54 protein-coding genes, 1 other RNA gene, 1 pseudogene and 1 other annotated feature (2 of these 57 cut by a window edge) are annotated in these 57,671 nt (G+C 50.9%); of the genes and pseudogenes, 26 read left to right on the forward strand and 30 right to left on the reverse strand.

The window, feature by feature from the left end; translation table 11 throughout:
* The 5 genes from recR to FFT88_RS20190 all read right to left on the reverse strand — a co-directional run.
* Window positions 1-309 carry the 5' portion of a recombination mediator RecR gene (recR, locus tag FFT88_RS20170; protein WP_130206305.1) on the reverse strand. It extends 297 nt beyond the left edge of the window, so only the first 309 of its 606 coding nucleotides appear in the window; its start codon is at window positions 307-309; the stop codon falls past the left edge of the window.
* Window positions 309-638 (reverse strand): YbaB/EbfC family nucleoid-associated protein, encoded by a 330-nt coding sequence (locus FFT88_RS20175; RefSeq protein ID WP_001515903.1) that lies wholly within the window; start codon window positions 636-638, stop codon window positions 309-311. Before FFT88_RS20175 ends, recR begins: the two co-directional genes overlap by 1 nt.
* Before the next feature lie 52 nt (window positions 639-690).
* Entirely contained in the window at window positions 691-2,622 is a 1,932-nt protein-coding gene (dnaX, locus tag FFT88_RS20180) for a DNA polymerase III subunit gamma/tau (protein ID WP_135403871.1), read from the reverse strand.
* Window positions 1,294-1,358: a sequence feature (DnaX frameshifting element), on the reverse strand. (Overlaps the previous gene by 65 nt.)
* A 118-nt stretch (window positions 2,623-2,740) precedes the next feature.
* Window positions 2,741-3,292 (reverse strand): adenine phosphoribosyltransferase, encoded by a 552-nt coding sequence (apt, locus tag FFT88_RS20185; RefSeq protein WP_064529079.1) that lies wholly within the window; start codon window positions 3,290-3,292, stop codon window positions 2,741-2,743.
* A 161-nt stretch (window positions 3,293-3,453) separates the two neighbouring features.
* A complete protein-coding gene (locus tag FFT88_RS20190) occupies window positions 3,454-3,822 on the reverse strand; it encodes a DUF454 family protein (RefSeq protein WP_135403872.1) in 369 nt (122 codons plus the stop codon).
* Between the two features lie 69 nt (window positions 3,823-3,891).
* On the opposite strand from FFT88_RS20190, the gene priC reads away from it, so the two are divergent.
* Together priC and rsmS are read left to right on the forward strand one after the other, a co-directional pair.
* Window positions 3,892-4,419, forward strand: coding sequence for a primosomal replication protein N'' (gene priC / locus FFT88_RS20195; protein WP_135403873.1), 528 nt, complete (start codon window positions 3,892-3,894; stop codon window positions 4,417-4,419).
* A gap of 13 nt (window positions 4,420-4,432) precedes the next feature.
* Complete coding sequence (rsmS, locus tag FFT88_RS20200; RefSeq protein WP_135403874.1) at window positions 4,433-4,600, forward strand: pleiotropic regulatory protein RsmS; 168 nt, start codon at window positions 4,433-4,435, stop codon at window positions 4,598-4,600.
* A 45-nt stretch (window positions 4,601-4,645) separates the two neighbouring features.
* Here the strand turns inward: rsmS and FFT88_RS25865 are convergent.
* The 3 genes and pseudogenes from FFT88_RS25865 to acrR form a co-directional block, all read right to left on the reverse strand.
* Window positions 4,646-4,744 (reverse strand): annotated as a pseudogene (locus FFT88_RS25865) (hypothetical protein); the annotation flags it as partial.
* A gap of 60 nt (window positions 4,745-4,804) precedes the next feature.
* The gene (mscK, locus tag FFT88_RS20205; protein ID WP_135403875.1) at window positions 4,805-8,167 is read right to left on the reverse strand and encodes a mechanosensitive channel MscK; all 3,363 of its coding nucleotides are present in this window, start codon (window positions 8,165-8,167) and stop codon (window positions 4,805-4,807) included.
* Between the two features lie 121 nt (window positions 8,168-8,288).
* Window positions 8,289-8,942 carry a multidrug efflux transporter transcriptional repressor AcrR gene (gene acrR, locus FFT88_RS20210; protein ID WP_130206295.1) on the reverse strand — a complete coding sequence of 218 codons (654 nt, stop codon included), beginning with the start codon at window positions 8,940-8,942 and terminating at the stop codon, window positions 8,289-8,291.
* 141 nt (window positions 8,943-9,083) lie between these two features.
* On the opposite strand from acrR, the gene acrA reads away from it, so the two are divergent.
* The 7 genes from acrA (at window position 9,084) to FFT88_RS20245 (ending at window position 17,645) form a co-directional block, all read left to right on the forward strand.
* Complete coding sequence (gene acrA, locus FFT88_RS20215; RefSeq protein ID WP_130215483.1) at window positions 9,084-10,277, forward strand: multidrug efflux RND transporter periplasmic adaptor subunit AcrA; 1,194 nt, start codon at window positions 9,084-9,086, stop codon at window positions 10,275-10,277.
* 22 nt (window positions 10,278-10,299) lie between these two features.
* On the forward strand, window positions 10,300-13,449 hold the full coding sequence (acrB, locus tag FFT88_RS20220) for an efflux RND transporter permease AcrB (protein WP_130223199.1): 3,150 nt from the start codon (window positions 10,300-10,302) through the stop codon (window positions 13,447-13,449).
* Between the two features lie 557 nt (window positions 13,450-14,006).
* Window positions 14,007-14,381, forward strand: a complete 375-nt coding sequence (gene tomB, locus FFT88_RS20225) for an Hha toxicity modulator TomB (RefSeq protein WP_000344800.1) — start codon at window positions 14,007-14,009, stop codon at window positions 14,379-14,381.
* A gap of 25 nt (window positions 14,382-14,406) precedes the next feature.
* Window positions 14,407-14,625, forward strand: a complete 219-nt coding sequence (locus FFT88_RS20230) for an HHA domain-containing protein (RefSeq protein WP_001280991.1) — start codon at window positions 14,407-14,409, stop codon at window positions 14,623-14,625.
* A 171-nt stretch (window positions 14,626-14,796) separates the two neighbouring features.
* Complete coding sequence (gene maa, locus FFT88_RS20235; RefSeq protein ID WP_130206289.1) at window positions 14,797-15,348, forward strand: maltose O-acetyltransferase; 552 nt, start codon at window positions 14,797-14,799, stop codon at window positions 15,346-15,348.
* 113 nt (window positions 15,349-15,461) lie between these two features.
* The gene (locus tag FFT88_RS20240) at window positions 15,462-15,932 is read left to right on the forward strand and encodes a YlaC family protein (RefSeq protein WP_130206287.1); all 471 of its coding nucleotides are present in this window, start codon (window positions 15,462-15,464) and stop codon (window positions 15,930-15,932) included.
* Between the two features lie 162 nt (window positions 15,933-16,094).
* Entirely contained in the window at window positions 16,095-17,645 is a 1,551-nt protein-coding gene (locus tag FFT88_RS20245; RefSeq protein WP_135403876.1) for an EAL domain-containing protein, read from the forward strand.
* Window positions 17,646-17,682: 37 nt separating this feature from the next.
* On the opposite strand, the gene FFT88_RS20250 is transcribed toward FFT88_RS20245, so the two are convergent.
* Window positions 17,683-18,036: a DUF1428 domain-containing protein gene (locus FFT88_RS20250; protein WP_064529090.1), complete on the reverse strand. Its 354-nt coding sequence runs from the start codon at window positions 18,034-18,036 to the stop codon at window positions 17,683-17,685.
* Window positions 18,037-18,156: 120 nt separating this feature from the next.
* Window positions 18,157-18,253: signal recognition particle sRNA small type (gene ffs, locus FFT88_RS20255), an RNA gene on the reverse strand.
* Window positions 18,254-18,415: 162 nt separating this feature from the next.
* Here ffs and FFT88_RS20260 point away from each other — a divergent pair.
* Window positions 18,416-18,727 (forward strand): MGMT family protein, encoded by a 312-nt coding sequence (locus FFT88_RS20260; protein WP_130215477.1) that lies wholly within the window; start codon window positions 18,416-18,418, stop codon window positions 18,725-18,727.
* Window positions 18,728-18,757: 30 nt separating this feature from the next.
* On the opposite strand, the gene FFT88_RS20265 is transcribed toward FFT88_RS20260, so the two are convergent.
* A complete protein-coding gene (locus FFT88_RS20265; protein ID WP_130258548.1) occupies window positions 18,758-19,330 on the reverse strand; it encodes a YbaY family lipoprotein in 573 nt (190 codons plus the stop codon).
* A gap of 218 nt (window positions 19,331-19,548) precedes the next feature.
* On the opposite strand from FFT88_RS20265, the gene tesB reads away from it, so the two are divergent.
* Window positions 19,549-20,409, forward strand: a complete 861-nt coding sequence (gene tesB / locus FFT88_RS20270; RefSeq protein WP_130223207.1) for an acyl-CoA thioesterase II — start codon at window positions 19,549-19,551, stop codon at window positions 20,407-20,409.
* A gap of 182 nt (window positions 20,410-20,591) precedes the next feature.
* Here tesB and amtB read toward each other — a convergent pair whose 3' ends face one another.
* The 6 genes from amtB to cof form a co-directional block, all read right to left on the reverse strand.
* Window positions 20,592-21,878, reverse strand: coding sequence for an ammonium transporter AmtB (gene amtB, locus FFT88_RS20275; RefSeq protein WP_000685029.1), 1,287 nt, complete (start codon window positions 21,876-21,878; stop codon window positions 20,592-20,594).
* A gap of 29 nt (window positions 21,879-21,907) precedes the next feature.
* On the reverse strand, window positions 21,908-22,246 hold the full coding sequence (gene glnK, locus FFT88_RS20280) for a P-II family nitrogen regulator (protein WP_000780338.1): 339 nt from the start codon (window positions 22,244-22,246) through the stop codon (window positions 21,908-21,910).
* A 180-nt stretch (window positions 22,247-22,426) separates the two neighbouring features.
* Window positions 22,427-24,208, reverse strand: a complete 1,782-nt coding sequence (locus FFT88_RS20285) for a SmdB family multidrug efflux ABC transporter permease/ATP-binding protein (protein WP_130223209.1) — start codon at window positions 24,206-24,208, stop codon at window positions 22,427-22,429.
* On the reverse strand, window positions 24,201-25,973 hold the full coding sequence (locus tag FFT88_RS20290; RefSeq protein ID WP_135403877.1) for a SmdA family multidrug ABC transporter permease/ATP-binding protein: 1,773 nt from the start codon (window positions 25,971-25,973) through the stop codon (window positions 24,201-24,203). The genes FFT88_RS20285 and FFT88_RS20290 overlap by 8 nt, the downstream gene beginning before the upstream one ends.
* A 29-nt stretch (window positions 25,974-26,002) precedes the next feature.
* Entirely contained in the window at window positions 26,003-26,461 is a 459-nt protein-coding gene (gene decR / locus FFT88_RS20295; RefSeq protein ID WP_000884589.1) for a DNA-binding transcriptional regulator DecR, read from the reverse strand.
* Between the two features lie 152 nt (window positions 26,462-26,613).
* Window positions 26,614-27,432 (reverse strand): HMP-PP phosphatase, encoded by an 819-nt coding sequence (cof, locus tag FFT88_RS20300; protein ID WP_135403878.1) that lies wholly within the window; start codon window positions 27,430-27,432, stop codon window positions 26,614-26,616.
* A gap of 99 nt (window positions 27,433-27,531) precedes the next feature.
* Here cof and FFT88_RS20305 point away from each other — a divergent pair, with 99 nt between their 5' ends.
* Window positions 27,532-29,232 carry an SgrR family transcriptional regulator gene (locus FFT88_RS20305; RefSeq protein ID WP_135403879.1) on the forward strand — a complete coding sequence of 567 codons (1,701 nt, stop codon included), beginning with the start codon at window positions 27,532-27,534 and terminating at the stop codon, window positions 29,230-29,232.
* A 63-nt stretch (window positions 29,233-29,295) separates the two neighbouring features.
* Window positions 29,296-29,991, forward strand: a complete 696-nt coding sequence (queC, locus tag FFT88_RS20310; protein ID WP_135403880.1) for a 7-cyano-7-deazaguanine synthase QueC — start codon at window positions 29,296-29,298, stop codon at window positions 29,989-29,991.
* A gap of 51 nt (window positions 29,992-30,042) precedes the next feature.
* Here queC and fadM read toward each other — a convergent pair whose 3' ends face one another.
* The 9 genes from fadM to bolA form a co-directional block, all read right to left on the reverse strand.
* Complete coding sequence (fadM, locus tag FFT88_RS20315) at window positions 30,043-30,441, reverse strand: long-chain acyl-CoA thioesterase FadM (protein WP_001194534.1); 399 nt, start codon at window positions 30,439-30,441, stop codon at window positions 30,043-30,045.
* A 93-nt stretch (window positions 30,442-30,534) separates the two neighbouring features.
* Window positions 30,535-30,906, reverse strand: a complete 372-nt coding sequence (locus FFT88_RS20320; RefSeq protein ID WP_130223219.1) for a helix-hairpin-helix domain-containing protein — start codon at window positions 30,904-30,906, stop codon at window positions 30,535-30,537.
* 150 nt (window positions 30,907-31,056) lie between these two features.
* Window positions 31,057-32,928, reverse strand: coding sequence for a peptidylprolyl isomerase (gene ppiD / locus FFT88_RS20325; protein ID WP_135403881.1), 1,872 nt, complete (start codon window positions 32,926-32,928; stop codon window positions 31,057-31,059).
* Window positions 32,929-33,119: 191 nt separating this feature from the next.
* The gene (gene hupB / locus FFT88_RS20330) at window positions 33,120-33,410 is read right to left on the reverse strand and encodes a nucleoid-associated protein HU-beta (RefSeq protein ID WP_254892905.1); all 291 of its coding nucleotides are present in this window, start codon (window positions 33,408-33,410) and stop codon (window positions 33,120-33,122) included.
* Between the two features lie 190 nt (window positions 33,411-33,600).
* Complete coding sequence (gene lon / locus FFT88_RS20335) at window positions 33,601-35,955, reverse strand: endopeptidase La (RefSeq protein WP_130215455.1); 2,355 nt, start codon at window positions 35,953-35,955, stop codon at window positions 33,601-33,603.
* A gap of 187 nt (window positions 35,956-36,142) precedes the next feature.
* Entirely contained in the window at window positions 36,143-37,417 is a 1,275-nt protein-coding gene (gene clpX, locus FFT88_RS20340) for an ATP-dependent protease ATP-binding subunit ClpX (protein WP_000130305.1), read from the reverse strand.
* A 125-nt stretch (window positions 37,418-37,542) separates the two neighbouring features.
* A complete protein-coding gene (clpP, locus tag FFT88_RS20345; RefSeq protein ID WP_000122253.1) occupies window positions 37,543-38,166 on the reverse strand; it encodes an ATP-dependent Clp endopeptidase proteolytic subunit ClpP in 624 nt (207 codons plus the stop codon).
* A 245-nt stretch (window positions 38,167-38,411) separates the two neighbouring features.
* The gene (gene tig, locus FFT88_RS20350; RefSeq protein ID WP_001198386.1) at window positions 38,412-39,710 is read right to left on the reverse strand and encodes a trigger factor; all 1,299 of its coding nucleotides are present in this window, start codon (window positions 39,708-39,710) and stop codon (window positions 38,412-38,414) included.
* Between the two features lie 343 nt (window positions 39,711-40,053).
* Entirely contained in the window at window positions 40,054-40,371 is a 318-nt protein-coding gene (gene bolA, locus FFT88_RS20355) for a transcriptional regulator BolA (RefSeq protein WP_130215453.1), read from the reverse strand.
* Between the two features lie 315 nt (window positions 40,372-40,686).
* Here bolA and FFT88_RS20360 point away from each other — a divergent pair, with 315 nt between their 5' ends.
* The 7 genes from FFT88_RS20360 (at window position 40,687) to cyoE (ending at window position 48,028) form a co-directional block, all read left to right on the forward strand.
* Window positions 40,687-41,253, forward strand: coding sequence for a lipoprotein (locus tag FFT88_RS20360; RefSeq protein ID WP_240726487.1), 567 nt, complete (start codon window positions 40,687-40,689; stop codon window positions 41,251-41,253).
* A 43-nt stretch (window positions 41,254-41,296) separates the two neighbouring features.
* The gene (gene ampG / locus FFT88_RS20365; RefSeq protein ID WP_135403883.1) at window positions 41,297-42,772 is read left to right on the forward strand and encodes a muropeptide MFS transporter AmpG; all 1,476 of its coding nucleotides are present in this window, start codon (window positions 41,297-41,299) and stop codon (window positions 42,770-42,772) included.
* A 460-nt stretch (window positions 42,773-43,232) separates the two neighbouring features.
* A complete protein-coding gene (gene cyoA / locus FFT88_RS20370; RefSeq protein WP_001239440.1) occupies window positions 43,233-44,180 on the forward strand; it encodes a cytochrome o ubiquinol oxidase subunit II in 948 nt (315 codons plus the stop codon).
* A 21-nt stretch (window positions 44,181-44,201) separates the two neighbouring features.
* The gene (gene cyoB / locus FFT88_RS20375; protein WP_130215449.1) at window positions 44,202-46,193 is read left to right on the forward strand and encodes a cytochrome o ubiquinol oxidase subunit I; all 1,992 of its coding nucleotides are present in this window, start codon (window positions 44,202-44,204) and stop codon (window positions 46,191-46,193) included.
* Entirely contained in the window at window positions 46,183-46,797 is a 615-nt protein-coding gene (locus FFT88_RS20380) for a cytochrome o ubiquinol oxidase subunit III (RefSeq protein WP_000179819.1), read from the forward strand. Before cyoB ends, FFT88_RS20380 begins: the two co-directional genes overlap by 11 nt.
* Window positions 46,797-47,126, forward strand: a complete 330-nt coding sequence (locus FFT88_RS20385) for a cytochrome o ubiquinol oxidase subunit IV (protein WP_130215447.1) — start codon at window positions 46,797-46,799, stop codon at window positions 47,124-47,126. The genes FFT88_RS20380 and FFT88_RS20385 overlap by 1 nt, the downstream gene beginning before the upstream one ends.
* An 11-nt stretch (window positions 47,127-47,137) precedes the next feature.
* Window positions 47,138-48,028, forward strand: coding sequence for a heme o synthase (gene cyoE / locus FFT88_RS20390; protein WP_130223227.1), 891 nt, complete (start codon window positions 47,138-47,140; stop codon window positions 48,026-48,028).
* A gap of 25 nt (window positions 48,029-48,053) precedes the next feature.
* Here the strand turns inward: cyoE and FFT88_RS20395 are convergent, their stop codons facing one another.
* Together FFT88_RS20395 and FFT88_RS20400 are read right to left on the reverse strand one after the other, a co-directional pair.
* On the reverse strand, window positions 48,054-48,992 hold the full coding sequence (locus FFT88_RS20395) for a tetratricopeptide repeat protein (protein WP_135403884.1): 939 nt from the start codon (window positions 48,990-48,992) through the stop codon (window positions 48,054-48,056).
* A 10-nt stretch (window positions 48,993-49,002) separates the two neighbouring features.
* Window positions 49,003-50,502 carry an SEL1-like repeat protein gene (locus tag FFT88_RS20400; RefSeq protein ID WP_135403885.1) on the reverse strand — a complete coding sequence of 500 codons (1,500 nt, stop codon included), beginning with the start codon at window positions 50,500-50,502 and terminating at the stop codon, window positions 49,003-49,005.
* 393 nt (window positions 50,503-50,895) lie between these two features.
* Here FFT88_RS20400 and FFT88_RS20405 point away from each other — a divergent pair, with 393 nt between their 5' ends.
* A complete protein-coding gene (locus FFT88_RS20405; RefSeq protein WP_135403886.1) occupies window positions 50,896-52,260 on the forward strand; it encodes an MFS transporter in 1,365 nt (454 codons plus the stop codon).
* A 122-nt stretch (window positions 52,261-52,382) separates the two neighbouring features.
* Here FFT88_RS20405 and yajQ read toward each other — a convergent pair whose 3' ends face one another.
* Complete coding sequence (yajQ, locus tag FFT88_RS20410) at window positions 52,383-52,874, reverse strand: nucleotide binding protein YajQ (protein WP_001138904.1); 492 nt, start codon at window positions 52,872-52,874, stop codon at window positions 52,383-52,385.
* A 167-nt stretch (window positions 52,875-53,041) separates the two neighbouring features.
* On the opposite strand from yajQ, the gene panE reads away from it, so the two are divergent.
* Both panE and yajL read left to right on the forward strand, forming a co-directional pair.
* Window positions 53,042-53,953, forward strand: coding sequence for a 2-dehydropantoate 2-reductase (gene panE / locus FFT88_RS20415; protein WP_135403887.1), 912 nt, complete (start codon window positions 53,042-53,044; stop codon window positions 53,951-53,953).
* Window positions 53,916-54,506 carry a protein deglycase YajL gene (yajL, locus tag FFT88_RS20420; RefSeq protein ID WP_135403888.1) on the forward strand — a complete coding sequence of 197 codons (591 nt, stop codon included), beginning with the start codon at window positions 53,916-53,918 and terminating at the stop codon, window positions 54,504-54,506. The genes panE and yajL overlap by 38 nt, the downstream gene beginning before the upstream one ends.
* A 53-nt stretch (window positions 54,507-54,559) precedes the next feature.
* On the opposite strand, the gene thiI is transcribed toward yajL, so the two are convergent.
* Window positions 54,560-56,008, reverse strand: a complete 1,449-nt coding sequence (gene thiI / locus FFT88_RS20425) for a tRNA uracil 4-sulfurtransferase ThiI (RefSeq protein ID WP_000668687.1) — start codon at window positions 56,006-56,008, stop codon at window positions 54,560-54,562.
* Window positions 56,009-56,213: 205 nt separating this feature from the next.
* Between thiI and xseB the strand changes: the two genes are divergently transcribed.
* The 3 genes in view from xseB to dxs are tightly spaced (at most 24 nt apart) and all read left to right on the forward strand, a layout consistent with a single transcriptional unit that may run on beyond the window.
* A complete protein-coding gene (gene xseB, locus FFT88_RS20430; RefSeq protein ID WP_001124935.1) occupies window positions 56,214-56,456 on the forward strand; it encodes an exodeoxyribonuclease VII small subunit in 243 nt (80 codons plus the stop codon).
* On the forward strand, window positions 56,456-57,355 hold the full coding sequence (gene ispA, locus FFT88_RS20435) for a (2E,6E)-farnesyl diphosphate synthase (RefSeq protein ID WP_130206240.1): 900 nt from the start codon (window positions 56,456-56,458) through the stop codon (window positions 57,353-57,355). The genes xseB and ispA overlap by 1 nt, the downstream gene beginning before the upstream one ends.
* Window positions 57,356-57,379: 24 nt before the next feature.
* Window positions 57,380-57,671, forward strand: the 5' portion of a protein-coding gene (dxs, locus tag FFT88_RS20440; protein WP_135403889.1) for a 1-deoxy-D-xylulose-5-phosphate synthase. It continues 1,571 nt past the right edge of the window; the window shows 292 of its 1,863 coding nt (coding positions 1-292); the start codon lies at window positions 57,380-57,382; its stop codon lies beyond the right edge, outside the window.

The raw sequence follows: 57,671 nt of genomic DNA on the forward strand, positions 1-57,671 counted from the left end.
ACCGGAAAACTGCCCAGTCTGCTCAATGGCGTAGATGTCCGCTGGACTCTCTACCACGCAGATTTGACCGTTTTCCTGACGACGCGGATTTGAACAGATGTTACAGACTTCCTGTTCGGTGAAGGTCCGACAATCGGCGCAGTGGCCGATTTCCGACATCGCCCGGGTGAGCGCCTGCGCCAGACGCATCCCGCCGCTACGATCGCGCTGAAGCAGCGTGAACGCCATACGCTGCGCCGACTTCGGGCCAACGCCCGGCAGACAGCGCAGTGCTTCCATAAGCTGTGTTAACAGCGGGCTGGTTTGCATCAGAACGGCATCTTAAAGCCTGGCGGCAGCTGCATTCCGGAGGAAACAGAGGCCATTTTTTCTTTCTGGGTTTCTTCGATGCGGCGCGCTGCGTCGTTGAATGCCGCAGCGACCAAATCTTCCAGCATCTCTTTGTCGTCTTCCAGCAGGCTAGGGTCGATCTCTACGCGACGGCAGTTGTGAGCGCCATTGATGGTCACTTTCACCAGACCAGCACCGGATTCGCCAGTCACTTCCAGCTTCGCGATTTCTTCCTGCATCTGCTGCATTTTTTCTTGCATCTGCTGGGCTTGCTTCATCAGGTTGCCCAGACCGCCTTTACCAAACATAGGTTTCTCTCTCAATCACGTTAAGGATGACGATCGTAAGCAGTGCTTACGATCAAATGGGGCGGATACTTTCTTCATCCAGCTCCGCATCAAAGAATCGACGCAGGGTCTGAATATTATTATCCGCAATAATGGACTCGCGCGCCTGCGCAAGTTTTTCTTCGTATATCGCCTGACGCCACTCCAGCGGCGTGCGCACCGCGGGATTATCATCTTCAACGATAGTCAGTTCAACCGTTGAACCTTTTAACGTGCTCAACGCTTCAGCCAGTTTTTGTTGTGCGCCGCGGTTATTCAAATGCCGCTGAGAGGAGCGCAAATGCAGGCATACTGCGTTGTCGCTCTCCTCTTTCCAGGCATTTAACGCCACCTGCTCGACCAGTTTGGGTAGCGAAAGTTGGCTCACCTGTGCCGCCCACGGGTCGCGCTCAATGGCTTCTGCCGCCAGCTTCGCCGCCAGTTCCGGCGTTTTTTCATGCTCCAGCGCTTTTTTCAGCGCCTTCGGCGTGGCGACCACTTCTTTTTGCTGCATCACTGGGGTAGTCGCTTTCCAGCGATACGCTTCTTTTTTGGCTGGCGCTTTTTCCAGCGCCGATGGCACCGGACGCGACTGAACGCGATCGGTGACCGAAGCCAGTCTTTCCAGCGCAGCGTTATTCACCGGCCGCGCGCGGGTAGCGGCTGCCGGTTCACTCTTTTTTGCTTTGGTTGCTCCCTGAGCGCGCTGCAGTTGCTGACGCGCCGCCAGCACCTGGCTGGTGGTTTCTGAGAGCGGTACAGTCGGTGCCTGCTGCGGCGCTGATTGCGGTTGTGGCGGCACCTGGGTTGGCGTCATTACCGCCGTTGGCGCGACGGGCGCAAAGGACTGGCGTGGCACTTCTGGCTCAGGCAGCGGCATACGCGGATGGAACGCCAGCGCGCGCAGCAGCGTCATCTCAACGCCCATGCGGCGGTCCGGCGCATACGGTAATTCTTTGCGACCAATCAACAGCGTCTGATAGTAAAGCTGAATATCCGTCGGCGGTATGGTGCGCGCCAGTTCACGCATCCGCAGCTCGATGGCGGCCATGTCGTTGCCAAGTGCAGCAGGCGAAAGTTGTACCATCGCAATACGATGCAACAGACCGAGCATTTCCACCAGCAACGCTTCCCACTCGATACCACGGGCAGCGGCTTCATTAATCAGCGCCATTACGCGCTCGCCGTTGGCCTCGACCATCGCTTCAACCAGCGACAGCGCCTGATCGTCGTCAAGCGTACCCAGCATCGCACTGACCGCCGGGGTTGAAACCTGGCCGTCACCGCTGGCAATGGCCTGGTCGGTCAGACTTAAGGCGTCTCGCAGGCTGCCTTCAGCGGCGCGCGCCAGCAGTTGCAACGCACGTGGCTCGTGGGCGATATGTTCTTCGTTGAGGATGTGCTCAAGCTGATGGCGAATTTGCTCGACATCCAGCGCCTTGAGATGGAATTGCAGACAGCGTGACAAAATCGTCACCGGCAATTTCTGCGGATCGGTCGTCGCCAGCAGAAACTTAACGTGCTCTGGCGGCTCTTCAAGGGTTTTTAACAGTGCGTTAAAGCTGTGACGCGACAGCATATGCACTTCGTCGATCAGATAGACTTTGAAACGACCACGCGCCGGAGCGTACTGAACGTTATCCAGCAGGTCGCGGGTATCTTCAACTTTAGTGCGCGAGGCGGCGTCGATTTCAATCAAATCGACAAAGCGCCCCTGCTCGATTTCACGGCAGTTATCGCATACGCCGCACGGCGTCGCGGTAATGCCGGTTTCGCAGTTTAGCCCCTTCGCCAGCAGTCGGGCGATAGAGGTTTTTCCGACGCCACGGGTGCCGGAAAAAAGATAAGCATGATGAATACGCCCTAACGACAAGCCGTTCGCCAGTGCGGTCAGCACATGTTCCTGGCCGACGACGTCAGCAAAGGTTTGTGGGCGCCATTTTCGGGCTAAGACCTGATAACTCATTGGCAGGCTCTGAAACGCTGGAAGGTGGATTCACGAAGGGGTAATGCTAACACAGCCCCGTCAGAACGGCGAGGCTGAATGTACAACTTGTGCTGCCCATGGCATGGGCTGGCGAAAATTAATGGCCCGGGAACGGGACAAGGCTATAACAGGTAATGCCCTGCTTTTCGAGGCGCTGTTCGCCGCCAAGATCGAACAAATTAATGATGAACGCAGCGTCAGTAACTTCACCACCTAAACGGCGGATCAGTTTAACCGTCGCTTCAATGGTGCCGCCTGTTGCCAGCAAATCATCAACCACCAGCACTTTGTCGCCAGGTTTAATGGCATCAACGTGGATTTCCAGCTTATCGGTGCCGTATTCCAGTTCGTAAGATTCGTTGATAGTTTCGCGCGGCAGTTTGCCTGGTTTACGTACCGGCACAAAACCAACGCCCAGACCCAGTGCTACCGGAGCGCCGAACAAGAAGCCACGAGCTTCAGTGCCGACAACTTTGGTAATGCCCGCATTTTTGTAACGCTCAACCAGTAAATCGATGCTGAGAGCGTAAGCTTTCGGGTCTTCCAGTAAGCTGGTGACATCGCGGAAAAGAATGCCGGGTTTCGGGTAGTCCTGAATGCTTTTGATGCTATTTTTGAGATACTCAAGCTGCTGTGCAGTCGCGGTCATAAGTGTATGCCTGCTTGTTACGGTGGTACTCACGGCGCGTTTTAAACGAGTCAAAAGTAACAGTTGTTTAACCTTTGACCGCCTGCGCCTGTGCTCGAAAACGCCAGAATGTACTGGCTGTGGGCGATAATTGCAACAGCGATTGTTGTGCTTTGCCGTTTTTATTGCTTTTCATCAATCACTGGGATTCGCCACATAAAAATCAGCAAACTGCCGAGGATCACCAATAACAGAATCCGCACCCACGTCATATGTACGAACCAAAGTGAAATCGCAAAAGTCACTAAAATAATGAATATCGCCCGAGGCTTTGCACCGCGTGGCATCGCATGATATTTCTGCCAGAAGCGTAAATAGCTGCCAAACCATGAGCGGTACAGCAACCAGGCGTGGAAGCGCGGCGATGAACGGGCAAAGCACCAGGCGGCCAGTAGGATAAATGGCGTCGTCGGCAATACCGGTAATACCACGCCCAGCGTACCCAACACTACCGCCAGCCAGCCAATGATGATTAAAATGATTCGTTGCATATTATGTGTAGTCAGCATACAGAGTGGCTACTTTAGCATAACAATTATCATTTTCATTGAGGTCTTATCGTGAAAACTGCCCTGCTGCTGGAAAAACTGGAAGGTCAGCTCGCCACGCTGCGCCAGCGTTGTGCCCCGGTGGCGCAGTTCGCCACGTTAAGCGCCCGTTTCGACAGGCACCTTTTTCAGACCCGTGCGACAACGTTACAGGCGTACCTGGAAGAAGCGGGAGATAATTTGTCAGCGCTTCGCCATGCGGTTGAGCAACATCAACTGCCGCAAGTCGCCTGGCTGGCAGAACATCTGGCGGCACAACTGGAAGCCATCGCGCGTGAAGCCGCAGCCTGGTCGCTACGCGAGTGGGATAGCGCACCACCAAAAATTGCCCGCTGGCAGCGTAAACGTATTCAGCATCAGGAGTTTGAACGACGGCTACGTGAAATGGTTGCCGAGCGTAAAGCCCGTCTGGTGCGGGCGACCGATCTCGTGGAACAGCAGACGCTACATCGTGAAGTGGAAGCCTATGAAGCGCGCCTGGCGCGTTGCCGTCATGCGTTGGAAAAAATCGAAAACAGGTTAGCGCGTTTAACCCGCTAACAATGGAGAAAGTATGTCACTGGAAAATGCCCCTGACGATGTCAAACTGGCCGTCGATTTAATTGTGCTACTGGAAGAAAATCAAATCCCTGCCAGTACCGTGCTGCGCGCGCTGGATATTGTAAAGCGTGATTATGAAAAGAAATTAACGCGCGGTGATGAGGCGCAAAGTGATAAATAAATGGGGCCGCTAAATGTCCCCTAAGATTGCGGGCAAACGCAAAACTGCCTGATGCGCTACGCTTATCAGGCCTACACCGCTCCTGCAATATATTGAATTTTCGCGGTTTCGTAGGCCGGATAAGGCGGTCACGCCGCATCCGGCATGAACAACGCGCACTTTGTCAGCAATCTCGGGGGCAACTAAATGCCGCCCCTTTCGTTATTATCCTACCGCAGGCGTCGGATCGTCACCTTTGTAGTCACGTTTCACTTCCGTCACTTCATCGCCCTTCTCGTTATGCAAATGCACTTCAAGCTGGTTAAAGGCAATGTTGATGTCGTTTTCACGGCATAACTGATCGATAGTACGGTTCAGTTCATCGACGGTGCGGCTACGGTCGCGCAGTTCACGAACATACAAGCGCAGTTCGTGATCCAGCGTGCTGGCGCCAAATGCCGTAAAGAAGACTTCTGGCATTGGCTCGTGCATCACCCTTGGATGCTCAGTCGCTGCCTGGAGCAGAACTCTGCGGACTTTTTCCAGATCGGAGCCATAGGCCACGCCCAGGCGGATCACCAGACGCGTGGTGGTGTCAGTCAACGACCAGTTGATCAGACGCTCGGTAACAAACGCTTTGTTCGGGATGATCACTTCTTTGCGATCGAAATCGGTAATCGTTGTCGCACGAATACGGATCTTACTGACCGTCCCAGAGTAGGTACCAATGGTTACCGTATCGCCAATGCGCACCGGACGTTCGAACAGGATGATCAAACCGGAGACGAAGTTACCGAAGATCTCCTGTAAGCCAAAACCAAGACCTACGGATAATGCTGCTGCCAGCCACTGGAGTTTATCCCACGAGACGCCCAGCGATCCGAACACCGTCATCGCACCAACGGCAATGATGATGTAGTTAAGGATAGTGGTGATGGCATACGATGCCCCCTGGCGCATGTTCAGGCGCGACAGCACCAGCACTTCCAGCAAACCAGGCAGGTTGCGAATCAACGCCCAGGCCACCATTGAGGCAATAATCGCAAACAACAGACTGCCCATGGTGACGTTTTTCACCACCGCAGCGCCAGCTTCAGTGCCGTTGTAATGCCAGAGCGTGATGCTGTCGAGATAGCTGAACACGGTGATCAAATCGGACCAAATTGCCCAGAACATGACACCGAACAGCGCAAACATCAGCAACATGGTAATACGCAGCGTCTGCTGGTTAACCTGCTCCAGCGCGATGGTGGGTTCTTCCGGCGGTTCGGCACCTTCAGCGCCCTCTTTCACCAGATTCTGCCGACGCGCCAGCGCACGACGCCAGGCGATACGTCGCGCCGCTACGCTTAAGCCGCGCAACACCGTCTGGTAGAGCAAGTTCCAGATGATCACCAGATAAACGGTTTCAATCCAACGCCCGGAGAGGCGCAGCGTGGTGTAGAAATAGCCTGTAGCGGTCAGCACCATCAGTGCAATCGGGATAATCGACAGCACGGTAATGGTGACCAGTCGCATGGTGTGCGACTCTTTATCACGCCAGCTTTCGCGGCACATCGGCCACACCAGGAAGGCAATCAGCAGCAGGTTGAAGAAAATCATCGCCTGCCCCAGCACATCATCCATCAGATGCAGCGGGGAGAGTTCTGCCACCACAGACCAGAAATGGATCGGCAGCAACGCGAGGCTGATGCGGACAATTTGCCGACGCCAGTGGCTGGTCTGCTGTTCCGGCATACCAAAGTGACGCACGGCAACACCGTTTTTCTCCAGCACTTTCCAGCACAGGCCAAACACCAGCCAGAAAATCGCCAGTTTTTTGCTGAACGACCACAATAATTCGCTGATGTTGAGCTGCATAGTCAGCAGAATCAGGCCGACAGCGAGAATAATCAGGCACACCGGCAGTGCGCGGATCAGGTCAATAAGAATCGCTTTTGGCGTATTGAGCTGGCTATCGTTACGCAGGGAACCTACCGCCGAAGCCAGTTTTTGTTGATATGCTTTCAGCCAGCCTAAACGCCAGTGAATCAGCCCGGCAATCAACAGCAGCGGCAAACCGGCAAGGAAAGCGATAAATACGGCGGGCCAGGCTTTTTCCCAGTTCACCGTAATTTTCATCGATTTAAACTCATCTTTCAGGGTTTGCGGGAACGCTTTGATCCAGTCCCAGTCCATTGGACGGTTACTGTTCACCCAAAAAATTTGCTGAGTCAGGATGGATTTCAGGTTTTTCGATACGCTCATTAACTGCTGCTGGTTGATTTGCAGGTTAATGGCCATCATCAGCTGGTTACCCAACTGTTTGTTAAGCTGATCCAACAGTTCGCGACGCATATCAACCACTTGCAATAACGCATCGTGAACTTCGCTGTTGACTTCGTTGGCGTGACCTTCTTCCAGCTTGCTGACGAACGCATCGCTCTGGAACAGCGCGTCACGTTGCTGGTTGACTTCAAACTGTTCGAGACGCAAGTCCGCGATGCGGTTGGTCATATTTTCCAGTTCATCCGCCGAGGGCAGCGTTTGTTGTTGCTGATAAAGAATGCGTGAAAGCAGCAGACTGCCTTTCAGGACAGAAATCTGCTCTTTGATGTTACGTTCCGATTGCAGCGCCCGCTCCAGCCAGTTTTTGACTTTGATGTTTTGCTGCATCAGGACATTACCGTTTTCGGTAGCGGTAATCAGACGCTGGCTTAATTGCTGGTTTATTTCCAGCTCCTGCTTCACCAGCGGATTAGCCTGAATACGCGCAGCTTCATCCGGGGTAACGGCTTCCTGCGCCGTTTTTTCGGTTAATGTCAGGCGCTTGCTGTTCACCGCCTCCTGCAACAGTTGTAGCTGATGTTCAAGTCGCGTACTGTTCGCCGTCACGTAATCACGCTGCTTTTGCAGGGTGTCCTGTAAGACAGTGTTCCCTTCCAGGCTTTTACGCTGTTGGTCAATCTCGGCATTCAGCAAAGCCTGCTGTGCCTGCATTAACACTTTCTGGCTGGGACGTAAGGCGGCTTCGCCGACCTCGGTTCCATCCAGGCGACTGCGAATTTGTTGCAATTGCTGCGAGGCGGTATACATCGCATTTTGCACGCGTTCAGGCTGCGTCTGTAACGAAACTAACTGGCTGTTATAAGAAGCCAGATCATTTTGTGCATTCTGCAAATCGTCCAACGCCTGGGAGACACGTAACTCCAACTGACGCAACGATAGCGTACTCAGAATTTTGCGGGTTTCTTCGTCGTTATCCACATCGTTGAGCGCAGTTAACGCTGCAGTCGCCTGGCGCATTTTCTCTGGCGCTTCGGCAACTTTTTGCCGTAATTGCACGGTTTCGTCTTTTACGCGATCGATTTTCTCGAGGGTGGCTAATGTGTCAGTAATATCTTGCTGCACCAGCTTGTCCTGGGCAGAAAGATCTTTTTGTTTATTAAGTGAGTCAAGTTGTGCCTGCAGGTCTGCTTTCGTCGGTAGATCACCATTCGATGACGCCCGCGCAAACGCCGTGTTCTGGCATAACAAGACAAGAACAAAAGCAATAAATGCTGAAAAAACAAAATGCCGTGATCGTTTGTAATACTGGAACATAGTCATGATGAATGAAGGTTTCTGAACCTGAAGAACGACCTGAACTAGTCGGGTGGCTAGAATATCACGGTGTAGAGAACCAGAATAGCAACAGCGAAAATGTCCAGGATAAATCCTGGAGTCTGATTCAGGATTTTTCGTTGGCGGCGGGAGTACGAAGGGTCGGGCAAAGAAGATACATTTCCAACAAGATGGCTACGTAATCGCGGGCTTCTTTTTTTAGGTCAAAAGATTGCGGTGCAAACAGCCAGTTTTCCATCAGGCCGGAAATATAACCGCGCATAATTATCGCCGCACGGCGCGTCATTAAATTGGTTGGTAATAATTTCTTTTCAATACAATGTCTTAACGTTTGCTCTATACGTTCATAACTTTCCAGACAGAGATTTCGTTGTGCCTGTTGGACAACCGCCATTTCTCCGACAAACTCGCATTTGTGGAAAATAATCTCCATCAATAATCGACGCCGTTCTTCTGTCACCGTCGATTCAAGCACATGAATTAGTATTTCTCTTAAAACTGAGAGTGGATCGTCAGGGAATTTTGCCTGATACTCAAGCTCTAGTTCACCAATATTGGACTCTGACAGCTCCCAGATCTCACTGAACAAATCCGACTTGTCTTTAAAATGCCAGTAGATTGCACCGCGCGTAACGCCTGCCGCTTTTGCAATCTCTCCCAGTGAGGTGGATGATACCCCCTGCTGTGAGAAAAGACGTAGCGCCACATCGAGGATGTGTTGACGCGTTTCTTGCGCTTCTTGTTTGGTTTTTCGTGCCATATGTTAGTGAATTTACAGGCGTTAGATTTACATACATTTATGAATGTATGTACCATAGCACGACGATAATATAAACGCAGCAATGGGTTTATCGACTTTTGACCATTGACCAATTTGAAATCGGACACTCGAGGTTTACATATGAACAAAAACAGAGGGTTTACGCCTCTGGCGATCGTTCTGATGCTCTCAGGCAGCTTAGCGCTTACAGGATGTGACGACAAACAGGCCCAACAAGGTGGCCAGCAGATGCCCGCCGTTGGGGTAGTAACAGTCAAAACTGAACCTCTGCAGATCACAACCGAGCTTCCGGGCCGCACCAGTGCTTACCGGATCGCAGAAGTTCGTCCTCAAGTTAGCGGGATTATCCTGAAGCGTAATTTCAAAGAGGGTAGCGACATCGAAGCAGGTGTCTCTCTTTATCAGATTGATCCTGCTACCTACCAGGCGGCGTACGACAGTGCAAAAGGCGATCTGGCGAAAGCGCAGGCGGCAGCCAATATCGCGCAACTGACTGTTAATCGTTACCAGAAACTGCTGGGTACTCAGTACATCAGTAAGCAAGAGTACGATCAGGCGCTGGCTGATGCGCAACAGGCAAATGCGGCTGTCACTGCGGCAAAAGCGGCTGTTGAAACCGCGCGCATCAATCTGGCTTACACCAAAGTCACCTCTCCGATTACTGGCCGTATTGGTAAATCGAACGTGACGGAAGGCGCCCTGGTGCAAAACGGTCAGGCGACTGCGCTGGCAACCGTGCAGCAACTTGATCCTATCTATGTGGATGTTACCCAGTCCAGCAACGACTTCCTGCGTCTGAAACAGGAACTGGCAAATGGCACGCTGAAGCAAGAGAACGGCAAGGCCAAAGTCTCGCTGATCACCAGCGACGGCATTAAGTTCCCGCAGGACGGTACGCTGGAGTTCTCTGACGTGACTGTCGATCAGACCACCGGTTCTATCACTTTACGCGCTATCTTCCCGAACCCGGATCACACTCTGCTGCCGGGCATGTTCGTACGCGCTCGTCTGGAAGAAGGGCTTAATCCTAACGCCATTTTAGTTCCGCAGCAGGGTGTAACTCGTACACCACGCGGTGAGGCTACCGTTCTGGTGGTTGGCGCAGATGACAAAGTGGAAACCCGCCCAATCGTCGCAAGCCAGGCTATTGGCGATAAGTGGCTGGTGACAGAAGGTCTGAAAGCAGGCGACCGCGTAGTAATAAGTGGGCTGCAGAAAGTGCGTCCTGGTGTCCAGGTAAAAGCACAAGAAGTTACCGCTGATAATAACCAGCAAGCCGCAAGCGGTGCTCAGCCTGAACAGTCCAAGTCTTAACTTAAACAGGAGCCGTTAAGACATGCCTAATTTCTTTATCGATCGCCCGATTTTTGCGTGGGTGATCGCCATCATTATCATGTTGGCAGGGGGGCTGGCGATCCTCAAACTGCCGGTGGCGCAATATCCTACGATTGCACCGCCGGCGGTCACGATCTCCGCCTCCTACCCCGGCGCTGATGCGAAAACAGTGCAGGACACGGTGACACAGGTTATCGAACAGAATATGAACGGTATCGATAACCTGATGTATATGTCCTCTAACAGTGACTCCACAGGTACTGTGCAGATCACCCTGACCTTTGAGTCTGGTACTGATGCGGATATCGCGCAGGTTCAGGTGCAGAACAAACTGCAGTTGGCGATGCCGTTGCTGCCGCAAGAAGTACAGCAGCAAGGGGTGAGCGTTGAGAAATCTTCCAGTAGCTTCCTGATGGTTGTCGGCGTTATCAACACTGACGGCACCATGACGCAGGAAGATATCTCTGACTACGTAGCGGCAAATATGAAAGATGCCATTAGCCGTACGTCGGGCGTTGGTGACGTTCAGCTGTTCGGTTCACAGTACGCGATGCGTATCTGGATGAACCCGAATGAGTTGAACAAATACCAGCTAACGCCGGTTGATGTCATTACCGCTATCAAAGCACAGAACGCCCAGGTCGCAGCCGGTCAGCTCGGCGGTACACCGCCGGTGAAAGGCCAGCAGCTTAACGCCTCTATTATTGCTCAGACGCGTCTGACCTCTACTGAAGAGTTCGGCAAAATTCTGCTGAAAGTGAATCAGGATGGTTCCCGCGTGCTGCTGCGTGATGTGGCGAAGATTGAGCTGGGTGGTGAGAACTACGACATCATCGCGGAATTTAACGGACAACCGGCTTCGGGTCTGGGTATCAAGCTGGCAACCGGTGCGAACGCGCTGGAAACTGCTGCGGCAATCCGTGCTGAACTGGCGAAGATGGAGCCATTCTTCCCGTCAGGTCTGAAAATCGTTTACCCGTACGACACGACGCCGTTCGTGAAAATCTCTATTCACGAAGTGGTTAAAACGCTGGTCGAAGCGATCATCCTCGTGTTCCTGGTTATGTATCTGTTCCTGCAGAACTTCCGCGCGACGTTGATTCCGACCATTGCCGTACCGGTGGTATTGCTGGGGACCTTTGCCGTCCTTGCCGCCTTTGGCTTCTCGATAAACACGCTAACGATGTTCGGGATGGTGCTCGCCATCGGCCTGTTGGTGGATGACGCCATCGTCGTAGTAGAAAACGTTGAGCGTGTGATGGCGGAAGAAGGTCTGCCGCCGAAAGAAGCCACACGTAAGTCGATGGGGCAGATTCAGGGCGCACTGGTGGGTATCGCGATGGTGCTGTCGGCTGTATTTATCCCGATGGCCTTCTTCGGCGGCTCTACTGGTGCAATCTATCGTCAGTTCTCCATTACCATTGTTTCGGCAATGGCGCTGTCAGTGCTGGTGGCGTTGATCCTGACTCCGGCACTTTGTGCCACTATGCTGAAACCTATCGCTAAAGGCGATCACGGCGAAGGCAAAAAAGGCTTCTTCGGCTGGTTTAACCGCATGTTCGAGAAGAGCACGCACCACTACACCGACAGCGTAGGCGGCATTCTGCGCAGTACGGGGCGTTATCTGGTGCTGTATCTGATCATTGTGGTCGGCATGGCTTATCTGTTTGTACGTCTGCCAAGTTCCTTCTTGCCAGATGAAGACCAGGGTGTATTTATGACCATGGTCCAACTGCCAGCGGGTGCGACGCAGGAACGTACGCAGAAAGTGCTCAATGAGGTGACGGATTACTATCTGACCAAAGAGAAGAACAACGTTGAGTCGGTATTCGCCGTTAACGGCTTCGGCTTTGCGGGACGTGGTCAGAACACTGGTATTGCGTTCGTTTCGTTGAAGGACTGGGCTGACCGTCCGGGTGATGAAAACAAAGTTGAAGCGATTACCATGCGTGCGACGCGCGCCTTCTCGCAAATTAAAGATGCGATGGTCTTCGCCTTTAACCTGCCTGCGATTGTGGAACTGGGTACGGCAACCGGCTTCGACTTTGAGCTGATTGACCAGGCTGGCCTCGGTCACGAAAAACTGACTCAAGCGCGTAACCAGCTGCTGGGCGAAGCGGCGAAACATCCTGATCTGTTGACCAGCGTGCGTCCGAACGGTCTGGAAGATACTCCGCAGTTCAAGATTGATATCGACCAGGAGAAAGCTCAGGCTCTGGGTGTTTCTATTAACGATATTAACACTACCCTGGGCGCTGCATGGGGCGGCAGCTACGTGAACGACTTTATCGACCGCGGTCGTGTGAAGAAAGTTTACGTCATGTCAGAAGCAAAATACCGCATGCTGCCGGAAGATATCGGTAACTGGTATGTGCGTGCTGCTGATGGCCAGATGGTGCCGTTCTCGGCATTCTCCTCTTCGCGTTGGGAGTACGGTTCGCCGCGTCTGGAACGTTACAACGGCCTGCCATCCATGGAGATCTTAGGCCAGGCAGCACCAGGTAAGAGTACCGGTGAAGCAATGGCGCTGATGGAACAACTGGCGAGCAAACTGCCTACCGGTGTTGGCTACGACTGGACGGGGATGTCCTATCAGGAACGTCTCTCCGGCAACCAGGCGCCGTCGCTGTATGCGATTTCGTTGATTGTCGTGTTCCTGTGTCTGGCGGCATTGTACGAGAGCTGGTCGATTCCGTTCTCCGTTATGCTGGTCGTTCCGCTGGGGGTTATCGGTGCGTTGCTGGCAGCCACCTTCCGCGGCCTGACCAACGACGTTTACTTCCAGGTAGGCCTGCTCACAACCATTGGGTTGTCGGCGAAGAACGCGATACTTATCGTCGAATTCGCCAAAGACTTGATGGATAAAGAAGGTAAAGGTCTGATTGAAGCAACTCTGGATGCGGTGCGGATGCGTTTACGCCCAATCCTGATGACTTCACTGGCATTTATCCTCGGTGTTATGCCGCTGGTTATCAGCACCGGTGCTGGTTCCGGCGCGCAGAACGCAGTAGGTACTGGTGTAATGGGCGGGATGGTGACCGCAACGGTACTGGCGATCTTCTTCGTTCCGGTGTTCTTCGTGGTGGTTCGCCGCCGCTTTAGCCGCAAAAATGAAGATATCGAACATAACCATACAGTCGATCATCACTGATTAACATCGTAATCACTAAGGCCGCGCAAGCGGCCTTTTTTATACGCGTAATCTTAATGTTGAAATGTTTATAGTTAATGATTTCAAACGTAAGTTAGTTTTAACGCCGCATAAAATTCATAAAAAATACTTATTGTTAGTTAATTTATATTAAGTCGTACTGATGGATTTAATAACCCCCAGGCATCTAGAGGCTATTCTTAATTATTTGCGGCAATTCTTTATTTGTTCATGTCAATTACATCATAATCAGAGTAATCCTGGGTATTAGTGTGACAAATCGTCAGACCCTTTTATCACTCTCAAACATCCTGATTACATTATGTTATGAATAGCATCAGACAAAGTGCTTTAGCCATTACGTCGTCGGCGCTGGAATGAGGAAGAGGGTCTTTTCCCTCCCCTCCTCCTAATTGTAATTTTTCGTAATAATACGATGAAAACCGCCAAAGAGTAGCTTATAGTTAATCTAACAAGTGAGAGAGCAAGGCCAGGTCTGTAAGTTTTCCATCCCAAAAGGTGTCCGTTAGTTCAACCGCTAAGAAGGGGGACGCGTTATGGATGAATACTCACCAAAAAGACATGATATCGCGCAGCTTAAATTTCTCTGCGAAACCTTGTATCATGACTGTCTTGCAAATCTTGAAGAAAGTAACCATGGTTGGGTTAACGACCCTACCTCGGCCATCAATCTGCAGCTTAATGAACTCATTGAGCATATAGCAACCTTCGCACTTAATTACAAAATTAAGTATAATGAAGACAATAAGCTCATTGAGCAGATAGATGAATATCTGGACGACACCTTTATGTTGTTCAGTAGTTATGGTATTAATATGCAGGATCTCCAGAAATGGCGGAAGTCAGGTAACCGACTGTTCCGTTGTTTTGTGAATGCCACTAAAGAGAATCCTGCGAGTTTATCTTGTTAGAATTATTACAACCATGGGTAGAAGTATGTCCGATAAACCTTTAACGAAAACCGATTATTTGATGCGTCTGCGTCGTTGCCAAACAATTGACACGCTTGAGCGTGTTATCGAGAAAAATAAATACGAATTATCAGATAATGAACTGGCGGTATTTTACTCAGCCGCAGATCACCGCCTCGCAGAATTGACCATGAATAAACTGTACGACAAGATCCCCTCCTCTGTATGGAAATTTATTCGGTAATTAAATAGCAGACATTCGAAGATGTAACCGACTGTTTATTAACATTATTATATTATTCGCAATGAAAGCATACTGCATGTGACATTCATCACACTCGGGAAACGGGAACGTTCTCTTAACTGACTTTTCGCATTACCGTGTTGCCGCATTTTCAGCAACGAGAGGTCAGTAATGAGCACAGAAAAAGAAAAGATGATTGCTGGTGAGTTGTATCGCTCGGCAGATGAGGAGTTATCTCGCGATCGCCTGCGCGCTCGTCAGCTTATTCACCAATACAATCATTCCGCACCGGAAGAACAAACATTACGCCAGAAAATTCTCACCGATTTATTCGGTCAGGTAGCAGATGCTTATATTGAACCCTCTTTTCGCTGCGACTATGGCTATAACATTTTTTTGGGCAAAGGATTTTACGCCAACTTCGATTGCGTGATGCTCGATGTCTGCCCAATTCGTATCGGTGATAATTGCATGTTGGCACCAGGTGTTCACATTTATACCGCAACGCACCCTGTCGACCCGGTAGCCCGTAATAGTGGCGCTGAACTGGGGAAACCTGTGACTATCGGTAATAACGTCTGGATTGGCGGACGTGCTGTCATCAACCCTGGTGTAACCATTGGCGATAACGTCGTGGTGGCCTCTGGCGCCGTCGTCACAAAAGATGTTCCGGCTAACGTTGTCGTGGGCGGTAACCCGGCAACTGTCATTAAAAAACTGTAACCATAGTTGCAACTGTTATGCAAAATTGTGGTTAATCTGTTACTTTCATCATATGACTCCCACGTTAAAATAGGGTGTTCCCTGAAAAGTTGCAGATACCACAAAGGCAAAAGATGACTGAAATACAACGCCTGCTGACCGAAACAATTGATGCACTAAATGCACACGAAAAACGCGATAATAAACCTCGCTTTAGTATCAGTTTTATCCGTAAACATCCGGGGCTGTTTATCGGTATGTATGTCGCTTTTTTTGCCACTCTGGCTGTGATGTTACAGTCTGAAACGCTGGTTGGTTCAGTCTGGCTCCTGGTGGTATTGTTCATCCTGCTTAACGGTTTCTTCTTTTTTGACGTTTATCCGCGTTACCATTACGAAGATATCGACGTTCTGGATTTCCGGGTTTGCTACAACGGCGAATGGTACAATACACGCTTTGTTCCAACTGCATTGGTCGACGCTATTCTGAACTCGCCGCGTGTCGCGAACATCCACAAAGAACAGTTGCAGAAAATGATCGCTCGTAAAGGTGAGTTGTCCTTTTACGATATTTTCACTCTCGCCCGCACCGAAGCGACACCATAAGTTGTATCGCCCTCACCAGGCGTAAACCTCCGCGCCTGGTGAATTGACAACAATCGTTGCCACAACGCATTTAACGAAACTCCCCCGCATCACTTATCTTTTGCATGCCCTTATTCGCTATCGGATATACTTTCCCTACACTGCGTAAATAAGGACATGCTGGTGAGAACACGACATCTGGTCAGCCTAATTTCAGGAGTACTGATCCTTTCCGTACTTCTGCCAGTGGGCTTAAGCATCTGGCTGGCTCATCAACAGGTAGAAACGTCATTTGTTGAGGAGCTACATACCTACTCATCCCGCGTCGCTATTCGCGCCAACAAAGTGGCGTCGCAAGGGAAAGATGCACTACAAAAACTGGAAAAATGGCAAGGCGCAGCCTGTAGCGAGGCTCATCTAATGGAAATGCGCCGGGTATCTTATAGTTATCGCTATATTCAGGAAGTGCTCTATGTCGATAACAACGTTCCTCAGTGCTCTTCTCTGGAACATGAAAGCCCGCCAGATACCTTCCCCGAGCCAGGTAAAATATCGAACGATGGTTATCGGGTATGGTTAACCTCGCACAACGATTTAGGTATTACCCGCTACATGGTCGCTATGGGAACTGCACATTACATAGTGATGATTGACCCCGCCTCATTTATAGATGTGATTCCTTATAGCTCGTGGCAAATTGATGCCGCGATTATTGGCAATGCGCATAACATTATCATTACCAGCAGTGACGAAATAGCCCAGGGAATTATTACCCAGCTGCAAAAAACACCGGGTGAACACATCGAAAAGAATGGAATCATTTACGATATCCTGCCTCTCCCCGCGATGAACATTTCCATAATCACCTGGTCTTCGACAAAAACGTTACAAAAAGATTGGTATCGGCAGGTCTTTATCTGGTTGCCTGTCGGATTGTTAATTGGCCTACTGGCGGCAATGTTCGTCTTGCGGATTTTACGCCGTATCCAGTCACCGCATCATCGCCTGCAGGATGCTATCGAAAACCGCGATATTTGCGTGCACTATCAGCCTATTATCTCCTTATCGAATGGAAAGATTGTCGGAGCCGAAGCGCTGGCGCGCTGGCCGCAGACAGACGGTAGCTGGTTGTCACCGGATAGTTTTATCCCGCTGGCGCAACAAACGGGCCTGTCAGAATCTCTGACTCTGCTTATTATCAAAACGGTCTTTGAAGATATGGGCGACTGGCTGCGTCAGCATCCGCAGCAACATATTTCGATCAATCTTGAATCCACCGTGCTCACCTCGGAAAAAATCCCGCAATTGCTGCGTGAAATGATCAATCACTACCAGGTCAATCCCAGACAGATCGCTCTTGAACTCACTGAACGCGAGTTTGCCGATCCAAAAATCAGCGCCCCGGTAATCTCCCGATATCGACAGGTTGGTCATGAAATTTATCTTGATGATTTTGGTACCGGTTATTCGAGCTTAAGTTATTTGCAGGATCTGGATGTCGATATTCTGAAGATCGATAAATCCTTCGTTGATGCGCTGGAATATAAAAATGTCACACCGCATATCATCGAAATGGCAAAAACACTGAAACTTAAAATGGTGGCGGAAGGGATCGAAACCAGCAAACAGGAAGAGTGGCTACGCCAGCATGGCGTGCATTACGGCCAGGGGTGGTTGTACAGCAAAGCATTACCGAAAGAGGAGTTTTTACGCTGGGCAGAACACCATCTGTGAATTTTGGGGCTGGCGGCACGCCGCACAGCCCGTCACGCTACTCGTCGATGATTGACTCGAACCCACCGTAGATCATTCGTTTACCATCAAACGGCATGGACTCGCCGAACTCCTTCATCCGTGGGTCCGACATCATCTTCTGATTGGCAGCGTCGCGGACCTCTTTTGAAGGGTATTCAATCCAGCTAAAAACCACTTCCTCATTCTCTTCCGCTTTGACCGCCATACGAAAATCGGTCACTTTGCCATTCGGTACATCGCTGGCCCAGCATTCAACAATGCGCAGGGCGCCAAACTCTTTAAACAGCGGCGCGGCCTTTGCGGCCATTTCACGATAGGCATCCTTTTTGTCGGCAGGAACAGCAACCACAAAACCATCAACATACTTCATCAGACATACCTCCGAAGCGTACTGCGCAGCCAGAAAATTCTTGCGGCATCAGTCGTGATTAAAGTTTAGCCATATTGGGATTTTTTGACGAAACGGTGGGGAGGCAGAAATGGGTGGGGGCCCTGCCAGCTACATCCCGGCACACGCGTCATCTGCCTTGGCTGCTTCCTTCCGGACCTGACCTGGTAAACAGAGTAGCGTTGCGGGAGAACCAACAGAGCCCCCATTGAGAGCGTTGAGAACCAACGCGCAGGCGCATTATCACTGCTGCCCCGGCTAATTGCAACCCATTGCGTGCCGGATGCTGGTTTCTTGCGCAATGCGGCTTCACTCGGACGTTTTTCCAGATTATGCTGAGAAATTACCTCAGGAAGGAAAGATGGAAAAAGAAGATTCATTTCCCCAACGCGTGTGGCAAATCGTAGCCGCTATTCCCGAAGGGTATGTCACTACTTACGGCGATGTCGCGAAACTGGCAGGATCGCCCCGTGCCGCGCGCCAGGTGGGCGGTGTGTTAAAGCGCCTGCCCGAAGGCAGCACTTTGCCCTGGCATCGGGTGGTTAACCGCCACGGCACAATCTCATTAACCGGACCAGATTTACAGCGTCAGCGGCAGGCATTACTGGCAGAAGGCGTGATGGTATCGGGAAACGGACAAATCGACTTACAGCGTTATCGCTGGAACTACTAACCCTCTCCGGGCGGAGAGGGTTAACTTCGCTTAATATTGCGTTGGAGCTGGAACTGCCGAAGACGGATTCACCTGAGTTGGTGAAGTCGAAGGTACGGTGGTCATTGCGCCACCGCTGGCCTGAACCGGCACGGCGGTTTGCTGAACCGGCACCAATGTCAGGTCGGCTTTAGTTCCGCCCTGGTTGATCACCGGCTGAACGGTATCGGTAATAAACACCAATTTGTCATTTACGGTAATCGCCGCACTTAACAGAATACGCGCGTTCGGCTGAACGTCTGCCGGGTTAAATGGCAGAACAAAGCTGAATGGTGACTGTTTACCTTCGGTACGCACCGCTTTTTGCGCCAGTACTTTAGACGGCGCATCGGCTAACGACGCGTCAGAAAGTGTCACGGTCAGCACAGCATCGGGAGGCAGTGCGACTTTCTGACGGATCCAGACCGTACCGGAGACATTAGGTTGCTGTATAGCAGGTTGTTGTGTCGCCGCAATAGAGGTATTTGCAGCAGGTGCTGGCGTCTGGATATCCGCGCTTTTATCAGCGCAAGCCGCCAACGCAATCGCAACCGCTAAACCACTGGCCATGTGCACGAGTTTCATTCACGTCTCCTTATTATCAATGCACCAGCGGGCTAACTTTCCTCGCCGGAAGAGTGGTTAACAAAATCGTAACGTCAATAAGTGTGGCACAAATCACGTATTTACGCCTGCATTTAGCCCGTAATTCAGACCATTGCACCCATCGGACCAGTGACAAAATTGCGTTATACTCAACTCACTTTGGCTTGCTGCGGCAGCTTTGTTACTGGAGAGTTAATATGAGTCAGGCCTTAAAAAATTTACTGACATTGTTGAATCTGGAAAAAATTGAGGAAGGACTCTTTCGCGGCCAGAGTGAAGATTTAGGTTTACGCCAGGTGTTTGGCGGCCAGGTCGTGGGTCAGGCCCTGTATGCCGCAAAGGAGACAGTACCCGAAGAGCGTCTGGTGCATTCATTCCACAGCTACTTTCTCCGCCCTGGTGATAGCAAGAAGCCGATTATTTATGATGTCGAAACACTGCGCGACGGCAACAGTTTCAGTGCTCGCCGTGTGGCAGCGATTCAGAACGGCAAACCCATTTTTTATATGACAGCGTCTTTCCAGGCGCCAGAAGTTGGATTCGAACACCAAAAAGAGATGCCTCCGGCCCCAGCGCCTGATGGTTTGCCCTCGGAAACACAGATCGCCCAGTCGCTGGCGCACCTGCTGCCGCCAGTGCTGAAAGATAAATTCATCTGCGATCGTCCGCTGGAAGTGCGTCCGGTGGAATTTCATAACCCACTGAAAGGTCACGTCGCCGCGCCGCATCGTCAGGTGTGGATCCGCGCAAATGGTAGCGTACCGGATGATCTGCGCGTTCATCAGTATCTGCTGGGGTACGCTTCTGATCTTAACTTCCTGCCGGTAGCTCTACAGCCGCACGGCATCGGTTTTCTCGAACCGGGGATTCAGATAGCCACTATTGACCATTCCATGTGGTTCCATCGACCATTTAATTTAAACGAATGGCTGCTGTATAGCGTGGAGAGCACGTCAGCGTCCAGCGCACGCGGCTTTGTGCGCGGTGAGTTTTATACCCAGGACGGCGTGCTGGTTGCCTCGACCGTTCAGGAAGGGGTAATGCGTAATCACAATTAAAAAAACAGCCGGAGGTGAAAACCGTCCGGCTGCCAGATAGTTGGTAACATGCTTTTGTTGATGCCGGATGCGGCGTAAACGCCTTATCCGGTCAACAAATTATCGTAAATTCAACAAATTGTGTTTTTTATTGTAGGCCTGATAAGCGCAGCGCATCAGGCGAAATTGCATTTGATTGCTTGTTACGCGTTATAGGCATTTTCGCCGTGGCTGTTGACGTCCAGCCCTTCTCGCTCCTGTTCTTCCGGCACACGCAGGCCAACCGTCAGATCCGCCAGTTTGTAGCCAATAAATGCCACCACACCGGACCAGACGATCGTAATGGCGATGCTTTCAAGCTGTACCAGCAACTGATGGCCCATCGTCACACCTTCAGCGAAGCCCACGCCGCCCAGTGAGCTGGCGGCAAAAATCCCGGTCATGATACAGCCGACAATGCCACAAACGCCGTGCACACCGAAGACATCGCAGGGATCATCGACCCGCAACAGGCGTTTGAGCATAGTAACGCCCCACAAGCCCGCCAGACCCGCTACCACGCCAATAATCAACGCGCCGCCAACCCCAATGTAGCCACAGGCTGGCGTCACGCCGACCAGACCGGCAATCGCGCCAGAACACGCCCCCAGCAGTGAAGGCTTACCACGCAGCGCCCATTCACCGAAGATCCAGCCAAGAATCGCCGCCGCCGTTGCCACCACAGTATTCACAAATGCCAGTGCTGCGATTTCATTCGCCGTACCCGCTGACCCGGCGTTAAAGCCAAACCAACCGATATAGAGAATGGCAGTCCCGGTAAAGACCATCGGCAGGTTGTGCGGTTTAAACGCCTCTTTGCCAAAGCCCACGCGTTTGCCTATCAGATACGCGCCCACCAGACCGGCAATTGCGGCGTTAATGTGCACCACCGTGCCACCCGCGAAATCCAGCGCACCGTGAGAAGCCAGCAAGCCGCCGCCCCAGACCATATGCGCAATCGGTATGTAGGAGAGCGTCAGCCACACCACTACGAAGATCAGCACAGCCGAGAAGCGGATCCGTTCCGCCAGCGCCCCGACTATCAAGCCGACGGTAATACAGGCAAACGATCCCTGAAACGCCACGTGGATATACTGATAAATGCTGCCCATCACCGCCGTCAGTTCGATGTTTTTCAGCATCAACCAGTTAATGTTGCCAAAGAAGTTGTTGCCCTCACCAAACGCCAGCGAGTAACCGTAAACCACCCAGAGAATACAGACCAGTGCAAACGTCACGGTCACCTGCGTTAGCATCGACAGCACGTTTTTGCCGCGAATCAACCCGCCGTAAAACAGGGCAATCCCCGGAATAGTCATAAACAGCACCAGCGCAGTACAAATCATCATAAACGCATTGTCGGCTTTATCGGCTACCGCAGGTGCAGCCATGACCAGTCCCGGCAGCATCGCCAGTGAAGCAAGCCCAGTTTTTATCGTCGCTATCTTCATTTTTCGTTCCTGTTGCTGTGTGCCAGAGATTACAGCGCCGCTTCGTCGGCTTCGCCGGTACGAATACGAATGACGCGTTGCAATTCAGCGACGAAGATTTTGCCATCGCCAATTTTTCCGGTGTAAGCCGCCTTACTGACGATATCGATCACTTCATCGAGTTGATCATCAGCAATCGCCACATCAATTTTTACTTTTGGCAGGAAATTGACGCTGTATTCCGCGCCCCTGTACAGCTCAGCATGGCCCTTCTGACGCCCGAAACCTTTCACTTCGGTGACGGTCAGGCCCTGAATACCAATGGAAGATAACGCTTCACGAACGTCTTCCAGCTTGAATGGTTTGATTATCACGGTCACCAGCTTCATAGATCCCCTCCGGTCAGAATTCGGTAATGGTTCTGCTACACGAAGAAGGTACTGCAAGCGGTGTGCCAGAAATGAAAAACGAGAAAGAGAGCAGGAAGTTAAGAAGATTGAAAATAAAAACGCACTATGACAGTGCACAGTGCGTTACATTTTTGCACCACCGATGAAATTTTGCGCTAATCAGGCGCTCAGAGATTCATCTTCACGCACGCTGGCTGCCAGCTCTTCGCCCGCAAGTTGCAGTTGATACATCTGCCAGTAGCGCCCCTGGGCGGCCAGCAGTTGCTGGTGAGTCCCCTGTTCCACAGCCTGACCACGATGAAGCACCAGAATGGTATCAGCATCAACAATAGTCGATAAGCGGTGAGCAATCACCACAAGCGTAGTATGTTCACGCACCGCCGCCAGAGCATGTTGAATCGCCTGTTCAGTACCGGAGTCAATGCTGGCGGTTGCCTCATCAAGGATCAGGATTTGCGGCGTCTCCACCAGCACGCGAGCCAGTGCCAGCAGTTGCTTTTGCCCGACTGAGAGATTATTCCCCTGCTCGCCCAGCGGCGTATTAATACCGTCGCTCATGCTACGCGCGAGTTCCGCCAGTTGTACCGTTTCCAGCGCCTGCCAGACGCGCTCTTCGGAGATATCACGTCCCAGCGTCACATTGGCAAGGAAAGTATCCGCCAGCACCACCGGATCTTGCTGCACCATCGCCACGCCCTGACGCAGCGCGCTGTGACTGAGCGAACTTAACGGACGTCCATCAAGGCGAATCTCACCTTCTGTTAGTGGGTAATAGCCCATCAATAAACTGGCGAGGGTACTTTTGCCGCTACCGGTATGCCCCACCAACGCCACAAAGCTGCGCGAAGGAACGGCAAGATTAATATTTTTCAGCACCAGATTGTCATCGCGATAAGCAAACGACACGTTATCGACTTCAATGGTGCCACTCTGTAACGGGCGATCATCATTGCCATATTGCTGGCGCGGTCCGTCCATCAGTTCAAACACACGCTCGCCAGCAACAACAGCCTGTTGCAGCATCGCCTGCTGCGTGGTCAGTTCGATTAAGGGTTCGTTAAGTCGCCCAAGATAGCTGATAAACGCATACAACACGCCCACTTCAATGGTGCCGCTGGCGGAGAAGCCAAACAGCATCAACAAGCCACAAAGAATGAGCGATGAAAACAGACTCAGCAGGGGACGCAGTAAAAAGCCGTCCAGCCGTAGCGTTTGCATTCGCGCCATATAGTGTGAACGGCTGGCTTCGCCCATACGTTCGCCAAATCGCGCCTGCTGGCGGAACTGCTGGATGACGCTCATGCCGTTAATAACTTCGTTAAAGCCGTCGTTGATATCCGCCAGATAGGCGCGTACACGGCGGACAATCGGCGTACTGTAACGCTGGTATATCACCATCACCACCAGCACAACCGGGAATATCATTATCGCTACCAGCGCCATTCGCCAGTCGAGACTGAACATCGCTACCAGCATCGCCCCTACCAGGGCGGCACTACGCAAAACGGTCGCGACCACGGTAACGTAGAGATCGCGGATAACTTCAGTATCATTGGTAACGCGGGAAATCACCTGCCCGACCGGCTGAGTATCAAACTCACTCAACGGTTGGCGCAGTGCTGCATCCATCACATCGGTACGTAACTGTTGTACAACGCCTACTGCCGCACGGTTAAACAACAGCGACTGCGCGTAATGTAGCCCGGCGGCAAACAGTTGCAGTACGACATATGCCGCCGCCAGCCCGACAACCATTTTCAGCGGTAAATTATTTTTCGCCACCATATTGTCGATAAAGTAACTGACGAGCAGCGGGCAGCTCACTTCTGCCGCCGCTGCCACCCACATCATCAACACTGCGATACCCAGCGGTTTACGCCACGGTGAACCGTAAGCTAACAGGCGCTTCAGAGTCGGCCAGAGTTGGCTAAAACTACGCATCAACAGCCTCCTCGTGATTTTCCGGAGCATCGTTGAGCGCCGCTTCCAGTTGTTGGTAACGATACATATCGCGATACCAGCCGCTTTGCTGCGCCAGCACATCATGAGCGCCGCGCTGGGCAATATGCCCATGCTGCATCACAATACTTTCACTTGCTTCGGTCAGGGCAGAAAGGCGATGGGCGCTGATAATCACCGTTCTCCCCTGCCCCCACTGGCGCAGGTTATGGAGAATCTGGTATTCCGTGCGACCATCTACCGCCGATAGAGCATCGTCAAGAATGAGGATTTCCGCATTCACCAGCAATGCCCTGGCAATGGAGATTCGCTGTTTTTGCCCACCGGAAAGCATCACGCCGCGCTCGCCCACTTCTGTGTCGTAACCTTGCGGCAGACGCAAAATATCGTCATGCACGCAGGCTAACCGCGCTACGTGTTCAATCTCTTGCTGGGTGGCATTCGGGCAACCCAGCGCGATGTTATTAGCAACCGTGTCAGAAAAAAGGAACGGTGTCTGGCTAACTACCGCCAGGCGACTACGCCAGCTGTCGAGTTGCAACTGCGTCAAAGGTATATCATGAAAACGGATATCACCCTCGGTAACATCAAAATGACGTTGAATTAATGACAGCACAGTACTTTTGCCGGAGCCGGTCGGCCCGCAAATTCCCAGCATCTGACCCGGTTTCAGCGCAAAACTGATGTTCTCGAGCGCAGGATGATGAGTTTGAGGATACGTAAACTGGCGAATATTCACATCCAGTTCACCACGACCTTCTGGCACCTTATCTTTACCATCAATAACGACTGGCGCTTCGGCCAGCATGGTACGAATTCGGCTATACGCCGCGCTGCCGCGCTCCACAATGTTAAACATCCACGCCAGCGCCAGCATCGGCCAAATCATCAAACCAAGGTACATCATAAAACTGGTGAGCTGGCCCAACGTTAAGCTGCCCTGCACGACCATCCAACTACCACCGCCAATCGCCAGTAAATTCGCCATGCCAATCGCGATATAAATGGTCGGATCGAAACGAGCATCAATGCGCGCTACTCGCATGTTTTTCTTACCAGTATCTTCGGCATCTGCGGCGAACAGTGCAGACTGGCGATCCTCCAGACCAAAGGATTTAATCATGCGAATACTGGTCAGACTCTCCTGGGTACGATCGTTAAGGCTGGAAAAGGCGGCTTGTGCCAGCTTAAAGCGTTCATGCAAGGCGTCGCCGTTGCGTTTAATCATGATTGCCATCACTGGCATCGGCAACAGCGCTATTAAAGTTAACTGCCAGCTAATCTGCGTTGACATCATTATCAGCACTGCGCAACCCATCACCAGCGAATCCACCAGCGTTAGCACCCCTTCACCGGCGGCAAATACCACACGATCGACGTCATTTGTCGCACGGGCCATAAGGTCGCCCGTGCGATGACGCAGATAAAACTCTGGATGCTGGCGGCTTAGCTGACGGTAATAGTCTTCACGCAGTTCAACAGCCAGTTGATAAGACGCGCCGAATAGTAGTACGCGCCAGACGTAGCGCAGGAGATAAACCACGACTGCAATCAACACCATGGTGGCGATCCACATCAGGATCTGCCCGGTAGTAAAGTGTTTTTCTGTCACGCCATCGACAACAATACCAACGACTTTTGGCGGGATCAGTTGCAGAATCGCAATAATGACAAGCAAGGCGACAGCCCCGAGATAGCGGCGCCATTCCCGGCGGAAATACCAGCTTAGTTGAGCAAATAATCGCACGCGTTATGTCCTGACCTGATCCTGGATAATTATTCGATAGGTAACGAGGTAGTGTACTTAATCTGTTCCATCGCGAAGCTGGAAGTGACGTCCGAAAGCCCTGGCACACTGTTAACCAGACGCTTATAAAACTCATCGTAGCGCTTCATATCAGCAACCTGGACCCGCATCAGATAATCGTATTCACCGGCCATGCGCCAAAAACCGAGAACTTCCGGCATTTCCGTGACGACCGTAACAAAGCGACAATACCATTCACTGCTGTGATGTTGCGTTTTAATCAGCACAAAAGCAGTCAGACCCAGGCCAATTTTTTCCGGATCCAGCAACGCGACTTTGCCGATAAGAATACCGTCATCTTCCAACCGTTTCAGACGCTTCCAGCAAGGCGTGGTTGTCAGATTAACGGCTTCTGCCAGTGCCTGCAAAGAAAGGGTGCAATCCTGCTGTAATAAGGCCAGCAGCTTACGGTCAATTTTATCTAACATAGCCAATCCACAGAGAATTATTTTCTCTTTTGATTCTATTTTAAAGGCCAAATAGCGACAATTTATTCCGTGCGATTTCACAGAGAATGCACAAAATGACAAATTCGGGGCAAAAAAAACCGGGCAGTTGCCCGGTGCTGGAAGGGATCTCGTTATTCGGGGGAATAAGGTAGATGTGGATTATCCAGCCAGTGCGTCAAAAAGTGAGAGACAGCCTGATTACGGCAGTGTCCAATCACCGGTAAATGAGGGAGTTCCGCGCGCAATTGCGGCATCGCATTACCCATAATGAAGCCCATACCGACGCTGCCTAACATTTCGCAATCATTCATCGCGTCACCGAAGGCCATACAGTCACGCAGCGAAAAACCTAAATGTTGGGTCAGCATAGTCAACGCAGCGCCTTTATTGCAGCCCACCGGCAGCACTTCCAGGCAATCAGTCGCGGAAAAACACAAATGTGCATGCTCACCTAAAGCTTCGTGTAGTTGGATCTGCAAGCGTGCAAGATCGTCGTGATCGCCACAGAAACAGATCTTGGTGACACTGCCGAGTGGCATTTTTTTGACATCGATTATCTGATAACGAAAACCGCTATAGACAAATGCCTGCAACAGCGCAGGGATCTCTTTCCCGGTAAACCAACCATCGTCATTGAAGATATGCATGCTGGCTCGGGTATCCCATTGCTGATACAGCACCAGCTCCGCCACACCCGCAGGTAAATCATCACGATGTAAAAGTTCGCCTTCCAGAGAGTGCACACGCGTGCCGTTGCCGGTAATTAAATACGCATCCAGCGATAGCGCCCCGAGAATATGCTGCATCTCCAACGCATGACGCCCCGTAGCAAATGTAAGGGTAATATCGCGTTCACGCAGGCGCGCCAGAGTAGAGAGAGTTTTCTCACCTAAATGATGGTCAGGCATCAATAAAGTGCCGTCCATATCAAATGCTGCCAAACGAGCCATTTCTTTCTCCACTCTGTGACACGGTTAATGGTGATTGAGTATCACTTGATATATACGGAAGTAATAGTGAATAGATAAAAAATATTGTTCCGGGTTTATATGCGACTGCTTAATCGTCTTAACCAGTATCAACGTTTGTGGCAGCCTTCCGCCGGAGCACCACAATCCGTTACCGTCAGCGAGCTGGCAGAACGTTGCTTTTGCAGCGAACGCCATGTACGCACATTGTTACGTCAGGCGCAGGATGCGGGATGGCTGGAGTGGCAGGCGCAATCCGGGCGCGGAAAACGCGGGCAACTGCGCTTTCTGGTGACGCCGGAATCCTTGCGCAATACGATGATGGAACAGGCGCTGGAAAGTGGAAAACAACAGGATGTACTGGAACTCGCGCAGCTAGCGCCTGGCGAACTGCGTACCATGTTACAACCGTTTATGGGCGGGCAATGGCAAAACGATACTCCGACATTGCGTATTCCTTATTATCGCCCGCTCGAACCACTGCAACCGGGTTTTTTAGCCGGACGAGCCGAACAGCATCTCGCCGGGCAAATTTTTTCCGGCCTGAGCCGTTTCGACAATAACTCCCAACGCCCAATTGGCGATTTAGCGCATCACTGGGAAACATCTGCTGACGGGTTACGCTGGGATTTTTATCTTCGCTCAACCCTACACTGGCATAACGGTGATGCAGTAAAAGCAACACAGCTACATCAACGCTTGCTGATGCTGCTACAGTTGCCTGCCCTGAGGCAGTTATTTATTAGCGTGCAGCGTATTGAAGTCACCCACACGCAGTGTCTGACCTTCTTTTTAAATCGTCCCGATTACTGGCTGGCACACCGACTGGCGAGCTATTGCTGCCATCTGGCGCATCCGCAATTACCACTGGTAGGAACCGGACCTTTCCGCTTAACACAATTCACACCGGAGCTGGTGCGCCTCGAAAGCCATGATTATTACCATTTACGTCATCCGCTACTAAAAGCGGTTGAGTACTGGATAACCCCGCCGCTTTTTGAAAAAGATTTGGGTACGAGTTGTCGGCATCCCGTCCAAATCACCATCGGCAAACCAGAGGAATTGCCACGGGTCAGTCAGGTCAGTAGCGGCATCAGTTTAGGTTTTTGCTATTTAACGTTGCGCAAAAGCCCCCGACTGACTCTCTGGCAGGCACGAAAAGTGATCACCATTATTCATCAATCCGGTTTACTACAAACGTTAGAAGTCGGAGAAAATCTGATCACCGCCAGTCATGCATTGCTGCCAGGCTGGACTATTCCACAATGGAAGGTACCGGAGGAAGTCAAACTACCTGAAACGCTGACGCTGGTTTATCACCTGCCGGTGGAACTTCATGTGATGGCAGAACAGTTACGAACGACGCTGGCAGCAGAAGGTTGCGAGCTAAAGATTATTTTTCATAACGCGAAAAACTGGGATGGAGCCACGCCACTGGCGCAAGCAGACCTCATGATGGGCGACAGATTAATTGGCGAAGCGCCGGAATATACCCTTGAACAGTGGCTGCGCTGCGATCCGCTGTGGCCACATGTTTTTACTGCCAGTACATACGCACATCTACAATCGACACTGGATGCCGTGCAAATAATGCCTGACGAAGAAAGCCGATTTAATGCCCTGAAAACAGTGTTTAGCCAGTTAATGGCAGATGCGACGCTGACGCCGCTATTCAACTATCACTATCGCATTAGTGCGCCGCCAGGCGTGAACGGTGTGCGACTGACACCGCGCGGCTGGTTTGAATTTACCGAGGCCTGGCTACCCGCTCCGTCGCAATGAAGAGCTGGCCCGGGTTAACCGCAGGCGTTACCATAACGTTTTATCGATTTAGCAGGATGATTTATGAAACGTGCTGTCGTTGTATTCAGTGGGGGCCAGGACTCTACAACCTGTCTGGTGCAGGCATTGCAACAATATGATGAAGTCCATTGCGTGACGTTTGATTACGGTCAGCGCCATCGCGCAGAGATCGACGTTGCGCGCGATCTGGCGCTGAAACTGGGCGCACGCGCGCATAAGGTGCTGGATGTCACCCTGCTTAACGAGCTGGCAGTCAGCAGTCTAACGCGTGACAGCATTCCAGTGCCAGATTATGAACCTGAAGCCGATGGCATCCCGAATACGTTTGTTCCAGGGCGTAATATTTTGTTCCTGACGCTCGCGGCGATTTACGCATATCAGGTGAAAGCCGAAGCGGTGATCACCGGCGTCTGCGAAACAGATTTCTCCGGCTACCCGGATTGCCGCGATGAATTTGTGAAAGCACTAAACCATGCCGTCAGTTTGGGCATGGCGAAAGAGATTCGTTTTGAAACGCCGCTGATGTGGATTGATAAAGCGGAAACCTGGGCGCTGGCGGATTATTACGGCAAGCTGGATTTAGTGCGTAACGAAACACTGACCTGCTATAACGGCATCAAAGGCGATGGTTGCGGTCATTGTGCTGCATGTAATCTGCGTAGTAATGGGTTGAATCATTATCTGGCCGATAAACCAGTTGTGATGACGGCGATGAAGCAGAAGACCGGGTTGAAGTAATTATTCCGGGTGTTGCCGGATGCTCAAGCCGCATCCGGCACAACAAAACGTTTACTTAACCATCTGCTCCAGCTTTTCGCGCAGCTCCCCTTCCAGAGCTAAAGCCTTCTGCGTTTTAAGATCGATACAAACAAACGTGATAAGCGCATCCGCGACCACCTGCCCTTCCGGCTCCAGAGTAATAACCTGGCTTAAGATGCCGCTTTTACCGTTTAATTGCTGTAACTGGCTCGTAATGGTTAACAGGTCGCTTAATACCGCCGGGCGGCGATAGTTGATATTGATATTCACCACCACGAAAGCGATGTTATGGGCGGTCATCCATTGAAAACTGTCGCTGTTTTCCAGTCCATCCCAGCGGGCTTCTTCGAGAAACTCAAGGTAGCGGGCGTTGTTTACGTGCTGGTAGACGTCGAGATGATATCCACGAACTTTGATTTGTGTTTGCATAGCGCAATAACCTTACGTTGTTGTTATAAGTACAGAGGCCATAACTGGTATGACCTCTTCAGTCTGGCAAAAAATTGCCACTATGCAAATTAATTACAGGGTTAATATCGCCAGATTACGCTCCACCAGCGAATTACCCATCCCCGGCACCTGCTTCAGATCCTCCACCGTTTTAAACGGGCCATACTCTTCGCGATAACTGACAATCGCCTGCGCTTTCTTCAGGCCAACGCCATTCATCGCGCGGGCTAGCTCTTCCGCGCTGGCATTATTAATGCTGACTCTGGTGCCTTCTTCATCACTGGCTTTCGCCGGTACTGCCGCTTTGCTTTGTGCCGCAGGGGCTTCCGCTTTGGTTTCGACCGCCGCCGGTTTCGCTGCAGGAGCTGCCGCCAGCGCACAGTGAGACATTCCGGCACAGGCCAGGGACAGGGTAATGAGCAGTGCTTTGATTCCGTGTTTCATACTGTTTTCTCCTTGTTTGTTAACAGTGGAATCACCTTAACGGCAGTGAAAACAGTAAACAAATGGCAATGTTCAGAAATGGAAAAGGCCGCGAAAGCGACCTTTTCTTGTTACAGCTGCAAAGCATTTTTTTGCGAGGCGGCTTCAGGATTATTGCTGTTCCAGCGCATCGCCAATTTTGATTTTCGCCTCTTTGCGCAGGTTACTCATCAGAGCTTCAAAGACGATTTGTGCGTTGTTTTGGGTAATGCCCTGCACCATCGCTTTTTTCTGCTCTTCCGGCATTGAACCTTGTTTCACTTCGTCCAGCGCCAGCAGAACGACATTGCCCTGCATATCGGTCGCCATACCGTAGCTCGGTTTGTCTTTCGCTGGCAGAGGCAGTGCAAATGCCGCCAGGCTAATCGGGTCACGACCAGAACGGCTTAAGGTTTTCGGCTCACCAAATTTCACACCGGCAGCCTGCATAGCTTCCGCACCTTTGCCCGCTTTCAGATCAACCAGCAGTTTTTCAGCATCGATTTTCGCTTGCTGTTCAGCTTTGTTGTGCTGAACCATTGCTTTAACCTGTTCCTGAACATCTGCCAGCGGTTTAACCGCTTCCGGTTTATGCTCACTGATACGCAGAACGAATGCACGATCGCCGTCTACGGTGATGATGTCAGAGTTGATGCCCGGTGCGCCGTTTTCACCAACCAGACCGCCGTTAAAGATAGCGTCCGCAACCGGTTTGAAGTTTAACTCTTCCGGCAGCTTATCTTTGCTGAACCAGCCAGTCTGAGTAGCTTTAACGCCCGCTGCCTGCTCTGCACCTGCCAGAGATTCAGTGTCGTTGCTTGCTGCATCGCTTATTTTCTGTTGCAGCGCGTAGTATGCATCCAGCGCTTTTTCGTGTTTCACTTTCGCTGCGATTTCGTCACGCACTTCGTCTAACGACTTCACTTTTGCTGGCTGAATGTCATCCAGACGAACGATCAAGAAACCTACCGAGGATTTGATCACGCCAGAAAGCTGACCTTTTTCTTTCAGACCGGCATTTTTCAGCTCGTCCGGAGTGGTGGCGTCTTCTAACCAACCCATATCACCGCCGTTACGGGCAGAGATAATATCAGCAGATTTTTCTTTTGCTAACGCGGCAAAATCACCGCCTTTGTTCAGCGCATCAAGTACGGCTTTCGCTTCATCTTCAGTTTTGGTCTGGATGATGCTGTAGCGCGTGCGCTGCGGCTGGGTGAATTGATCCTGATGCTGATCGTAGTAGCTCTGGATATCCGCATCGCTAACCGATTGCTGCATCGTGGCAGCATCCAGCTTGATGTAGCTCACGCGGAACTGTTCCGGAGTCATGAAATTGTTTTTGTTTTGCTCGTAGTAGCTGGCGATTTCTGCTTCGGTCACAGCTTGCTTAGCCGCCAGCGCATTAACGTCGATAGTCGCTTCACGCACTACACGTTGTTGAGCGACCAGCGCGGCCAGTTCGTCAGTTTCACCTTTCAGCATAAAGTCGGTGCCGGCAACGCCATTAATCAGCTGTTGGGTGGTGAGCTGGTTACGCAGCGCCTGCGCGTACTGATCGGCACTCATTCCCATTCGGTTGAGGATATCGTTGTAGCGGCTGTTATCGAACTTGCCGTCCACCTGGAAAGCCGGGGTCGCGAAAATCGCCTGCTTGACCTGCTCATCGCTGATACCCAGTTTCAGTTCGCGAGCGTACTGATCCAGTAGAGCCTCGTCGATAAGACGATTCAGCACCTGTTGACGCAGGGTTTTCATATAGCCTTCGTTCGCCGCCAACTCGGAGTATTGATCGCCCAGCTGTTGCTGCATGCGATTACGCTCGCTGTTGAAGGCGTTCTCGAACTGCCCACGGCTGATTTCCTGGTCATTCACTTTTGCGGCGTAGTTATTGCCTCCGCCAATCAGGTAACCACTCACGCCGGTCAATATGAACGACACGATAATGATACCGAAAATAATCTTGAGCACGAGACTGTTTGCAGCCGTGCGTAAGCTGTCCATCATGGTGTAACAACACTCCGCTGTAGATGACTGTATACCTCACGCAACTTATCGCTGCGCGCAAAGGCCTATTGTGACAAGAAACGGGGGCAATTGTCAGCCCACAATGCGCAGAAAGTCACGGAATACAAATAAAAAAGGCACATCAGTAGATGCGCCCTTGAACTTCGTCACATCCCCAATGGGGACAACACTTAGTTTACCGCGTCTTTCAGTGCTTTACCTGCACGGAAGCTCGGTACTTTAGCTGCAGCGATGGTGATCTCTTTACCGGTCTGCGGGTTGCGACCAGTACGGGCAGCACGCTCTTTAACGGCAAAAGTACCAAAACCTACCAGTGCTACATCATCCCCTTCTTTCAGGGATTCAGTTACGGAAGCAATAATAGCATCTAACGCACGGCCAGCCGCAGCTTTAGAGATATCAGCCCCTGCAGCAATCTTGTCAATCAATTGAGATTTATTCACTCTTCTCTTCCTCTTTATAATTTATCTCGCACTTGAATCCTTCAAGGTGCGAACGCGCAGCAGTTATATCAGGCCAGCCATCCCCTTACAACACCCCTTAATAAGGGCAAGCCTAATCCGCCCTCTAACTTAACGAGACAAAAAAAGGCTGGCAAGTCCGAATTTACCTGCCAGCCCTTTTTTTATTAGTGCATTTTGCGCGAGGTCACTATTTTGCGGTTACAACCTGCATGCCAGACGGCTCATTTTGCAACGCGAGAGTCAGAACTTCCTCAATACGTTTCACCGGATGAATGTCCAGATCGGCAATAACATTGTCTGGAATCTCTTCCAGATCGCGTTTATTTTCGTGCGGAATTAACACAGTTTTAATTCCACCACGATGCGCCGCCAGCAGTTTTTCTTTCAAACCGCCGATTGGTAACACTTGGCCACGCAAGGTTATCTCGCCCGTCATCGCCACATCGGCGCGAACCGGGTTACCGGTCAGGCAAGAAACCAGCGCAGTGCACATGGCAATACCAGCGCTCGGACCATCTTTCGGCGTCGCACCTTCCGGTACGTGCACGTGGATGTCGCGTTTTTCGTAAAAATCTGGATTGATCCCCAGTTTTTCCGCACGCGCACGAACCACCGTTAACGCTGCCTGAATGGACTCTTGCATCACTTCGCCCAGCGAACCGGTATAAGTGAGTTTACCTTTGCCTGGTACACACGCAGTTTCGATGGTCAGTAAGTCGCCGCCGACTTCTGTCCACGCCAGACCCGTTACCTGACCGACGCGGTTTTCGTTATCCGCGCGACCATAGTCGAAACGTTGTACGCCGAGGTAGTCATGCAGGTTATCGCCGTTAATTTCGATATGTTTTAATGACTTATCGAGAAGTAACTGCTTAACCGCTTTACGGCACAGTTTGGAGATTTCACGCTCCAGACCACGCACGCCTGCCTCACGGGTGTAGTAACGAATAATGCCGATAATGGCGCTATCGTCGACGGTCAGCTCACCTTTTTTCAGCGCATTACGTTCAATCTGCTTCGGCAGCAGGTGACGTTTGGCGATATTCAGTTTTTCATCTTCGGTGTAACCGGAGAGACGAATCACTTCCATACGATCCAGCAGCGGTGCCGGAATGTTCATGGAGTTCGACGTCGCTACAAACATCACGTCACTCAGGTCGTAATCCACTTCCAGGTAATGGTCGCTGAACGCCACGTTCTGCTCTGGATCCAACACTTCAAGCAGTGCAGAAGCCGGATCGCCACGCATGTCAGAAGACATTTTGTCGATCTCATCGAGCAGGAACAGCGGGTTTTTCACGCCCACTTTCGCCATTTTCTGGATCAATTTACCCGGCATAGAACCGATGTAAGTACGGCGGTGACCACGGATTTCCGCTTCATCACGCACGCCGCCCAGTGCCATACGGACATATTTACGTCCTGTGGCTTTGGCTATGGACTGACCCAGGGACGTTTTACCTACCCCCGGCGGCCCTACCAGGCAGAGGATCGGCCCCTTGATTTTGTTTACACGGCTTTGAACCGCGAGGTACTCAAGGATACGATCTTTCACGCGCTCCAGACCATAATGATCGGTATCGAGGATTTCTTGCGCCTGACGCAGGTCTTTTTTGACCTTGCTACGCGCATTCCACGGCACCTGTACCATCCAGTCGATATAACCACGCACCACGGTTGCTTCTGCCGACATCGGAGACATCATTTTCAGCTTCTGCAGTTCTGCTTCCGCTTTTTCTTTTGCCTCTTTCGGCATTTTCGCCGCGTCGATTTTGCGCTTCAGGGCTTCGTTTTCATCCGGCGCGTCGTCCATTTCGCCGAGTTCTTTCTGAATGGCTTTCATCTGCTCGTTCAGATAGTACTCACGCTGGGATTTCTCCATCTGCTTTTTCACGCGGTTACGAATACGTTTCTCAACCTGCAGCAGATCGATTTCCGATTCCATCATCGCCATCAGATATTCCAGACGCTCGTTAACGTCGGACATCTCAAGAACAGACTGTTTATCAGCCAGTTTCAGCGGCATATGCGCGGCAATGGTATCTGCCAGACGCGCCGGGTCGTCGATGCTGTTAAGCGACGTCAGCACTTCTGGTGGGATTTTCTTATTCAGCTTGATGTAGCCTTCGAACTGGCTGATTGCAGTACGCACCAGCACTTCCTGTTCCCGCTCCTCAATGGTCGGCGATTCCAGATACTCCGCCTTCGCAGAAAAGTGTTCGCCATTGTCAGAGAGCGCAGAAATACGCGCGCGCTGTAACCCCTCGACCAGCACTTTGACGGTGCCGTCAGGCAGCTTCAGCATCTGCAATATAGAGGCCACGGTCCCGACGGTGAAAAGATCGTTTACACCCGGCTCATCCGTTGAAGCTTCTTTCTGCGCGACCAGCATAATTTTTTTATCATGGTCCATCGCCGCTTCCAGACAACGGATAGATTTTTCCCGCCCGACAAATAAGGGGATGACCATGTGCGGATAAACCACCACATCGCGCAGCGGCAATACGGGGATTTCAATGCGTTCAGAACGCTCAGGATTCATAGAGCTCTCTCTTAGTTTAATTTCCGCCAGGTAATCAGATGACACGACTGTGCTTCACGCCATCTATTAACATGTACGTCAGTATATGGGGATGTTTCCCCCACATTCAACGTCGAGAATAGAGGAAAAATGAAAGGGGAGATAAAATCCCCCCTTTTTGGTTAACTGACTGTATGCGAATGGTTAATTATTCACCAGATGCCTGTTGCGCTTCCGGCTTACCATAAATCAGCAGCGGTTTGCTCTGGCCATCAATTACCGATTCGTCGATAACCACTTTTTCGACATCTTCCATGGACGGCAGATCGTACATGGTATCGAGCAGTGCGGCTTCTACGATGGAGCGCAGACCACGTGCACCGGTTTTACGCGCCATCGCTTTCTTAGCGATAGCATCCAGCGCCTCGTCACGGAACTCCAGATCAACACCCTCAAGATTAAACAACGCCTGATATTGCTTGGTCAGGGCATTTTTCGGCTCTTTAAGGATCTGAATCAGGGCTTCTTCGCTCAGTTCATTCAGCGTTGCTACAACTGGCAGACGACCGATAAACTCAGGGATCAGACCAAATTTGATCAGATCTTCCGGTTCTACCTGCGCCAGCAGTTCGCCTTCACTTGCTTTGTCGGACTTCGCTTTTACCGTCGCGCCAAAACCAATGCCGGAGCCGGTTTCTACACGATGGGAAATCACTTTATCCAGACCAGCAAACGCACCACCACAGATAAACAGTATCTTAGAGGTGTCTACCTGCAAGAACTCCTGCTGCGGATGCTTACGCCCGCCCTGCGGTGGAACAGCTGCAACTGTACCTTCAATCAGTTTCAACAGTGCCTGCTGTACGCCTTCACCGGAAACGTCACGGGTAATAGACGGGTTGTCAGACTTACGTGAAATCTTGTCAATTTCATCGATGTAGACAATACCGCGCTGCGCTTTCTGTACGTCGTAGTCGCACTTCTGCAACAGCTTCTGAATGATGTTTTCAACGTCTTCGCCCACATAACCGGCTTCGGTCAGTGTAGTCGCATCGGCCATAGTGAACGGAACATCCAGCAGGCGTGCCAGCGTTTCAGCCAGCAGCGTTTTACCGGAACCGGTCGGACCGATCAGCAGAATGTTACTTTTGCCCAACTCGACGCCATTGCTGGTATCGCCATTGCGCAGACGTTTGTAGTGGTTGTATACCGCGACCGCCAGCACTTTTTTCGCCTGTTCCTGACCGATTACGTAATCGTCCAGATGGTTGCGAATTTCATGCGGCGTCGGTAGCGCACTGCGTTCACGATGCGGTGCAACTTCTTTAATCTCTTCGCGAATGATGTCGTTACATAAATCAACACATTCGTCGCAGATATACACGGATGGTCCGGCAATCAGCTTGCGCACTTCATGCTGGCTTTTGCCGCAAAAAGAGCAGTACAACAGTTTGCCTGAGCCATCTTTGCGTTTATCTGTCATGGGTCAAAACCTCTTCTTTGTTCTTTGTGCCGCACACGACGACGCAAATGCCATTCTCAGGCGCAAGTCGCTTATAGCGTTGTGCCGCCCTGGATAAGTATAGCGGCACAGTTGCGCCTCTGGCATCAATTACGATGGGTCAGAATCGAATCGACCAGACCGTATTCCACCGCTTCAGGGGCGGAAAGGAAGCGATCGCGCTCGGTATCTCGTTCAATCTGTTCTAATGATTGACCCGTATGGAGCGCCATAAGTTCATTCATGCGCCCTTTAACTTTCAGAATCTCACGGGCATGAATTTCGATATCGGTCGCCTGGCCCTGATAGCCGCCCAGCGGCTGGTGAATCATCACACGCGAGTTCGGCAGGCAGAAACGTTTACCTTTTGCCCCTGCGGTCAGCAGGAAGGCGCCCATCGAGGCCGCCTGGCCCATACAGATGGTGCTGACATCAGGCTTGATAAACTGCATGGTGTCATAGATAGACATCCCGGCAGTGATCACTCCGCCTGGGGAGTTAATGTACAGATAGATATCTTTTTCTGGGTTTTCCGCTTCCAGGAACAGCATCTGCGCCACAATCAGGTTAGCCATGTGGTCTTCAACCTGGCCAGTCAGAAAAATGACGCGTTCCTTAAGTAGACGAGAATAGATATCAAAAGAGCGCTCACCGCGTGAGGTCTGTTCAATGACCATCGGCACCAGCGCCATATGGGGTGCAAAGTTATCTCGTTCGCCGCTGTATGACATTTCCGTCTCCTGGATAAAATTGAAAAAACCTGCTGTACCGATTGTAACCTTATGGACGGATTATCAGCTAGTCCCTGTGTTATGGGTACGGCATCACCATATTTCAAGCATAACAATCTTTTGTTGTTACGCTAACACCGAAAGAGCGTTTTCGCACGGTTCCATGCAAAATTCATGACAAAAAAAAGCCCACCACCTGGCGGTGACGGGCCTTTGTGCGAATTTAGCGCGTTATGCTGCGTAAATTACGCCTGCTGGTTCATCAGCTCGTTGAAAGTGGTTTCTTTTTCAGTCACTTTCGCTTTCGCCAGTACAGCTTCTACAGCCTGTTCTTCCAGAGCAACATTGCGCATGTTGTCCATCAGTTCTTTGTTTTTGCTATAGAACTCGATAACTTCTTTCGGATCTTCGTACGCAGAAGCCATCTCTTCGATCAAGCCTTTCACGCGCTCTTCGTCAGCTTTCAGCTCGTTGGTGCGGATAACTTCGCCCAGCAGCAGGCCAACAACTACGCGGCGTTTAGCTTGTTCTTCGAACAGTTCACGCGGCAGTTCCAGCGCTTGTTTCTCGTTGCCACCGAAACGCTGTGCAGCCTGACGACGCAGAACGTCGATTTCGCTGTCGATCAGCGCAGCCGGTACGTCGATGTCGTTAGCTTTTACCAGACCTTCGATCGCCTGAGACTTAACGCGGTTACGGATGGCGCTCTTCAGCTCGCGCTCCATGTTTTTACGCACTTCAGCGCGCAGACCTTCTACGGAACCATCTTCAACGCCGAAACGTTTGATGAATTCTGCAGTCAGTTCCGGCAGTTCACGCTCTTCAACTTTCTTCAGGTTGATAGCGAATTTCGCTGCTTTACCCTTCAGGTTTTCTGCGTGGTATTCTTCCGGGAAGGTCACGTCGATGGTGAACTCTTCGCCAGCTTTGTGGCCTTTGATACCGTCTTCAAAGCCCGGGATCATGCGACCCTGACCCATCGCCAGTACGAAATCAGACGCTTTACCGCCTTCGAACTCTTCGCCGTCAACTGAACCGGTGAAGTCGATGGTTACGCGGTCTTCTGCTTCAACAGCGCCGTCTTTTTCTTTCCAGGTAGCCTGCTGTTTACGCAGAGTATCCAGCATGCCGTCAACGTCAGCGTCGGTCACTTCCACGATCGGTTTTTCAACTTCGATCGCTTCCAGACCCTGCAGTTCAACTTCCGGATAAACTTCAAACTCTACAGAGTAGGTGAAGTCTTCACCCAGCTTGTATTCGCCCGGAACATAGGTCGGTGCGCCAGCCGGATTGATTTTTTCTTTAATGATGGCGTCAATGAAGTTACGGCTCATCAGGTCGCCCAGAACGTCCTGGCGTACAGACGCGCCATAACGCTGAGCAACGATATTCATTGGCACTTTGCCTTTACGGAAGCCGTCAATACGTACTTTTTTCGCAACGTTGACCAGCTCGCTTTTAACAGCGGTTTCGATGCTGTCAGCAGCGATAGTAATCGTTACACGGCGGCCAAGGCCTTGAGTGGTTTCAACTGAAACTTGCATCTTGTTACCTCAAAAAATCACAGTGCTCGGTCAACTCTTACCCCGCAAGCACAGGTTGTTGGCTTCGCGGTACCGGGATGTTCTTATAATCAATCACATTCCCTGTTACCAGAATCATCCCGAAAGCATTCAAATAGGACGCGGCATTATAGCGGCATCACTTTTATGAGTCGAGAACGGTTATTGCGCGCTACCGCGTATTTTTTCACAATTCCCGGGGAATTTTCGTCTGAATGCTGGGCAAAAAGCACAAAATCCAGACAAAACAAAACGGCCCGCAGGCCGTTTTTCATAAAATCTTTAGCAAAATACTGGAAAAGCGCTGGCGGTTGCAAATGCGTTTTTACGCGATGCTTCCTGCTCCACGACAGGGAGGAGAGGCAAAAATGGTATCCTGCAACCCTTCCCATTCCTTAATAGTGTAAGTATGCAGAGCCAGCGCATGAACGGTAGTAGAGAGTTCCTCCGCTAAAGTACTGTAAATCATTCGATGACGATTCAGAAAACGTTCACCCGTAAAACGATCGCTGACCAGCACAACTTTAAAATGGCTTTCAGAGCCGGCTGGGACATTGTGACGATAGCTTTCATCCACAACTTCGAGGAATACGGGTTGGAACGACGCCCTTAATTTTTCTTCTATCCGCTCACGTATCATCATGAAATATCTCCTCCGACAACGCTGAGATGTCACCCATCCCTTTAAATACTAGCCGCTTTTACCGTTACCATTACAGCTTAGCAACAAATATTTAGCTTTCGTCCCAGTTTTTCAGTCAACCGTATGAAGTTTACTGATTTAAAGATTAATTCACAGGCTGCGCACGAGTGATTCTTTTACTCACGGTGATTATTTCGTCAACACGATGAATTTACATGCCTTACCCACTTCCCCTCGTCGTTGGCAATGTTATGATGGCGAGAATTTTTACCAAACACGCTTACCAGTCTCTGAGAGCCAGAACATGTTCAAAAAATCCTCTTCCCATTAGTTGCTCTGTTTATGCTTGCAGGATGCGCAACACCACCAACGACGATTGACGTTTCCCCAACGATGACGCTGCCGCAGCAGGATCCAAGCCTGATGGGCGTCACCGTTAGCATTAATGGTGCCGATCAACGTACCGATCAGGCGCTGGCGAAAGTGACCCGCGATAATCAGATTGTCACCCTGACCGCCTCTCGCGATTTGCGTTTCCTGCTGCAAGAAGTGCTGGAAAAACAAATGACCGCGCGTGGTTACATGGTCGGCCCAAATGGTCCGGTTAATCTGCAAATCATCGTTAGCCAACTGTATGCTGACGTGTCCCAGGGTAACGTGCGTTACAACATCGCCACTAAAGCAGATATCGCCATCATCGCCACCGCGCAGAATGGCAACAAGATGACCAAAAACTATCGTGCCAGCTACAACGTTGAAGGCGCTTTTCAGGCTTCCAACAAAAATATCGCCGATGCGGTTAACAGTGTGCTGACCGACACCATTGCTGACATGTCTCAGGACACCAGCATTCACGAATTCATCAAGCAGAACGCGCGTTAATTTCTGCCCTCTGGCCCGGTGCAAACCGGGCCTGTAGACGCCCATGTCCAGTCAATATTTACGTATTTTCCAACAGCCGCGTTCAGCCATTTTGCTGATCCTGGGTTTTGCATCCGGGCTACCGCTAGCCCTGACATCCGGCACGTTACAGGCGTGGATGACCGTTGAGAATATCGATCTTAAAACCATCGGTTTCTTCTCTCTGGTAGGCCAGGCTTATGTATTTAAATTTCTCTGGTCCCCGCTGATGGACCGCTACACCCCACCGTTCCTCGGACGTCGGCGCGGTTGGCTGCTCGCTACACAAACTCTATTGTTACTGTCCATTGCGGCGATGGGTTTTCTCGAACCTGGCACCCAATTACGCTGGATGGCAGCTCTGGCGGTGGTGATCGCTTTTTGCTCCGCCTCCCAGGATATCGTCTTTGATGCCTGGAAAACGGATGTGCTTCCAGCGGAAGAACGCGGCGCAGGTGCGGCAATCAGCGTGCTGGGGTATCGCCTGGGGATGCTGGTATCCGGCGGCCTGGCTTTATGGCTGGCGGATAAATGGCTGGGCTGGCAAGGCATGTACTGGTTGATGGCGGCGCTGCTGATCCCCTGTATTATCGCGACACTGCTTGCACCAGAACCAACCGACACCATTCCTGTACCCAAAACGCTGGAACGGGCCGTTGTAGCACCATTGCGTGATTTCTTTGGCCGCAATAACGCATGGCTGATTCTGCTTTTAATCGTACTGTACAAACTGGGCGATGCTTTCGCCATGAGCCTGACAACCACGTTTTTGATTCGCGGTGTCGGATTTGATGCCGGCGAAGTGGGTGTAGTTAACAAAACGCTCGGTCTACTGGCGACCATCGTCGGCGCATTGTTCGGCGGAATTTTAATGCAGCGCCTGTCATTGTTCCGTGCGCTCATGATTTTCGGCCTTTTACAAGGTGCGTCCAACGCCGGTTACTGGCTACTTTCCGTGACTGATAAGCATCTCTACAGCATGGGCGCGGCTGTCTTTTTCGAAAATCTGTGTGGCGGGATGGGAACATCAGCATTTGTGGCGCTATTAATGACCCTGTGTAATAAGTCATTTTCCGCTACCCAGTTCGCCCTGCTCTCGGCGCTTTCTGCTGTAGGACGGGTTTATGTAGGACCAGTAGCAGGTTGGTTTGTTGAAGCTCACGGCTGGCCGACGTTCTATCTGTTCTCTGTTGCTGCCGCCGTACCTGGACTTATTTTGCTGCTGGTTTGCCGCCGCACGCTGGAGTACACATGGGTCAATAACGACTTTATCCCTCGTACCGGGTATCCGGCAGGTTATGCCTTTGCCATGTCGACGCTGGCAACGGGCGTCAGTCTGTTAGCCGTGTGGTTACTGCTATTGACGATGGACGCGCTGGATTTGACCCACTTCTCTTTCCTGCCTGCTCTGCTGGAAGTCGGCGTTTTAATCGCCCTGGGCGGAGTCGTGCTTGGTGGTTTGCTGGATTATCTGGCACTACGAAAAACACATCTGACGTAATCTGTGAATATTATTTAGCTGTAGTAATCACCCGGCGTAATTATTACGGCTAAATAAACATCAGCATCGCTTAATAATATTTGTTCTTTTGTGCGGCTTAGATTTCTAAAATTATTGACGCCATTTATAGATTCTATTTTTCTTACACGATTCAGCTAATGACACTTTATTTCCCCTCACCTGAATTGTCACTTCAATGATAATTATTTGTTAAATAATTGTTTTATTTTGAGATTGGTTATACCAATTGCCCTGCTACCCCCCTTCCGCGCGCCCCTTTCGTTATAACGCCCTTTTGCAACAGCTTCTTAAAACCAACTTGATATGTTTTGCAACATATGTGACCTGACAGCCAAATCCAAGTAACAGGAATTTAATCATGTTTACAGTAATGTAACCTTCCCGTAAAATGCCCACACACTTTAAACGCCACCAGATCCCGTGGAATTGAGGTCGTTAAATGAGACTCAGGAAATACAATAAAAGTTTGGGATGGTTGTCATTATTTGCAGGCACTGTATTGCTCAGTGGTTGTAATTCTGCGCTGTTAGATCCCAAAGGACAGATTGGTCTGGAGCAACGTTCACTGATACTGACGGCATTTGGCCTGATGTTGATTGTCGTTATTCCCGCAATCTTGATGGCTGTTGGTTTCGCCTGGAAGTACCGTGCGAGCAATAAAGATGCTAAGTACAGCCCGAACTGGTCACACTCCAATAAAGTGGAAGCTGTGGTCTGGACGGTACCTATCTTAATCATCATCTTCCTTGCGGTACTGACCTGGAAAACCACTCACGCACTTGAGCCTAGCAAGCCGCTGGCACACGACGAGAAGCCCATTACCATCGAAGTGGTTTCCATGGACTGGAAATGGTTCTTCATCTACCCGGAACAGGGAATTGCTACCGTGAATGAAATCGCTTTCCCGGCGAACACTCCGGTGTACTTCAAAGTGACCTCCAACTCCGTGATGAACTCCTTCTTCATTCCGCGTCTGGGTAGCCAGATTTATGCCATGGCCGGTATGCAGACTCGCCTGCATCTGATCGCCAACGAACCCGGTACTTATGACGGTATCTCCGCCAGCTACAGCGGTCCGGGCTTCTCAGGCATGAAGTTCAAAGCTATCGCAACGCCGGATCGCGCCGAATTCGACCAGTGGGTCGCAAAAGCGAAACAGTCGCCGAACAGCATGTCTGACATGGCAGCGTTCGAAAAACTGGCCGCGCCTAGCGAATACAACCAGGTGGAATATTTCTCCAACGTGAAACCAGACTTGTTTGCCGATGTGATTAATAAGTTTATGGCTCACGGTAAGAGCATGGACATGACCCAGCCAGAAGGTGAGCACAGCGCACACGAAGGTATGGAAGGCATGGACATGAGCCACGCGGAATCCGCCCATTAAAGGGGTTGAGGAAGAATAAAGATGTTCGGAAAATTATCACTTGATGCAGTCCCGTACCATGAACCTATCGTCATGGTTACGATCGCTGGCATTATTTTGGGAGGTCTGGCTCTCGTTGGCCTGATCACTTACTTCGGTAAGTGGACCTACCTGTGGAAAGAGTGGCTGACCTCCGTCGACCATAAACGCCTCGGTATCATGTATATCATCGTGGCGATTGTGATGTTGCTGCGTGGTTTTGCTGACGCCATTATGATGCGTAGCCAGCAGGCCCTTGCCTCGGCGGGTGAAGCGGGCTTCCTGCCACCTCACCACTACGATCAGATCTTCACCGCGCACGGCGTGATTATGATCTTCTTCGTGGCGATGCCTTTCGTTATCGGTCTGATGAACCTGGTGGTTCCGCTGCAGATCGGCGCGCGTGACGTTGCGTTCCCGTTCCTCAACAACTTAAGCTTCTGGTTTACCGTTGTTGGTGTGATTCTGGTTAACGTTTCTCTCGGCGTGGGCGAATTTGCGCAGACCGGCTGGCTGGCCTATCCACCGTTATCGGGAATAGAGTACAGTCCAGGAGTCGGTGTCGATTACTGGATATGGAGTCTCCAGCTATCCGGTATAGGTACGACGCTAACCGGTATCAACTTCTTCGTTACCATTCTGAAGATGCGTGCACCGGGCATGACCATGTTTAAGATGCCAGTATTTACCTGGGCATCACTGTGCGCAAACATTCTGATTATTGCTTCCTTCCCAATTCTGACGGTTACCGTCGCGTTGTTGACCCTGGATCGCTATCTGGGCACCCATTTCTTTACCAACGATATGGGTGGCAACATGATGATGTACATCAACCTGATTTGGGCTTGGGGCCACCCGGAAGTTTACATCCTGATCCTGCCTGTTTTCGGTGTGTTCTCCGAAATTGCGGCAACCTTCTCGCGTAAACGCCTGTTTGGTTATACCTCGCTGGTATGGGCAACCGTCTGTATCACCGTGCTGTCGTTCATCGTCTGGCTGCACCACTTCTTTACGATGGGTGCGGGCGCGAACGTAAACGCCTTCTTTGGTATCACCACCATGATTATCGCCATCCCGACCGGGGTGAAGATCTTCAACTGGCTGTTCACCATGTATCAGGGCCGCATCGTGTTCCATTCTGCGATGCTGTGGACCATCGGCTTTATCGTCACCTTCTCGGTGGGTGGTATGACTGGTGTGCTGCTGGCAGTACCGGGCGCGGACTTCGTTCTGCATAACAGCCTGTTCCTGATTGCGCACTTCCATAACGTTATCATCGGCGGCGTGGTCTTCGGCTGCTTCGCAGGGATGACCTACTGGTGGCCTAAAGCGTTCGGTTTCAAACTGAACGAAACCTGGGGTAAACGCGCGTTCTGGTTCTGGATCATCGGCTTCTTCGTTGCCTTTATGCCACTGTACGCGCTGGGCTTCATGGGTATGACTCGTCGCTTGAGCCAGCAGATTGACCCGCAGTTCCACACCATGCTGATGATTGCAGCCAGCGGTGCGGTACTGATTGCGCTGGGTATCCTCTGCCTCGTTATTCAGATGTACGTTTCTATTCGCGACCGCGACCAGAACCGTGACCTGACTGGCGACCCGTGGGGTGGCCGTACGCTGGAGTGGGCAACCTCTTCCCCGCCTCCGTTCTATAACTTTGCCATTGTGCCGCACGTTCACGAACGTGATGCATTCTGGGAAATGAAAGAGAAAGGCGAAGCGTACAAAAAGCCTGACCACTATGAAGAAATTCATATGCCGAAAAACAGCGGCGCCGGTATCGTCATTGCGGCTTTCTCCACCATCTTCGGTTTCGCCATGATCTGGCATATCTGGTGGCTGGCGATTGTTGGCTTCGCAGGCATGATCATCACCTGGATCGTGAAAAGCTTCGACGAGGACGTGGATTACTACGTGCCGGTGGCAGAAATCGAAAAACTGGAAAACCAGCATTTCGATGAGATTACTAAGGCAGGGCTGAAAAATGGCAACTGATACTTTGACGCACGCGACTGCCCACGCGCACGAACACGGGCACCACGATGCAGGCGGAACCAAAATCTTCGGATTTTGGATCTACCTGATGAGCGACTGCATTCTGTTCTCTATCTTGTTTGCTACCTATGCCGTTCTGGTGAACGGCACCGCAGGCGGCCCGACAGGTAAGGACATTTTCGAACTGCCGTTCGTTCTGGTTGAAACTTTCTTGCTGTTGTTCAGCTCCATCACCTACGGCATGGCGGCTATCGCCATGTACAAAAACAACAAAAGCCAGGTTATCTCCTGGCTGGCGTTGACCTGGTTGTTTGGTGCCGGATTTATCGGGATGGAAATCTATGAATTCCATCACCTGATTGTTAACGGCATGGGCCCGGATCGCAGCGGCTTCCTGTCAGCGTTCTTTGCGCTGGTCGGCACGCACGGTCTGCACGTCACTTCCGGTCTTATCTGGATGGCGGTGCTGATGGTGCAAATCGCCCGTCGCGGCCTGACCAGCACTAACCGTACCCGCATCATGTGCCTGAGCTTGTTCTGGCACTTCCTGGATGTGGTTTGGATCTGTGTGTTCACTGTTGTTTATCTGATGGGGGCGATGTAATGAGTCATTCTAACGAACATAGCGGCGCATCCCATGGCAGCGTAAAAACCTACATGACAGGCTTTATCCTGTCGGTAATCCTGACGGTGATCCCGTTCTGGATGGTAATGACAGGTTCTGCCTCTCCGGCCGTAATTCTGGGAACAATCCTGGCAATGGCAGTGGTACAGGTTCTGGTGCATCTGGTGTGCTTCCTGCACATGAATACCAAATCAGATGAAGGCTGGAACATGACGGCGTTTGTCTTCACCGTGCTAATCATCGCTATCCTGGTTGTAGGCTCCATCTGGATTATGTGGAACCTCAACTACAACATGATGATGCACTAAGAGCGGCGGTTATGATGTTTAAGCAATACCTGCAAGTAACGAAACCAGGCATCATCTTTGGCAACCTGATCTCGGTGATTGGGGGATTCCTGTTAGCCTCAAAAGGCAGCATTGATTATCCCCTGTTTATCTACACGCTGGTTGGGGTGTCACTGGTTGTGGCGTCGGGTTGTGTGTTTAACAACTACATCGACAGGGATATCGACAGAAAGATGGAAAGGACGAAGAATCGGGTGCTGGTTAAAGGCCTGATCTCTCCTGCTGTCTCGCTGGTGTACGCCACCTTGCTGGGTATTGCTGGCTTTATGCTGCTGTGGTTTGGCGCGAATCCGCTGGCCTGCTGGCTGGGGGTGATGGGCTTTGTGGTTTATGTCGGCGTTTATAGCCTGTACATGAAACGCCACTCGGTCTACGGCACATTGATTGGTTCGCTCTCCGGTGCAGCGCCGCCGGTGATCGGCTACTGTGCGGTAACGGGCGAGTTCGATAGCGGCGCAGCGATTCTGCTGGCTATCTTCAGCCTGTGGCAGATGCCTCACTCCTATGCCATCGCCATTTTCCGCTTTAAGGATTATCAGGCGGCAAACATTCCGGTACTGCCAGTGGTAAAAGGCATTTCGGTGGCGAAGAATCACATCACGCTGTATATCATCGCCTTTGCCGTTGCCACGCTGATGCTCTCTCTTGGCGGTTACGCTGGGTATAAATATCTGGTGGTCGCCGCGGCGGTGAGCGTCTGGTGGTTAGGTATGGCCCTGCGCGGTTATAAAGTTGCTGATGACAGAATCTGGGCGCGCAAGCTGTTCGGCTTCTCTATCATCGCCATCACTGCCCTCTCGGTAATGATGTCCATTGATTTTATGGTGCCGGACTCGCATACGCTGCTGGCGTCTGTGTGGTAAATCTTATCGTCATCAAAAAACCCGCTTACTCTGGCGGGTTTTTTATTGCCCCCACTTTTAGCAGATCCACTTCTTTACCCTTTATCGTTGCCGTTGCGGCAATAATGCGAGTCTTCACCTGTGAACACATTTTCGACTCAAAATCGGATCTATAAAGAAGGAGCAATGAATTGCTGCTAAACGAACCGATTATGTAATCAGTAAAGTTAATATTCAGCCGGTTTAAGCCGAAAGGCTCGAAACCAACCGTTTGGATAATTTCTTTACCAGACGGACTCTTAATGTTGTACGTAACACGAAGATTGGCCACTTCGCCTAATTTATTGGTTTCTGCAAAGAGGCTATCCATACAGGAAAAGCTCTCATCTAAAAAATTATCCCGCATTCCAGAATGGGTAATTGTGATGGCTGGCAACATATCATCGACCGTTTTTCTGTCAATCATGTCTTTTCGACAGGCGGCAAGAAAGTTCTGCGGGCCACCATAAATGTGGACACCCTTATCAAGATATTCCTTCGCTTTCTTACAATCTACCTCGACATACTGACCATTGGCGTACATCATGCCCAACCTGGACCAGGCTAAATTCACACCGCGTTGCGTAGCCTGATTAAATAACGCATACGCTTTGGCATAATCCACCCGTATAAGTGTACCGGAATAGTAAATATCTCCCAGTGCCAGCAAAGCATCTCCATGATCTTGCCTGGCGGCTAACTCGAACCATTTAATCGCTTCCTGCACGTTGGGTTTCGTATCATAGCGGGGCTGATAATATTCCCAGCCTAACAGGCTCTGCGCGTCGACATCCCCCGATTCAGCCATTTTATGCAGTGTACTTATAACATCGGGCGCAGGTTTACCATCGTATATGCTGTCATACAATTCATGCGCTTTCTCACTTGCCACCACGCCTGGTGAAACTATCAGCATTAAAGAAAATAATATTCTTTTAGGCAACATAAAATATCCCTTATTTATCTTGCACCTGAATATGCGCTTCTTTTAATAAATCACGTTGTTTTCCATTCAGTATCGCCGTCGCAGATTTAATAGAATAAGTCAAATCATGAAAATCGCATAAATTACGATTATACATTGGGATGTCTATATAGCTTTTTCTTATATGACTGAAATTATTATACATATCCACACCGAGCGTATTCAAACTAAAAGGAGGGACAGAAAGGGTATATTCTTTACTCATTCTCTCACTCCCCTTTAGCTCAAGCGTCAACTGCAAATTAGTTATACCACTAATTTTATCTGCATTAATTTCAATACTGACATCGCATATTTTTGGTTTTTCATTTGCGTTAAAACCATAGGTCCCGTAATGTTTTAACGTGAGATAAGGTAAAATATCACCCTGTGTTTCTCGGGTTTTCTGATCTTGATTACAACGGATTAAATATTCATCCTTATTGAATTTCATTGAATATTTCCCCGCACCTTTTTCGTAATAATCCCATGCCTTATTACAATCAAGCGCTTCACCTAATCCGTTGTAATACATCCAACTTAACCACAATGCGGCTTTTTTTGCCCCTTTCTGTTCAGCCTTGTCAAAAAGCACGCTCGCTTTAGAATAATCAACCTCACCGGTCAACCCAGAATAGTAAATATTCCCCAGGGCCACTAATGCTTTTTCGTCATTCTTATTTGCAGCTAATTCGTACCATTTTTTGGCTTCGACAGCATCAATTTTTAAACCAGCACTGCCATTTTCGTAGGCATCGCCCATGGTATACTGCGCCATCGGATAACCTTTTTCTGCCGCAGAGCGAAACCATTGCAGTGCTTTCTTTATGGTGTCTAAAGAACGTCTATCATCAGAAGGTGAAAAATCATCGAGATAAAGATTTCCGACAATATAATCCATTTTGGGGTCGCCTTCCTGCGCCCATAGAGTCGCCAGACGCAGAATTTCCGGTTTACTGAAACCAATTCGCCCCCAAAAAAGCAAATCATTCTCGGGTGCCTGACCGACATAACGACTGACAAATTCAATTAAACTCGCCCGTTTCGTTTTGTCTGTCTCGGCCCCGGATTTCAATTCATAGGCCTGATTAATTATTTTATTCATCAAATCAGGCGGAATATTAAGATCGTCAGTTTTCGACTTACTGGCATACATCTGTGCTCGTGTCACATCCAGGGTTATGCCTTTACCATATTGAAAGAAATAACGTGCATTATAACAACCGTATTCGCCCCCCTGGTTACAGGCTTTCTCATACCACTGAATCGCCTTTGGGATGTCAACAGATACTGTCACTCCGTGTTCATAAACAAATCCCAGTAGCACTAGCGCCTGCGTGTTATTGGTATCAGCTAATTTTTGCAGTTCTTTTAACGCCGTCTGATCTTTATTGACAATACGTTCATACAGTTGATCAATATCTGTTGAAGCATGACAAAAAGAAGCCAGAGATAAACCCAATGATAATAAAATAACTTTACCAGACCACATACATTCCTCCTTGATATATTCAACCACCAAACATCCACCTCATGAATAAATACGCTGCCATAACGGCCCAGGTAATAAGTAAACATTTAAGCTGAAACAGCATAACCAGTGCCTCCAACGCGTCTATTTATTGCGATAAAATAACACCATCCTTTGATAAAAAATTACACGCCCATCAATAAACCCGAAAATAATGTCATTAGTTGCAGGATAAAATCATTTGAGCTTTTCATTTGTTATATTTAACGCATGATGTATTAATGGCAAGAATATGAGAGAAGCTCATACCTGACGTAAAAATCACTCTCTTATGTAATATTTACTCATTAACACTCTGTTTACCTAACATGCGCTCCGCACTACACTATGTGGGCAATTTTTTAAGAGGTGGTAATGAACGATTATAAAATGACGCCAGGTGAGCGGCGCGCGACCTGGGGTTTAGGGACCGTATTTTCATTGCGCATGCTGGGCATGTTTATGGTACTGCCGGTTCTGACTACGTACGGTATGGCACTGCAAGGCGCCAGCGAAGCATTAATCGGTATTGCCATTGGTATTTATGGTCTGACCCAGGCCGTTTTTCAGATTCCGTTTGGCCTGCTTTCCGACCGTATTGGTCGCAAACCATTAATTGTCGGCGGACTGGCGGTGTTTGCTGCCGGTAGCGTTATTGCTGCACTCTCTGACTCCATCTGGGGAATTATTCTGGGCCGGGCGCTACAAGGCTCCGGCGCCATAGCCGCAGCCGTTATGGCGTTGCTTTCCGATCTCACTCGCGAACAAAACCGCACCAAAGCGATGGCGTTTATCGGCGTGAGCTTCGGCATTACCTTCGCCATTGCGATGGTGCTTGGCCCGATCATTACTCACAAACTTGGGCTGCACGCGCTGTTCTGGATGATCGCTATTCTGGCAACGATCGGCATTGCGTTGACCATTTGGGTTGTACCCAACAGCAGCACGCACGTACTTAATCGTGAGTCCGGGATGGTGAAAGGCAGTTTCAGTAAAGTGCTGGCGGAACCACGGCTGCTGAAACTCAACTTCGGCATTATGTGTCTGCACATGCTGCTGATGTCGACGTTTGTTGCCCTGCCAGGGCAACTGGCTGATGCGGGTTTCCCGGCGGCTGAACACTGGAAGGTCTATCTGGCAACGATGTTAATCGCCTTTGGCTCTGTCGTACCTTTCATTATCTACGCTGAAGTTAAGCGTAAAATGAAACAAGTCTTTGTCTTCTGCGTCGGGCTGATCGTGGTTGCGGAAATCGTGTTGTGGAACGCACAAACGCAGTTCTGGCAACTGGTGGTCGGCGTGCAGCTTTTCTTTGTGGCGTTTAATTTGATGGAAGCCCTTCTGCCTTCGCTTATCAGTAAAGAGTCTCCAGCTGGTTACAAAGGTACGGCGATGGGCGTTTACTCCACCAGCCAGTTTATTGGCGTGGCGATTGGTGGTTCGCTGGGCGGCTGGATTGACGGCATGTTTGACGGTCAGGGCGTATTTCTCGCTGGCGCAATGCTGGCAGCATTGTGGCTGGCAGTCGCCAGTACCATGAAAGAGCCACCGTATGTCAGCAGCTTGCGCATTGAAATCCCGGCGGACATTGCCGCAAACGAGGCGTTAAAAGTGCGTTTGCTGGAAACTGAAGGCGTCAAAGAAGTGTTGATTGCAGAAGAAGAACATTCAGCTTACGTGAAAATCGATAGCAAAGTGACGAATCGCTTTGAGGTTGAACAGGCAATTCGTCAGGCATAAAAAACGAGGCGAATTGCCTGCTGCGCTTACCAGGCCTACAAAGTTCCTGAGTTACAAGCCTTTGTAGGCCGAATTAGGCGTTCATGCCGCATTCGGCATGAACAAAACGCACATTGTCGCGATTAATCGCGGAAGTTTTTGAACTGGAACGGCTGACCGAGATCGCCACCGCGCACCATCGCCATGACAGCCTGCAAATCATCACGAGATTTGCCAGTCACGCGGATCTCATCGCCCTGAATTTGCGCCTGCACTTTCAGTTTGCTGTCTTTGATCATCTTGACGATTTTCTTCTGGGTCGCGCTCTCAATGCCCTGTTTCAGTTTCGCTTCCACAAACCAGGTTTTACCGCTATGAACGATATTTTCCGGTACATCCAGTGAACTGCCTTCAATGCCGCGCTTCAGCAGCTTGGCACGCAGAATATCCAGCAACTGATTGACCTGGAAATCGGACTCGCTCAACACTTTAATGGTTTTGCTGGCGTCGTTCAGCTCAAATGAGGCTTCAACGTTACGGAAGTCAAAACGGGACTCCACTTCGCGGCTCGCGTTATCGACCGCGTTACGTGCTTCCTGAAGATCAACTTCAGAGACAATATCGAAAGATGGCATCTTTTCCTCTCCCTTCATTTTTGATGCGAAGCATAATACCTGCAAAGTTAAATAACCAACAGTCCTGCACCAGGACGTATCCCTTAATTGTGCATAGTCGCAACAGCATGCACAATTAAGGGATAGCCTTATTGAACACCCGGAGTGGTTGCGGGTGAGGAGGAACAATGAAAATTACCGTATTGGGATGCGGTGCCTTAGGGCAATTATGGCTTACAGCACTTTGCAAACAGGGTCACGAAGTTCAGGGCTGGCTGCGCGTACCGCAACCTTATTGTAGCGTGAATCTGGTTGAGACTGACGGTTCGATATTTAACGAATCGCTGACCGCTAACGATCCCGATTTTCTGGCCACCAGCGATCTGTTACTGGTGACGCTGAAAGCATGGCAGGTTTCCGATGCCGTCAAAAGTCTGGCGTCCACACTACCTGTGACCACACCAATTTTGCTGATCCACAACGGCATGGGCACCATTGAAGAGTTGCAAAACATTGCGCAGCCTTTACTGATGGGCACTACCACCCATGCGGCGCGCCGCGACGGCAATGTCATTATTCATGTGGCAAACGGTATCACGCATATTGGCCCGGCACGGCAACAGGACGGCGATTACAGTTATCTGGCGGATATTTTGCAAACCGTGTTACCTGATGTCGCATGGCATAACAATATTCGCGCCGAGCTGTGGCGCAAGCTGGCAGTCAACTGTGTGATTAATCCACTGACCGCTATCTGGAATTGCCCGAACGGTGAATTACGTCATCATCCGCAAGAAATTATGCAGATATGCGAAGAAGTCGCGGCAGTGATCGAACGCGAAGGACATCATACTTCAGCAGAAGATTTGCGTGATTACGTGATGCAGGTGATTGATGCAACAGCGGAAAATATCTCGTCGATGTTGCAGGATATCCGCGCGCTGCGCCACACTGAAATCGACTATATCAATGGTTTTCTCTTACGCCGCGCCCGCGCGCATGGGATTGCCGTACCGGAAAACACCCGCCTGTTTGAAATGGTAAAAAGAAAGGAGAGTGAATATGAGCGCATCGGCACTGGTTTGCCTCGCCCCTGGTAGTGAAGAGACTGAAGCCGTCACCACTATCGATCTGCTGGTTCGCGGCGGAATCAAAGTCACCACTGCCAGCGTCGCCAGCGATGGTAACCTGGCGATTACCTGCTCGCGCGGCGTGAAGCTGCTGGCGGATGCGCCGCTGGTCGAAGTGGCTGATGGCGAATATGACGCGATCGTGCTGCCTGGTGGCATTAAAGGCGCGGAATGTTTTCGCGATAGCACCCTGCTGGTTGAAACTGTTAAACAGTTCCACCGTTCCGGGCGTATCGTTGCCGCTATTTGCGCCGCGCCAGCCACCGTGCTGGTGCCGCACGATATCTTCCCGATTGGCAATATGACCGGCTTCCCGACGCTGAAAGACAAAATTCCCGCCGAACAATGGCAGGACAAGCGCGTCGTCTGGGATGCACGGGTAAAATTGCTGACCAGCCAGGGGCCGGGTACAGCTATCGACTTTGGTCTGAAAATTATCGACCTGTTGGTTGGGCGTGAAAAAGCCCATGAAGTGGCATCACAACTGGTGATGGCGGCAGGGATTTATAATTATTATGAGTAGTGTCGGATGCGGCAAACGCCGCATCTGACCAGATGCGACGTAAAAACCACAAATTACGGGCGATATACCTTCACATTGTTAAAGCCCTGCTCGCGCAGATAGAGCGCCTGCAGGCGGCTCATCACCCCGCGCTCACACCACAACAGCCAGGTTTTGCTCTGGTCGAGATCGCCAAATTTGGTGCTCAGTTTATAGAACGGCAGAGAAACCACATCAATCCCTTCAACTTTCAGTGGCTTATCTTCCTGTTCATCGATAGAACGGATATCGAGGATCACGTCGTTCGGGCCGAAGCCATTGACGGTTTCCACTTCCACCACTTCCTGCTCGGTCTGCTGGGCGATTTCGCGGATATCAACGTTATTCGCTTCCTCAACCACTTTATCGAGAATGCTGAAGTCGAACTTCTCTTCTTCCGCTTCAATCTTCGATTTAACCGCTTTCACCGTCGGGCTTTTGGAGATCACACCGCAATATTCCGGCATCGTGCGGGCAAAGTCTTCGGTGCCAATCTGGCGAGCCAGGTTGATGATGTGCTCTTTGTCGTAAGAGATCAGCGGACGCAGGATCAGCGTATCGGAGACGTTATCAATCAGGCGCAGGTTGGTCAGCGTCTGGCTGGACACCTGACCCAGTGCTTCGCCGGTGACCAGCGCCTGTACGCCGTAACGTTCAGCCACTTTAGATGCGGCACGCACCATCATACGTTTGAGGATAACGCCCATCTGACCGTCGTCGATTTTCTCGAGAATTTCCCCGACGACCGGTTCGAAATTAATAGCGACAAATCGCACACGGTGGGAGCTGCCAAAGCGGTTCCACAGATAATGCGCCACCTGGCGAACGCCGATTTCATGCGCCGCGCCGCCGAGGTTAAAGAAGCAGTAATGCACGCGGCAGCCGCGACGCATCAACATATAGCTGGATACACCGGAGTCGAAACCGCCGGAAATGAGCGACAGTACATCTTCCTGGGTGCCGATCGGGAAACCGCCAATACCTTCGTAGCGACCTTTGATCAGCAGCAGACGATCGTCTTCCACTTCCAGATGGACAGTCACTTCCGGATTCGTCAGCTTCACGCGCGCGGATTCAATATGCTGATTTAAACCACCGCCGACGTAACGTTCCACATCAATCGAGCTAAAATCATGCTTACCGCGGCGCTTCACGCGCACGCAGAAGGTTTTGCCTTCCAACTGATCGCGATACTGAACCAACGCTTTCTCAAAAATATCGTGCATGTCAGTAAACGGCACGTCTTCAACTTCGAGAATATGGTGGATACCCGGAATACGGGTCAGGGCGTCGCGAATGGCCAGACGCTGGTTTTCATCTTTCGCGCGAACTTCGATGTTATCCCAGTGGCGGACGACAGCGAGCGTCTCATCATAGTGCTTTAAAACGTTACGAATGTTCCCGGTAAGGATTTTTATAAAGCGCAAGCGCACAGATTGGCTTTTGATGGTGATTTCCGGGAACAATTTAATGATAAACTTCATGGCGGCAATGGTTCGTTGGCAAGTCTTAAGCGACTTGTATAGGGAAAAATACAGCAGCCCACACCTGCGGCTGCATCCAGGCGCGGAAGTATACCACTAACATCGCTTTGCTGCGCACATCACCTTACCATTGCGCGTTATTTGCTATTTGCCCTGAGTCCGTTACCATGACGGGGCGAAAAATATTGAGAGTCAGACATTCATTATGCCGAAGAAAAATGAGGCGCCCGCCAGCTTTGAAAAGGCGCTGAGCGAGCTGGAACAGATTGTAACCCGTCTGGAAAGTGGCGACCTGCCGCTGGAAGAGGCGCTGAACGAGTTCGAACGCGGCGTGCAGCTGGCACGTCAGGGGCAGGCCAAATTACAACAAGCCGAACAGCGCGTACAAATTCTGCTGTCTGACAATGAAGACGCCTCTCTAACCCCTTTTACACCGGACAATGAGTAATGGACTTTCCGCAGCAACTCGAAGCCTGCGTTAAGCAGGCCAACCAGGCGCTGAGCCGTTTTATCGCCCCACTGCCCTTTCAGAACACTCCCGTGGTAGAAACCATGCAGTATGGCGCATTATTAGGTGGTAAGCGCCTGCGGCCTTTCCTGGTTTATGCCACCGGTCAAATGCTCGGCGTAAGTCTGAATACTCTGGACGCACCCGCCGCCGCCGTAGAGTGTATCCACGCTTACTCATTAATTCATGATGATTTACCGGCAATGGATGATGACGATCTGCGTCGCGGCTTGCCGACCTGCCATGTGAAGTTTGGCGAAGCGAACGCGATTCTCGCTGGCGACGCTTTACAAACGCTGGCGTTCTCGATTCTAAGCGATGCCGATATGCCGGAAGTGTCGGACCGCGACAGAATTTCGATGATTTCAGAACTGGCGAGCGCCAGCGGTATTGCCGGAATGTGCGGTGGTCAGGCATTAGATTTAGATGCGGAAGGCAAACACGTACCTCTGGACGCACTCGAGCGTATTCATCGTCATAAAACCGGCGCATTGATTCGCGCCGCCGTTCGCCTTGGTGCATTAAGCGCCGGAGATAAAGGGCGTCGTGCTCTGCCAGTACTCGACAAGTACGCAGAGAGCATCGGCCTTGCCTTCCAGGTTCAGGATGACATCCTGGATGTGGTGGGAGATACTGCAACGTTGGGAAAACGCCAGGGTGCCGACCAGCAACTTGGTAAAAGTACCTACCCTGCACTTCTGGGTCTTGAGCAAGCCCGGAAGAAAGCCCGGGATCTAATCGACGATGCCCGTCAGTCGCTGAAACAACTGGCTGAACAGTCACTCGATACCTCGGCACTGGAAGCGCTAGCGGACTACATCATCCAGCGTAATAAATAAACAATAAGTATTAATAGGCCCCTGATGAGTTTTGATATTGCCAAATACCCGACCCTGGCACTGGTCGACTCCACCCAGGAGTTACGACTGTTGCCGAAAGAGAGTTTACCGAAACTCTGCGACGAACTGCGCCGCTATTTACTCGACAGCGTGAGCCGTTCCAGCGGGCACTTCGCCTCCGGGCTGGGCACGGTCGAACTGACCGTGGCGCTGCACTATGTCTACAACACCCCGTTTGACCAATTGATTTGGGATGTGGGGCATCAGGCTTATCCGCATAAAATTTTGACCGGACGCCGCGACAAAATCGGCACCA

It is taken from the genome of Escherichia sp. E4930, from assembly GCF_005845405.1.
In the GTDB taxonomy this organism is placed as follows: Bacteria; Pseudomonadota; Gammaproteobacteria; order Enterobacterales; family Enterobacteriaceae; genus Escherichia.

Excerpts from the sequence above, each read along its gene's own strand:
- FFT88_RS20175 (WP_001515903.1), bottom strand. The coding sequence starts at position 638 with ATGTTTGGTAAAGGCGGTCTGGGCAACCTGATGAAGCAAGCCCAGCAG.
- dnaX (WP_135403871.1), bottom strand. The coding sequence starts at position 2,622 with ATGAGTTATCAGGTCTTAGCCCGAAAATGGCGCCCACAAACCTTTGCT.
- apt (WP_064529079.1), bottom strand. The coding sequence starts at position 3,292 with ATGACCGCGACTGCACAGCAGCTTGAGTATCTCAAAAATAGCATCAAA.
- FFT88_RS20190 (WP_135403872.1), bottom strand. The coding sequence starts at position 3,822 with ATGCAACGAATCATTTTAATCATCATTGGCTGGCTGGCGGTAGTGTTG.
- rsmS (WP_135403874.1), top strand. The coding sequence starts at position 4,433 with ATGTCACTGGAAAATGCCCCTGACGATGTCAAACTGGCCGTCGATTTA.
- mscK (WP_135403875.1), bottom strand. The coding sequence starts at position 8,167 with ATGACTATGTTCCAGTATTACAAACGATCACGGCATTTTGTTTTTTCA.
- acrR (WP_130206295.1), bottom strand. The coding sequence starts at position 8,942 with ATGGCACGAAAAACCAAACAAGAAGCGCAAGAAACGCGTCAACACATC.
- acrA (WP_130215483.1), top strand. The coding sequence starts at position 9,084 with ATGAACAAAAACAGAGGGTTTACGCCTCTGGCGATCGTTCTGATGCTC.
- acrB (WP_130223199.1), top strand. The coding sequence starts at position 10,300 with ATGCCTAATTTCTTTATCGATCGCCCGATTTTTGCGTGGGTGATCGCC.
- tomB (WP_000344800.1), top strand. The coding sequence starts at position 14,007 with ATGGATGAATACTCACCAAAAAGACATGATATCGCGCAGCTTAAATTT.
- FFT88_RS20230 (WP_001280991.1), top strand. The coding sequence starts at position 14,407 with ATGTCCGATAAACCTTTAACGAAAACCGATTATTTGATGCGTCTGCGT.
- maa (WP_130206289.1), top strand. The coding sequence starts at position 14,797 with ATGAGCACAGAAAAAGAAAAGATGATTGCTGGTGAGTTGTATCGCTCG.
- FFT88_RS20240 (WP_130206287.1), top strand. The coding sequence starts at position 15,462 with ATGACTGAAATACAACGCCTGCTGACCGAAACAATTGATGCACTAAAT.
- FFT88_RS20250 (WP_064529090.1), bottom strand. The coding sequence starts at position 18,036 with ATGAAGTATGTTGATGGTTTTGTGGTTGCTGTTCCTGCCGACAAAAAG.
- FFT88_RS20260 (WP_130215477.1), top strand. The coding sequence starts at position 18,416 with ATGGAAAAAGAAGATTCATTTCCCCAACGCGTGTGGCAAATCGTAGCC.
- FFT88_RS20265 (WP_130258548.1), bottom strand. The coding sequence starts at position 19,330 with ATGAAACTCGTGCACATGGCCAGTGGTTTAGCGGTTGCGATTGCGTTG.
- tesB (WP_130223207.1), top strand. The coding sequence starts at position 19,549 with ATGAGTCAGGCCTTAAAAAATTTACTGACATTGTTGAATCTGGAAAAA.
- amtB (WP_000685029.1), bottom strand. The coding sequence starts at position 21,878 with ATGAAGATAGCGACGATAAAAACTGGGCTTGCTTCACTGGCGATGCTG.
- glnK (WP_000780338.1), bottom strand. The coding sequence starts at position 22,246 with ATGAAGCTGGTGACCGTGATAATCAAACCATTCAAGCTGGAAGACGTT.
- FFT88_RS20285 (WP_130223209.1), bottom strand. The coding sequence starts at position 24,208 with ATGCGTAGTTTTAGCCAACTCTGGCCGACTCTGAAGCGCCTGTTAGCT.
- decR (WP_000884589.1), bottom strand. The coding sequence starts at position 26,461 with ATGTTAGATAAAATTGACCGTAAGCTGCTGGCCTTATTACAGCAGGAT.
- cof (WP_135403878.1), bottom strand. The coding sequence starts at position 27,432 with ATGGCTCGTTTGGCAGCATTTGATATGGACGGCACTTTATTGATGCCT.
- FFT88_RS20305 (WP_135403879.1), top strand. The coding sequence starts at position 27,532 with ATGCGACTGCTTAATCGTCTTAACCAGTATCAACGTTTGTGGCAGCCT.
- queC (WP_135403880.1), top strand. The coding sequence starts at position 29,296 with ATGAAACGTGCTGTCGTTGTATTCAGTGGGGGCCAGGACTCTACAACC.
- fadM (WP_001194534.1), bottom strand. The coding sequence starts at position 30,441 with ATGCAAACACAAATCAAAGTTCGTGGATATCATCTCGACGTCTACCAG.
- FFT88_RS20320 (WP_130223219.1), bottom strand. The coding sequence starts at position 30,906 with ATGAAACACGGAATCAAAGCACTGCTCATTACCCTGTCCCTGGCCTGT.
- ppiD (WP_135403881.1), bottom strand. The coding sequence starts at position 32,928 with ATGATGGACAGCTTACGCACGGCTGCAAACAGTCTCGTGCTCAAGATT.
- lon (WP_130215455.1), bottom strand. The coding sequence starts at position 35,955 with ATGAATCCTGAGCGTTCTGAACGCATTGAAATCCCCGTATTGCCGCTG.
- clpX (WP_000130305.1), bottom strand. The coding sequence starts at position 37,417 with ATGACAGATAAACGCAAAGATGGCTCAGGCAAACTGTTGTACTGCTCT.
- clpP (WP_000122253.1), bottom strand. The coding sequence starts at position 38,166 with ATGTCATACAGCGGCGAACGAGATAACTTTGCACCCCATATGGCGCTG.
- tig (WP_001198386.1), bottom strand. The coding sequence starts at position 39,710 with ATGCAAGTTTCAGTTGAAACCACTCAAGGCCTTGGCCGCCGTGTAACG.
- bolA (WP_130215453.1), bottom strand. The coding sequence starts at position 40,371 with ATGATGATACGTGAGCGGATAGAAGAAAAATTAAGGGCGTCGTTCCAA.
- ampG (WP_135403883.1), top strand. The coding sequence starts at position 41,297 with ATGTCCAGTCAATATTTACGTATTTTCCAACAGCCGCGTTCAGCCATT.
- cyoA (WP_001239440.1), top strand. The coding sequence starts at position 43,233 with ATGAGACTCAGGAAATACAATAAAAGTTTGGGATGGTTGTCATTATTT.
- cyoB (WP_130215449.1), top strand. The coding sequence starts at position 44,202 with ATGTTCGGAAAATTATCACTTGATGCAGTCCCGTACCATGAACCTATC.
- FFT88_RS20380 (WP_000179819.1), top strand. The coding sequence starts at position 46,183 with ATGGCAACTGATACTTTGACGCACGCGACTGCCCACGCGCACGAACAC.
- FFT88_RS20385 (WP_130215447.1), top strand. The coding sequence starts at position 46,797 with ATGAGTCATTCTAACGAACATAGCGGCGCATCCCATGGCAGCGTAAAA.
- cyoE (WP_130223227.1), top strand. The coding sequence starts at position 47,138 with ATGATGTTTAAGCAATACCTGCAAGTAACGAAACCAGGCATCATCTTT.
- FFT88_RS20395 (WP_135403884.1), bottom strand. The coding sequence starts at position 48,992 with ATGTTGCCTAAAAGAATATTATTTTCTTTAATGCTGATAGTTTCACCA.
- FFT88_RS20400 (WP_135403885.1), bottom strand. The coding sequence starts at position 50,502 with ATGTGGTCTGGTAAAGTTATTTTATTATCATTGGGTTTATCTCTGGCT.
- FFT88_RS20405 (WP_135403886.1), top strand. The coding sequence starts at position 50,896 with ATGAACGATTATAAAATGACGCCAGGTGAGCGGCGCGCGACCTGGGGT.
- yajQ (WP_001138904.1), bottom strand. The coding sequence starts at position 52,874 with ATGCCATCTTTCGATATTGTCTCTGAAGTTGATCTTCAGGAAGCACGT.
- panE (WP_135403887.1), top strand. The coding sequence starts at position 53,042 with ATGAAAATTACCGTATTGGGATGCGGTGCCTTAGGGCAATTATGGCTT.
- yajL (WP_135403888.1), top strand. The coding sequence starts at position 53,916 with ATGAGCGCATCGGCACTGGTTTGCCTCGCCCCTGGTAGTGAAGAGACT.
- thiI (WP_000668687.1), bottom strand. The coding sequence starts at position 56,008 with ATGAAGTTTATCATTAAATTGTTCCCGGAAATCACCATCAAAAGCCAA.
- xseB (WP_001124935.1), top strand. The coding sequence starts at position 56,214 with ATGCCGAAGAAAAATGAGGCGCCCGCCAGCTTTGAAAAGGCGCTGAGC.
- ispA (WP_130206240.1), top strand. The coding sequence starts at position 56,456 with ATGGACTTTCCGCAGCAACTCGAAGCCTGCGTTAAGCAGGCCAACCAG.